The sequence below is a fragment of the Noviherbaspirillum malthae genome, assembly GCF_015352985.1.
Taxonomy (GTDB): Bacteria; Pseudomonadota; Gammaproteobacteria; order Burkholderiales; family Burkholderiaceae_D; genus Noviherbaspirillum; species Noviherbaspirillum malthae.
This window is the reverse complement of record NZ_JACYXF010000014.1, coordinates 57672-115342: the sequence shown is the minus strand read 5'-3', so window position 1 is coordinate 115342 and position 57671 is coordinate 57672. Positions and strand designations below refer to the sequence as shown.

Annotated in this window: 42 protein-coding genes (2 of these 42 cut by a window edge); 19 read left to right on the top strand and 23 right to left on the bottom strand. The window is 58.9% G+C overall.

Annotated features, from left to right (window positions below):
• Positions 1–975: the 5' portion of a tripartite tricarboxylate transporter substrate binding protein gene (locus IGW03_RS17375; protein WP_194723830.1), read on the bottom strand. 6 nt of this gene lie to the left of the window's left edge; the window shows 975 of its 981 coding nt (coding positions 1–975); its start codon is at positions 973–975; the stop codon falls past the left edge of the window.
• Positions 976–1173: 198 nt separating this feature from the next.
• On the opposite strand from IGW03_RS17375, the gene IGW03_RS17370 reads away from it, so the two are divergent.
• Positions 1174–1959 (top strand): IclR family transcriptional regulator, encoded by a 786-nt coding sequence (locus IGW03_RS17370; RefSeq protein ID WP_228535679.1) that lies wholly within the window; start codon positions 1174–1176, stop codon positions 1957–1959.
• Between the two features lie 31 nt (positions 1960–1990).
• Here IGW03_RS17370 and IGW03_RS17365 read toward each other — a convergent pair whose 3' ends face one another.
• The 6 genes from IGW03_RS17365 to IGW03_RS17340 all read right to left on the bottom strand — a co-directional run bounded on the left by IGW03_RS17365 (position 1991) and on the right by IGW03_RS17340 (position 5666).
• Positions 1991–2383 carry a hypothetical protein gene (locus tag IGW03_RS17365; protein ID WP_194723828.1) on the bottom strand — a complete coding sequence of 131 codons (393 nt, stop codon included), beginning with the start codon at positions 2381–2383 and terminating at the stop codon, positions 1991–1993.
• A 220-nt stretch (positions 2384–2603) separates the two neighbouring features.
• On the bottom strand, positions 2604–2876 hold the full coding sequence (locus tag IGW03_RS17360) for a DUF5985 family protein (RefSeq protein WP_194723827.1): 273 nt from the start codon (positions 2874–2876) through the stop codon (positions 2604–2606).
• Positions 2876–3133 (bottom strand): DUF5985 family protein, encoded by a 258-nt coding sequence (locus IGW03_RS17355; RefSeq protein ID WP_194723826.1) that lies wholly within the window; start codon positions 3131–3133, stop codon positions 2876–2878. Before IGW03_RS17355 ends, IGW03_RS17360 begins: the two co-directional genes overlap by 1 nt.
• Positions 3134–3136: 3 nt before the next feature.
• The gene (locus IGW03_RS17350) at positions 3137–3517 is read right to left on the bottom strand and encodes a hypothetical protein (RefSeq protein WP_194723825.1); all 381 of its coding nucleotides are present in this window, start codon (positions 3515–3517) and stop codon (positions 3137–3139) included.
• A gap of 75 nt (positions 3518–3592) precedes the next feature.
• The gene (gene otsB, locus IGW03_RS17345) at positions 3593–4396 is read right to left on the bottom strand and encodes a trehalose-phosphatase (protein WP_194723824.1); all 804 of its coding nucleotides are present in this window, start codon (positions 4394–4396) and stop codon (positions 3593–3595) included.
• A 229-nt stretch (positions 4397–4625) separates the two neighbouring features.
• The gene (locus IGW03_RS17340; RefSeq protein ID WP_228535677.1) at positions 4626–5666 is read right to left on the bottom strand and encodes a mechanosensitive ion channel family protein; all 1041 of its coding nucleotides are present in this window, start codon (positions 5664–5666) and stop codon (positions 4626–4628) included.
• A 653-nt stretch (positions 5667–6319) separates the two neighbouring features.
• On the opposite strand from IGW03_RS17340, the gene IGW03_RS17335 reads away from it, so the two are divergent.
• Positions 6320–6511 carry a hypothetical protein gene (locus IGW03_RS17335; protein WP_194723823.1) on the top strand — a complete coding sequence of 64 codons (192 nt, stop codon included), beginning with the start codon at positions 6320–6322 and terminating at the stop codon, positions 6509–6511.
• Positions 6512–6521: 10 nt separating this feature from the next.
• A complete protein-coding gene (locus IGW03_RS17330; RefSeq protein WP_194723822.1) occupies positions 6522–6893 on the top strand; it encodes a hypothetical protein in 372 nt (123 codons plus the stop codon).
• Positions 6894–6967: 74 nt separating this feature from the next.
• Here the strand turns inward: IGW03_RS17330 and IGW03_RS17325 are convergent, their stop codons facing one another.
• Positions 6968–7528 (bottom strand): response regulator, encoded by a 561-nt coding sequence (locus IGW03_RS17325; RefSeq protein ID WP_194723821.1) that lies wholly within the window; start codon positions 7526–7528, stop codon positions 6968–6970.
• Between the two features lie 817 nt (positions 7529–8345).
• Here IGW03_RS17325 and IGW03_RS17320 point away from each other — a divergent pair.
• The gene (locus IGW03_RS17320; RefSeq protein WP_194723820.1) at positions 8346–9503 is read left to right on the top strand and encodes a D-alanyl-D-alanine carboxypeptidase family protein; all 1158 of its coding nucleotides are present in this window, start codon (positions 8346–8348) and stop codon (positions 9501–9503) included.
• 242 nt (positions 9504–9745) lie between these two features.
• Here IGW03_RS17320 and IGW03_RS17315 read toward each other — a convergent pair whose 3' ends face one another.
• Positions 9746–10954 carry a DUF2863 family protein gene (locus IGW03_RS17315; protein WP_194723819.1) on the bottom strand — a complete coding sequence of 403 codons (1209 nt, stop codon included), beginning with the start codon at positions 10952–10954 and terminating at the stop codon, positions 9746–9748.
• A gap of 349 nt (positions 10955–11303) precedes the next feature.
• Here IGW03_RS17315 and IGW03_RS17310 point away from each other — a divergent pair, with 349 nt between their 5' ends.
• From IGW03_RS17310 to IGW03_RS17300, 3 genes are all read left to right on the top strand, one after another.
• Positions 11304–12230 carry a LysR substrate-binding domain-containing protein gene (locus tag IGW03_RS17310; protein WP_194723818.1) on the top strand — a complete coding sequence of 309 codons (927 nt, stop codon included), beginning with the start codon at positions 11304–11306 and terminating at the stop codon, positions 12228–12230.
• A 190-nt stretch (positions 12231–12420) separates the two neighbouring features.
• The gene (locus IGW03_RS17305) at positions 12421–13635 is read left to right on the top strand and encodes an MFS transporter (protein ID WP_194723817.1); all 1215 of its coding nucleotides are present in this window, start codon (positions 12421–12423) and stop codon (positions 13633–13635) included.
• A gap of 202 nt (positions 13636–13837) precedes the next feature.
• Positions 13838–14215, top strand: a complete 378-nt coding sequence (locus IGW03_RS17300; RefSeq protein WP_194723816.1) for a hypothetical protein — start codon at positions 13838–13840, stop codon at positions 14213–14215.
• Positions 14216–14229: 14 nt separating this feature from the next.
• On the opposite strand, the gene IGW03_RS17295 is transcribed toward IGW03_RS17300, so the two are convergent.
• Complete coding sequence (locus IGW03_RS17295) at positions 14230–15159, bottom strand: radical SAM protein (RefSeq protein ID WP_194723815.1); 930 nt, start codon at positions 15157–15159, stop codon at positions 14230–14232.
• A gap of 748 nt (positions 15160–15907) precedes the next feature.
• Here IGW03_RS17295 and pdeR point away from each other — a divergent pair.
• On the top strand, positions 15908–17905 hold the full coding sequence (gene pdeR / locus IGW03_RS17290; RefSeq protein ID WP_194723814.1) for a cyclic di-GMP phosphodiesterase: 1998 nt from the start codon (positions 15908–15910) through the stop codon (positions 17903–17905).
• 6 nt (positions 17906–17911) lie between these two features.
• Here the strand turns inward: pdeR and IGW03_RS17285 are convergent, their stop codons facing one another.
• The 4 genes from IGW03_RS17285 to IGW03_RS17270 form a co-directional block, all read right to left on the bottom strand.
• The gene (locus tag IGW03_RS17285) at positions 17912–18784 is read right to left on the bottom strand and encodes a crotonase/enoyl-CoA hydratase family protein (protein WP_194723813.1); all 873 of its coding nucleotides are present in this window, start codon (positions 18782–18784) and stop codon (positions 17912–17914) included.
• A gap of 16 nt (positions 18785–18800) precedes the next feature.
• On the bottom strand, positions 18801–19916 hold the full coding sequence (locus tag IGW03_RS17280) for a fatty acid desaturase family protein (protein WP_194723812.1): 1116 nt from the start codon (positions 19914–19916) through the stop codon (positions 18801–18803).
• A 370-nt stretch (positions 19917–20286) separates the two neighbouring features.
• Entirely contained in the window at positions 20287–20577 is a 291-nt protein-coding gene (locus tag IGW03_RS17275) for a DUF4148 domain-containing protein (RefSeq protein WP_194723811.1), read from the bottom strand.
• A 129-nt stretch (positions 20578–20706) separates the two neighbouring features.
• A complete protein-coding gene (locus IGW03_RS17270) occupies positions 20707–21774 on the bottom strand; it encodes a class I SAM-dependent methyltransferase (protein ID WP_194723810.1) in 1068 nt (355 codons plus the stop codon).
• A 158-nt stretch (positions 21775–21932) separates the two neighbouring features.
• On the opposite strand from IGW03_RS17270, the gene IGW03_RS17265 reads away from it, so the two are divergent.
• Positions 21933–22967: a GlxA family transcriptional regulator gene (locus tag IGW03_RS17265; protein WP_194723809.1), complete on the top strand. Its 1035-nt coding sequence runs from the start codon at positions 21933–21935 to the stop codon at positions 22965–22967.
• Positions 22968–22988: 21 nt separating this feature from the next.
• Here the strand turns inward: IGW03_RS17265 and IGW03_RS17260 are convergent, their stop codons facing one another.
• Together IGW03_RS17260 and IGW03_RS17255 are read right to left on the bottom strand one after the other, a co-directional pair.
• Positions 22989–25835, bottom strand: a complete 2847-nt coding sequence (locus IGW03_RS17260; protein ID WP_194723808.1) for a PAS domain-containing protein — start codon at positions 25833–25835, stop codon at positions 22989–22991.
• A gap of 121 nt (positions 25836–25956) precedes the next feature.
• Positions 25957–27093, bottom strand: a complete 1137-nt coding sequence (locus tag IGW03_RS17255) for a Fic family protein (protein ID WP_194723807.1) — start codon at positions 27091–27093, stop codon at positions 25957–25959.
• Positions 27094–27428: 335 nt separating this feature from the next.
• On the opposite strand from IGW03_RS17255, the gene IGW03_RS17250 reads away from it, so the two are divergent.
• Positions 27429–28256 (top strand): ParB N-terminal domain-containing protein, encoded by an 828-nt coding sequence (locus IGW03_RS17250; protein ID WP_194723806.1) that lies wholly within the window; start codon positions 27429–27431, stop codon positions 28254–28256.
• A 296-nt stretch (positions 28257–28552) separates the two neighbouring features.
• Here IGW03_RS17250 and IGW03_RS17245 read toward each other — a convergent pair whose 3' ends face one another.
• From IGW03_RS17245 to IGW03_RS17220, 6 genes are all read right to left on the bottom strand, one after another.
• Positions 28553–29992, bottom strand: coding sequence for an efflux transporter outer membrane subunit (locus IGW03_RS17245; RefSeq protein ID WP_228535675.1), 1440 nt, complete (start codon positions 29990–29992; stop codon positions 28553–28555).
• Between the two features lie 8 nt (positions 29993–30000).
• The gene (locus tag IGW03_RS17240) at positions 30001–33306 is read right to left on the bottom strand and encodes an efflux RND transporter permease subunit (RefSeq protein WP_194723804.1); all 3306 of its coding nucleotides are present in this window, start codon (positions 33304–33306) and stop codon (positions 30001–30003) included.
• Positions 33303–36383, bottom strand: coding sequence for an efflux RND transporter permease subunit (locus IGW03_RS17235; protein WP_194723803.1), 3081 nt, complete (start codon positions 36381–36383; stop codon positions 33303–33305). Before IGW03_RS17235 ends, IGW03_RS17240 begins: the two co-directional genes overlap by 4 nt.
• A 46-nt stretch (positions 36384–36429) precedes the next feature.
• Positions 36430–37857 (bottom strand): efflux RND transporter periplasmic adaptor subunit, encoded by a 1428-nt coding sequence (locus IGW03_RS17230; RefSeq protein WP_194723802.1) that lies wholly within the window; start codon positions 37855–37857, stop codon positions 36430–36432.
• A gap of 685 nt (positions 37858–38542) precedes the next feature.
• On the bottom strand, positions 38543–41542 hold the full coding sequence (locus IGW03_RS17225) for an FAD-binding and (Fe-S)-binding domain-containing protein (RefSeq protein WP_228535691.1): 3000 nt from the start codon (positions 41540–41542) through the stop codon (positions 38543–38545).
• Positions 41543–41604: 62 nt separating this feature from the next.
• Positions 41605–42303: a GntR family transcriptional regulator gene (locus IGW03_RS17220; RefSeq protein ID WP_194723800.1), complete on the bottom strand. Its 699-nt coding sequence runs from the start codon at positions 42301–42303 to the stop codon at positions 41605–41607.
• A 186-nt stretch (positions 42304–42489) separates the two neighbouring features.
• On the opposite strand from IGW03_RS17220, the gene IGW03_RS17215 reads away from it, so the two are divergent.
• The 8 genes from IGW03_RS17215 to IGW03_RS17180 all read left to right on the top strand — a co-directional run bounded on the left by IGW03_RS17215 (position 42490) and on the right by IGW03_RS17180 (position 52670).
• On the top strand, positions 42490–43710 hold the full coding sequence (locus tag IGW03_RS17215) for a pyridoxal-phosphate-dependent aminotransferase family protein (protein WP_194723799.1): 1221 nt from the start codon (positions 42490–42492) through the stop codon (positions 43708–43710).
• 121 nt (positions 43711–43831) lie between these two features.
• Positions 43832–44809 (top strand): Bug family tripartite tricarboxylate transporter substrate binding protein, encoded by a 978-nt coding sequence (locus tag IGW03_RS17210; RefSeq protein WP_194723798.1) that lies wholly within the window; start codon positions 43832–43834, stop codon positions 44807–44809.
• A gap of 87 nt (positions 44810–44896) precedes the next feature.
• Positions 44897–45676, top strand: a complete 780-nt coding sequence (locus tag IGW03_RS17205) for an enoyl-CoA hydratase/isomerase family protein (RefSeq protein WP_194723797.1) — start codon at positions 44897–44899, stop codon at positions 45674–45676.
• 26 nt (positions 45677–45702) lie between these two features.
• Complete coding sequence (locus IGW03_RS17200; RefSeq protein WP_194723796.1) at positions 45703–46938, top strand: CaiB/BaiF CoA transferase family protein; 1236 nt, start codon at positions 45703–45705, stop codon at positions 46936–46938.
• 128 nt (positions 46939–47066) lie between these two features.
• Positions 47067–48188 carry a GGDEF domain-containing protein gene (locus tag IGW03_RS17195; RefSeq protein WP_194723795.1) on the top strand — a complete coding sequence of 374 codons (1122 nt, stop codon included), beginning with the start codon at positions 47067–47069 and terminating at the stop codon, positions 48186–48188.
• 149 nt (positions 48189–48337) lie between these two features.
• Positions 48338–49453: an extracellular catalytic domain type 2 short-chain-length polyhydroxyalkanoate depolymerase gene (locus IGW03_RS17190; protein ID WP_194723794.1), complete on the top strand. Its 1116-nt coding sequence runs from the start codon at positions 48338–48340 to the stop codon at positions 49451–49453.
• A 720-nt stretch (positions 49454–50173) separates the two neighbouring features.
• Positions 50174–51940, top strand: coding sequence for a multicopper oxidase family protein (locus IGW03_RS17185; RefSeq protein ID WP_228535673.1), 1767 nt, complete (start codon positions 50174–50176; stop codon positions 51938–51940).
• A gap of 139 nt (positions 51941–52079) precedes the next feature.
• Positions 52080–52670: an SCO family protein gene (locus IGW03_RS17180; protein WP_228535671.1), complete on the top strand. Its 591-nt coding sequence runs from the start codon at positions 52080–52082 to the stop codon at positions 52668–52670.
• A 135-nt stretch (positions 52671–52805) separates the two neighbouring features.
• Here the strand turns inward: IGW03_RS17180 and IGW03_RS17175 are convergent, their stop codons facing one another.
• A complete protein-coding gene (locus tag IGW03_RS17175; protein ID WP_194723793.1) occupies positions 52806–53525 on the bottom strand; it encodes a LuxR C-terminal-related transcriptional regulator in 720 nt (239 codons plus the stop codon).
• Between the two features lie 673 nt (positions 53526–54198).
• Here IGW03_RS17175 and IGW03_RS17170 point away from each other — a divergent pair.
• Positions 54199–57671, top strand: partial view of a peroxidase family protein gene (locus IGW03_RS17170; protein WP_228535669.1) — the 5' portion only. Its footprint extends 2356 nt past the window's final position; the window shows 3473 of its 5829 coding nt (coding positions 1–3473); it begins with the start codon at positions 54199–54201; its stop codon lies beyond the right edge, outside the window.

The following is a 57671-nucleotide window of genomic DNA, read 5'->3' as shown; positions in this document are numbered from 1 at the left end:
CACCTTCGCTCCGGAAGTCTTGACCACCTTGGCCCAGCGCGTAGTCTCGGCCGATACGAAGGACTTGAGCTGTTCCGGCGTCGTGCCGAAAGGATCGGCTCCGAGTTTTGCCAGGCTGGCGCGCATTTCGGGCGTTTGCAGTGCCTTGGTCACTTCCTCATTGAGACGCTTGATGATGTCGCGCGGCGTGTTGGCCGGGGCAACAAGCGCAAACCATGACGTGACTTCATAGCCGGGAAGCCCGGCCTCGACCATTGTGGGAAGGTCGGGCAGCATCTCGCTGCGTTTCGGGCCGGTGATGGCCAGCGCCCGCAACCTGCCGTTCTGGACATTGGGCAGGGCTGATGGCGCATTGTCGAACATTGCCTGTACTCGGCCTCCAAGCAGATCGGTGACTGCAGGCGCACTGCCCTTGTAAGGTACATGCAGCATGTCGACGCCGGTCATCATCTTGAACAGTTCGCCCGACATGTGGATGGAAGAACCGCTGCCGGAAGACGCGAAATTGATTTCTCCCGGCTTCTTCTTCGCGAGTTCGATGAATTCCTTCACTGTTTTGGCCGGCACCGACGGATGTACGACCAGGATGTTCGGCACGGTCGCAATCAGCGATACCGGCGCGAAATCACGTTCGAAGTTGAACGACAGATTGTTGTAGAGGCTGGCATTGATCGTATTGTTGATGGCAGCCACATACAGCGTGGTTCCGTCAGGGGCCGACCGTGCCGCCAACTCCGCGGCAATATTGCCGTTGGCGCCCGGCTTGTTTTCGACGATGAACTGCTGCCCCATCTGCGTGCTCAGCTTCTGTGCAACCAGGCGTGCAATCACATCGGTGGCGCCTCCGGCGGAATAGCCGACCAGCATGCGTACCGGCTTGTCCGGATAGCTGCCTGGCGCAGCCACGGCCGAGCCGGCCAGGATGGAAAAGGAAAGGACACCGACCAGTGTCCGGATCAGCGGTTTGAAATGCATGATGTCTCCTCGGTTTTTCGTTTGAAGTGGGCTTGTGCTTTTGACGGTCCATAATATGGACTTAAGTCCATGCACGACGCACAGTCGCCGCAGTGAGTAATCTTAGGATTATTGCTCGGTTACTCTCAGCGCGTGGTCGAATATAGCATCCGGTTTTCATCGAATGTATAATCATGTTCCGCAATATGGAACATATTGATGAAAACTTCTGTAGCAATTGTCTCTGGAGCCCAGAGCGTTGAACGTGCCTTGGCACTGCTTAAGCTGGTATCCGACCGCAACCGCGACGGCGTACGCCTGGCGGACTTGGTTGCCCTGAGCCGGCTGCAAAAGCCGACCGCTCACCGTCTGCTTCAGCAACTCGTTGCCAGCGGATTGATGAACCAGTCTGCCGACAAGCGATATCACCTCGGGCAGTTTGCCTACGAGGTGGGTCTTGCTGCCTCGCATCACTTTCCTGTACGCGACATCTGCGAGCCCTATCTTGAAAGAATTGCGCAGGAAACCGGCGATAGCGCATTTCTCGTCGTGCGCAGCGGTAGCGATTCGTTTTGCGTGGACCGAAAGACCGGCTCTTACCCGATCAAGGTGTTTACCGTCGAGGTCGGGCACCGCCAGCCCCTGGGTGTGGGCGGCGGAGGCCTGGCCTTGCTGAGCGCGTTGGCCGACGACGAAGTCGATAAGATACTGCTTGCGAATACCGATCGGCTCTCGTCATACGGCGGACTCAACGTCAAGGCGCTGGGCAAGCTGATCAAGGAAACCCGTGAGCGCGGCTATTCGGTAATTTCCGATTACGCGATACAAGGCGTGACAGGCGTTGGCCGCGCCATCATTGACGGCCGAGGTTCCGTGATGGGCGCCATCAGCGTCAGCAGCGTGTCCCAGCGCATGGACGCGGAGCGGCAGCACCTGGTACAGCAGATTCTCAAGCGCGAAATATCGAAGCTTTCCGCAGCGCTTGCCCGCAGCGGAGGAGCCTGAAGCCGGCCTGGCGTTTCAGGCCGACCTCTTTTTACTTGCCGCAATCGGCGATGCGATGGGTAAGCGCACCAAGGTAACGGTCCGAGGCATCGTAATAGGCGTAGCTGATGTCGACCATTTCCAGGAAGCGCCGCTGCGCGGAGTCGGTGCACCATGCTTTCCTCTGCTCCGTCTTGACTCGTTCAATGACTTCTCTGGACGGCTTCTTGATATCGGTATGCACTCGGTTCCTGTACACCAGGCGGGGCTTGACCTTGCCGGAAACACATTCGACGCTCTCGAGCGTTGATTGGGAACTGATCTTCATCGGCAGTTCGGAACGAAGCTTCTCGGCAAGTTGCCGGCATTCATCAAGGGGAACCCGCTCGGCTGCAGCCGGGAAGGCATGAAGCAAGAACATGGCGAGCATGAGAGAGCGGAACATGACATTCTCCTGAAAGGCTTTGATGCAGTCTAACCGGGAATGAAGAGCGGGTTCGCCAGCGTACCGAAAGGATAAACGAATTCATCCGATCAGATTTCCATCTACGGCCGCTCTCCTTCAGCCCTTCCCTCCTGACGACTTCCTCCGGCGCTGGCCAAACGGATGGCATTGCTTGAATAAAGCGTGCCGGCGATGTTCGAGGCATGGGCTGACTGTCAGGTCAGCCATCCTTCGTGCGGCCTCTGTTCTTTGCCCATATGCCGGCAAGAATCAGTGCATAGGCCGCAAGACGAAGCACGTAGACCGAATAATTCTCGGTATTGGCATTGAGACGCAGCCAGCCTCCAAACAACAACCGGTTGGCTCCTTCGATCATGAAAGCGAGTGCAAAGTATAGGAACAAGCGGTCTCGCGTGCTCTTCCAGAAACGAAGAAAAAAAAGCGCCACGATGAATGAGCCTGTTGCAATTGCTCCAACCAATACGTTCTCCATCAGTCCTCCTCCCAGATCAGTCCATACAAGAGCGGCAGCAATGCAATCAGTGAACAAAGCAGTCGCCATGTTGCAAGATCAATGTCCGGAAAGACCACCTTGTCAACCACGACCAGACCGTTGTTGAAAAACAGGATCGAGAATGACAAGCCGCTCCAGAGAAGAATCCTGTGCCGGAAGACTGCATAGCTGCGAAACAGGAGAACAGCGCATAGCAGCGACGTCAGTGCGCAGAGGCTGTAAATCAATGCACCCATCTCTCAATCCTTCCTCAGCTTGAACGCATCGGCAAATTGCTGTGCCTTGCGGTTGGTCTTCGCATGAATCAAGTTGGTCATGCCAACCAGATTTCTTGCGTATGCATCCCTGACCGCAATCACAAGCTCCCTGATTTCATCCGACCGTGGGGAATAATGGAACGTCCCCGGCGAATCTTCCGCGATGAAACCCGCTTCCTGCAACTCCCCAAGTATTGCGGCACCAGCCCGCTCCGACATGTACAGTCGGCGCGCCAGGGCATGCGCATCCCAAGCGGCCTGCGGAACCTGCTGCATCAACAGAAGTGCTTCAAGAAACGGCACGGAGGGAATCGCCATCAGCACGAATCGTCTGACGGCATCCGGAATATCTTCAAAGGTCATGAAATTCTTGTGGCTCCTTGCTAATCATTCATTCTCGCCCGCAGGCTCGATGTCTGAAACGGCAGTTCTTCCTCACTAACGATGCGCCGGGGAAGCCGGTGCCGCATCGGCGGATATCACTGTCTTCAGACGCTCGAGCAGCATGTCCAGAAATGAATCCATCGCGGATATGTCCTGAAGGTGGAACTCCGCCGCTGTTTGCTGCGCCTCTTCGACGCGGATGGTAAGCAGTCGGTCTCGAGGCAACTTGAAGACAGTTTCATCGGCGACGTCATCTCCGACATAGATTGCAGCGGGCGCCTTGATCATCGAAATCAGCTCATTCAGTGCAATTCCCTTGTCCGGCGCATCGGCCGGCAGCAGGTTCAGCACGCACTTTCCCGAGATGACTCTCGCATCCGGTGTCGTTCTTCTTACAAGATCAACCAGGCGCCGCTGCGCTGCAAGCGGGTCCTCGACCATACGGTAATGAATGGCCAGCGAATACACCTTGTCTTCAATCCATATGGCAGGCTCGCAATGAGCGCGAATCATTGCGCTGCGCAATTTCTGCATCCATTGGCGGCAGTTCGAGCGGTAGCGTTCTTCATGCAGTTCTTCTCCGGAGAGTCCTTCGATGCCGTGATTTCCGATCAGGAAATGCGGAAAGAAGTCCAGGTTCAGGCTGATGTCTTCGACGGAACGTCCGGTAATCACTGCGACAGGAGCGAATTCGGCCAGTGCTGCCAGACGTCGCAGCAGCGGCGGCGGAATGCGCGCCGTCGAAGGATCATCGACCAGAGGAGCAATCGTTCCATCAAAATCGAAGGCGCACAGAACTCCGGGTTGAACCGTTTCCAGCAGCCGGTTCATTCCATGCTCGAAGAACTCTCTGCTCATGCTGGAAGCACCCGGTGAAGCGAAGCGTAGGGAGACGCATGAATCTTGCGCCGCGCCGGACTTCCTTTGCATGGACATGATGCATGCGAAAGCGGGCGACGGGCCTGATGATGGACAATGAAATCCGCAACGAACAGCAACATGTCGCGCTTCCTTTCGTGAGTCGGAGTCCGCTCCGGCGAGCACTCGCAAAATGCAGTGCGCGTTCGAGTGCGGACCGGGAATAAATTTACGCTACCAGTTTCTCGGCAGCGCCTGATACGCTGCGGCTGTACTCGCCTTCGGCGATATGCAGAGTTCTGGTCGGATAGGCCAGGCGGAGATTCCGTTGGCGCAGAGCGGCAAGCAGGGCAAGATTGATTTCCTGCTGTATGTCCATGTACTTGTTATAGTCCGGGTCGAGTACGTAATAGACCACCTCGAATTGCAATCCCTTTTCTCCATACCCCTTGAAGTGGGCGCGATCGAACCGTGCGTCGAGGTAGTCAGCAGAAATGATTTCCCTCACCGTATGCGGTACGCGTTCTATCTCCTCGATCGAAGTGTCATGGGGCAGGCTGAATTCGAACAGCACCCGACGTTCCTGCATGCGCTTGTAATTGCGGATGCGGCTCTTCAGCAGTTCCGCATTGGAGAAGATGATCTGTTCTCCGCTCAAGCTTCGCAGTCTCGTGGTTTTCAGTCCCACATATTCAACCGTGCCCAGATAGGAGTCGACGACGATGAAATCTCCAATGACAAAGGGCTTGTCCATGGCGATCGAGACCGAGGAGAAAATGTCGCCAAGTATGTTCTGCACCGCGAGCGCCACCGCGATGCCGCCGATCCCGAGGCTCGCCACGATGGTTGTGATGTTGAAACCGAGGTTGTCGAGCATGACCAGTGCGGCGGTGGACCACAATATGATGCGCCCTACCAGGCCGGCCAGCATCAGGTGGGTGGCGCCTGCCGGGTCGGTCTTGCGCTGCTGATCGAAGGCGCCTTTTACTGCGACGGAAATGATGCGATTTCCCCATAGTGCGATCTGCGAGACGAGGGTGACGATCCATGCGTAATGGAGCCACCGTTCCTGGGAAGGCGAAAGCTGTATCTGGCTGACTCCCGCCAGCAGCGCAATGCCGACGAAAAACGGCAGGCGGGTACCGCTCACGAGCTGCTCGATATAGTGCAGGAATGGTACGCGTCCGGCTTGCCCCAGTCTCTGAAGCTGCCGAGCCACGAATGCCTTGAGCAGTAACAGTCCGCTGAGGACCGCCAGCAAGACAATCAAGGCAGAAGCAATATCATAGGATATGAACTCTAGACTTTTCACTGTAACTCCGAGAATCTACCGTCAGTCGCGCTATGACCTGAATCGATAGGTGCGATGGGAGGATCTGGAAGAATCGCTCCCGAAAAGGATATCCGCCGATAAGCGGCATTTGTGCCCCACTCGGGGACGAGAGGCGGCTTCGGGCTGTATATCCGCAAAGTGCACAAGGCGCTTCCAACGGCCGACTCGAAAGCGAGAAAGACACTATGGAGGCATGAACCTGGAAGGAAAGAGTTGCGCAAGGCAGGCGCTCATGTTCAAGCCTCATTCTGCCCAACCGGTTGCCGCAATATACAGGCCCTTTCTTAAGCCCAACTTAAACGCCCTTGCATCGATACAGAGCAGCGCGCATATCGAGTGTGATCTTGCGGGAAGACGTGTTTCGTCCATCTTATGCACGTCGAGCGTTTCGTGCCGACATGCAATATGTTTGCAGTGAGTGCATTGGCTTTAGCCGGAGGGTGGACCTTATCGAGTGGTTAAGCTTCACTTAATGTAAGACTTGTATAGTCGCGCATATCCGCATGTCGATGCCCGTCCTTCTGTGCTTGAAAGCAAGACAGGAGCTGAGCTTTCCTGCATCGGCACAGGCACTTCACCCAGGAGGAATCATGGCGCTTGTTTATGACCACAATTACTTGCCAACATGCTGTGGCGTCGGGCTGGTTCCGGGAGATCCCTATACCGCCTGCCAGATATGCCTGGCCCGTTTCGATACTCAGAATCTGGCGGAGGAAATGATGCGTCTAAAGACCCTGGCTGCGGCTAAGCCTGCAACACCCCGGCACGCGGCGGCCGCATAAGGTTGTGCGGTTGGTTTTCATCAAAAGCAAATCCGAAAATCCATCCCTGGGCATTGATCGAAGCTTGGAACAAGCTGCAAGCGTGATGCCCGGAGTGCTGGACCGCGCAATGGCTGCCCGTCAGTCGGAACGCAGCGGCGAACCGCCAGTCGAGATGGTGGAAGACACCGCTTTTCGTTTTCTTGAAGAGCCACCTCTCGTTTGGGCTCGTGTGTCCCGCGATGGAAGCGCCCCGGCAGCGGCACATCCGGATCAAGGCGAAAAGCCAATGAAACGCGCGCGTCTCTTTGGCTTCATGTATGAAATCACCGTCACGTTCTTCAACATCGTGGTGTGGGGATTGCTCGCGCTCTTTGCTCTGCTGACGCTGATTTACGGCTAAACAACGGACTGTCGTTTGAAGATCAATTGACGTACGCGCGCGCCTTCACGCCGGGCGTGAGGCGCGGGCCGAGATCAAACAGGCCCCGAGTCCAGGTCCTCGAAAGACGCTCCTCCATCAGCCTTTTTCGTACGGCGGAGAACTCCATAAAGATATTCTCCGGTCGGCTTGCTTCCGAAGATGCCTTGCAGCTCGATGATCAGGTCATCGAGATCGAATGGCTTTTTGAGGAACACATCTGCGCCGCATGCGAGGCATTGTTCGCGGATGCCGCTGCTGTCGAGCGCGGTCACCATTAAAACAGGTGTCCTGTCGTCGCGGGCTCGCAGTTCTCTCAGCAGATCCAAACCGGTTTTTCCCGGCAGGCCGATATCCAGAATCACCGCATCGAACGAGGATGTCGCGAGCGTGCTGGAAGCGCAATGGCCATCCATGAGCCACTCGACAGACCCGCCTTCCAGCTCGAGTCCGATCTTGATGTTTTCCCCTATCATCGTGTCGTCTTCAACCAGCAAGACACTCTTGTGCAATATGTCCATTTCCGTTAATTGGTTCAAAGGGGACTGGGCTGAAAATGCAGCGACCAAGACAACTGCCTGCATCGCCGCGACAAAGCGGGAACAGTCAGAATTCATCTTCACTTAAAAAGAAGGCCCGGCCCCTTTGATGGAGCCGGGTCCAAAGAGGATTATCGTTGTGTTCCTGCTGCTGCAATCCGAAGGCCGGATCATCTGCCCTGTGGCGTGCTTCGAATGAACTGTCTCTCTCCGTCTATATCTTTGTTGAGCCGTGTACTAACGCACCTGCTCATTGTGCATAGCGAACCTTATCCGAATCTTAAAGAGGAAGACAAGCATGTGCTTGAGGGAGATTGCGCCGCGGACATTTCCATTAATTTCCTTCGCCCCACCTGCGCCGCGGTCCGCATTGCACCTGCACCTGAATCTGCATATCCTTCGATTCCAGCAGCGCCTTTTCCATCGGCACAATGCATGCAGGCGTGCTCAAGCCCTTCGGAACGCGGCATTCCTTCACCATGATGGATTGCATGCTGAACAAGGGCCACGCTGTAAGTCCACCGTGGTTTTGTCTCCTGCATGCGCATCGCAGCTCAGGCTGACGACGAACGCTCAAGCAAGCCCAACAGCTGGTGGGGACGTATTGCCATAAGCGTCACGAAACATCGTAATCGAATGATCACGGTTGTGGAAAATGCGCGTACGGACTGTGCTGCTTTATGAGTTGGCAACGTGGTTTTTTCGCGTGAATCGCACAAAGAAGTGCTACCAACTGCAATAAGTATGGCCGCGTCGCCTTCCCCGTTTATAATTTCCATGTGGCAGGAGTACGGTCGTGGCATATCGTCCACGCGTTGCCAATACCGCGTTGCCATTTGCCAGATGCTTGCGCCACCGCAGCCGGCGGCCCCCTATTCTCTCTTGATTAATTTGCATGCCTAAGTCTACTGTTTCCATCATCGCCCGTGCCGTCGTCTCGGGCACCATCCTGGCGGCAGCCTTGCCTGCCCTGTCGCAAACCGTTCCGGCACCGGTTGCTGCCGCAAGAAGCTGGACTGTCCTCGACGCCAATACCGGCCAGATGCTCGCCTCTCAGGAAGCCGGCCTGCGCATCATTCCCGCCTCCCTGACCAAGGTGATGACCGCCTACCTGGTGTTCGAGGCGGTGCGCGACAAGCGTCTGCAGTGGGACCAGATGGTCAATGTCTCGCTCAATGCCTACCGCGTTGACAAATCGTCTTCCAAAATGTTCATCGACCCCAAGGTACCGGTGTCGATCAAGGATCTGACCTATGGCCTGATCATCCAGTCCGGCAACGACGCGGCGGTTCAGTTGGCCGAAGCGGTTGCCGGCAGCGAGGAAACCTTCGCGGCGATGATGAACAAGAAGGCGCTGGAACTCGGCATGAAGGGCAGTCACTTCATGAACGCGTCCGGCCTGCCCCATCCCGAGCACTACTCGACCGCAGAAGATCTGACGATTCTGGCAGCGCGCCTGATTCGCGACTTCCCCGAGGAATACAAGATCTATTCTGTCAAGGAATTCACCTACAACAATATCAAGCAGGGCAACCGCAACCTGCTGCTGTACAGCGATTCGACCGTCGACGGCATGAAGACCGGCTATGTGAACGGCTCCGGCTACAACCTGATCGCATCGGCCAAGCGCAACGGCAGCCAGCGCATTATTACCGTGGTGACCGGCACCGCGTCGCCGCGTGTGCGCGCCGACGAAAGCATGAAGCTGCTCGGATGGGCGTACTCCAACTTTGAAAGCGTCAGGGTTGCAGCCAATGGTCAGCAGCTGGCGACGCCGACGGTATGGAAGAGCGAGCAGAATACCTTCAAGGCCGGCTTCGGCGCCGATCGCTATGAAACCCTTCTCAAGGGTGCGGGCAGCAAGATCAAGACCGAGGTGGTATTGCAGGACAAGCTGGCTGCCCCCATTGCCAAAGGCGCCAAGGTCGGCACGGTGAAGGTGACCTTTGACGGCAAGCCGCTGGCAGACCTGCCGCTGGTTGCGCTGGAAGACGTCAAGGAAGCCGGCTTCTTTGCAAGGATCTGGGATTCGCTGCGCATGCGATTTGCCTAAGCGTCGATGGCCGGCGCACGCCGGCCGCTTCAGACAACTGGAATCAAGCCGCATCATGCGCGGTTTGACCTTCCAAACATGTGGTCCACAGCCAGCGGTGTCACCACAGTGCCGGGCCACCCCTTGGCACTGGTCGAGAGCATGTTCGTAACTGCTGCATAAAAGTTGGCCGACAAAATCCCGCACTCTCACGCCGCAGACAGGCGGACGGATAGTCAGGTCCGCCTGCCCCGCCCTCTCGGCTACCTGCTTTGGTAAGCCCGAACATTTCCAGGAATGCCCTCCGCGTCGAAAGATCTTGCAATCTTTACATCACGCATTCCCATCGCCGTCAATCCGTCCGCGATATCCGCAATCGCATTTTCCATGGTCTCGGTACGGCTGAGCAGTCTTTCGGCAAATCCCAGGAGTTCACTGTCATCGTCGCGTGACAAGTTCACCCTGAGCGTCGGTTCGTCCTCGGTCCCGAACGGTCCGATGACTGCCTGGATATTTTCCGCAGCGCTTCCCTGTGCTTCGAACAGATCTCGCAGTTCGGTCAGGAGGCGAAGCACGCTCAATTCGATCAAGGCCGCTTCCCTTGCGCCGAAGAACAAGTCCTGATACAGGAAATCTATTCGCACCCCGCGTCCATCGGTGGCGAGGCAGCGCTGCAGCAACGGTGTAACCTGTTGCGACCAAGTGCGGAAGCGCTCTGCGCGCGCTTCGAAGTAGCGGTCGGCCGCAGCGGCTTTTTCAGGTACGCGGTAGAAGGGATCGTCGGCGGGCTTGAGCGCGAAGCCGACCAGGAACCGGAGTTCGAGCGCCTCGTCGTCAGGCGCAAACTCTGATGGCGGCCAACCGGACAGGCTTTTCACGATGGCGTCCGCCGCGGAGGCCTTCTTGCGGGTCATGGCCTCGGCAGCTTCATGGACCATGGCATTCAAGTGGCAGTAGCCGATACGCTCCAGCTCGTCGGCGTGATACGCATGGCTGACGAGAACGACGCTTGCGCGCCGGCTCTCCAGGCCGTGCTCGACGAAACTGGCTCTCAACTGCTCGAATGCATCGCCGTCCTGGAAGCATTGTTCGGCACGCAGTCCGCCCTTGGTGTGCACAAACAGCGGAACGGCGAATGCATTGATTTCCAGTTCGGGGCCTGTGTCACGCCGCAGCAATACCGTGCCAGCCTGTTCCTCCACGCTTTCGCGCAATACCTGATAGGCCTTGATATCTTTTTCGTAGACCGATTCGAGCGCTTCATCGAGCGCCTGCTCGCGTTTGTGCTGCAGGCACTTGCGTATGGTCTTGCGCAGACCGGCGAGCGCTTTCGTGTGCTCCTCGCTCAACGAAGCATAGAGGTCGACGTCGCGCAACTCGACGGCCAGTTTGATCAGTCTGTCGGCCAGCGCGTCATCGTGTTCTTCTGATGCCTGGGAGTTCTTTTCGGGTACGGCTTTTGTCTTTTTCATGGTCAAGATGGGAATTCAAACCGGTGCAGCAGACATTCGGCTTTGCTTCTCATGCCGTTCGGCCGCTGCATGGCATGGAAGGATCTTTGCTGTGGTGTACTTTGCCTGGAAAGTTCTAGTTTACAGGCTTCCGACGGCAAAGGTGGAAACTTCAAGGCTCGCGGGAAGAATGTTCATCTTTCATGCGTTCCATGCCTGAAAGACATGGGAGATCAGCGTGATGTTCGCTTTTCATGCGGCTGTAGTCCGTGTAAGAATGCGGGTATCACACTAGGCGGACAAGCCGCTTCCGCGAAAGAGGTGCCAAATGACCGCCCTGCCGGAAGCATGTTCGCCATGAGGAGAATTCATGCAACTGACATCGCTGCCTTCGCTAGATGCCTTGAAAGGCTTTGTCGCCGCCGCCAGGCGCAACAGCATTACGGCTGCGGCAGACGATCTCTGTCTGACGCAGTCGGCGATCAGCCGTCAAATACAGGGACTGGAGGAACGATTTGGCACACCGCTGTTCGTGCGCAAGCATCGAACCATCGTCCTTACCGACGCCGGTGAACAGCTTTACAGGATCGCCCTTCCCTGGATGGAAAAGTTGCTGGAGTTCGCTGCCTCCGTCAAGGATGAACCGAAGCGCCGCCCTGTCACGATTTCGGCAAGTATCGGCGTATCCACCCTGTGGATCCTCCCTCGGCTTGGTGCATTCCAGGCGGCGTATCCGAATATCGATGTGCGACTTGCGGCGAACAACCGACTGCTCGATCTTCAGGCGGAAGACATCGACATTGCCATCCGGTACTGCGCGGCAGGACAAGCGCCGCGCGGCGCACTTCGCCTGTTCAACGAGGTCGTCGTCCCGGTAGCAAGTCCAGAGGTTGCAGCCAATGCCTTTCAGTCGAGAGGCACGCTGTTGGAACATACCCTGCTGGAACTCGATGACAGCGGGCGGCCCTGGTTGAAGTGGTCAACCTGGCTGCGCGAGCGGGCTGTCAAGAAACACAAAGCCAGTCGCTATCTGCATTTCAACCAGTATGACCAGGTGATTCAGGCAGCCTTAGAAGGCCACGGTATCGCACTCGGCCGCCTGCCGCTGGTTGAACCCATGCTGCGCGCCGGACGCCTCGTTGCACTGTCGGGTGAAAGGCGGGACGTACCGGAGTATGCCTATTGGCTCATCGATGCCACCGACAGTCCTCGATCCGATGTGGATGTGTTCCGGCGATGGCTGATCGATGAAATGAAGCTTGCCGCCGATGCCGGCGTGGCCATCGAGGATGCATAGCCGGCGCTGAAAGCGGCCGGAATCGACAATTCAAGCGGGACTCCATGCGGCATGCCGGCACGCCGCGTCTGCCTTGCACCTTCGTATGCGTCGCACGCATGGGTTGACTGCAAAAATGTCGGTTGTGGCCTGCAACCCGCCTCTCCATACTGAGCTTAATTCGCCAACCGGACTCGGAAGGATACACAGAATGAAAAGCTCGGTGCGGTTCAGTCCGCTTGCCCTGGTGCTTGCCGGCGGCGCCATCATGGGACTCTCCCTTGGCGTTCGCCATGCGCAAGGCCTTTTTGTCATTCCATTGACGTCCGCCCATGGATGGACCCGTGGCGATTTCGCATTCGCCATCGCGCTGCAAAACCTGATCTGGGGGCTGGCGCAGCCCTTCACCGGCATGATCGCCGACCGATTCGGCTCGGTGAAAGTCGTTGCCTCCGGTTGCCTCCTCTATGGAGCAGGGCTTTACTTCATGTCTCAATCTTCAGGGCCGGCCGAGTTTGTACTGAGCGCAGGACTTCTCATCGGTATCGCCTTGTCGTGCAGATCCTTCAGCGTCATCTACGGTGCTCTCAGCCGCCTGCTTCCGCTGGAAAAGCGCGCATGGGGGCTGGGACTCGCAGGCGCCGCCGGCGGCCTCGGCCAGTTTGTCGCCGTACCGTTTGCCCAGAATGCCATAGACGGCGCAGGAGCGGAAGCCACGCTCGTCCTGCTTGCAATTTCTGTCACCATCCTGGCGCTCCTTGCATTTCCATTGCGCGACAAGACATCCGACGGCAGTCCGGCAATTGAATCCGGGTCTTTGGGTGCAGTACTGCGCGCGGCATCCTTTCACAAGGGTTTCTGGATGCTTGGAATCGGTTTTCTGGCCTGCGGTTTCCAGCTGGCGTTCATCGCAACGCATTTGCCCGCCTATCTCCTCGACAAGGGACTCAACGGACGCAGCGCGATGATTGCGCTGTCCCTGATTGCCATGGCAAACGTTGCGGGAACCTATGTCTTCGGCCTGCTCGGCGCCAGGCTGAGCAAACCGCACCTTCTGGCCGGTATCTATCTTGTCCGCTCTGCCGCGATCGCAGCCTTTGTCCTGGCACCAATCAGCGAGGCAAGCCTCTATGTCTTCGCCGTTACCATGGGCTTTCTGTGGCTTGGCACGGTGCCTTTGACGAACGGCATCGTCTCGCAGATATTTGGCGTCAAGTATCTCGGCACGCTGTTCGGCTTTGTCTTCCTGGGCCATCAGATTGGCAGTTTCCTCGGAGTCTGGCTGGGCGGCATCGTGTTCGACCTGACCCGGTCCTATGACGCCGTCTGGATATGTTCGGTCGCACTCGGCCTGATCGCTTCCGCGCTGCACTGGCCGATCCAGGACAGGCCGGTGATCATCGCGGCAATGCCTCGTCCTGCCTGAGCAAGCGTGATGCAAGCCGTCATCGCATGCACGGTATTCGCAACCGCCAGTTTATGGGCTTTCATGCAGATGTTGCAGCCGGAAGCAATCTTGCGGATGCTGGCCGCCTTGTCCTTTTGCTAGCCGTGCTATGACATTTCTGGAATTCGGCGTCGCCAGGTGCCGCATTCGTCACACGAGGTTTCATGAAAGGCTTACATCCATGAACGGCATATCACACGGTGCGCCCATACAGGTCGAGCTGGATGCAGGCTCTATCGTTGTGCTGCCTGATGAGCTCGACGTTGAAGTGCGCTGCAAGTCCGGCATGCTCTGGGTCGCCCAGCTCGACAATCCGAACGACCTGGTCATCCCCATCGGGGGCGGCATGGTGATTGCGAAGGGCAAACGTTCGATTGTCAACGCTCCCGCAGCCGCTTCGCTGGAAATTCATATGGCCGCGCCCCGGCAGTACCGGCTGACATGGGACTTCTCTCGCCGCTGCCATGGAATCAGGCATGCACTCGCAGCGCAGGTGTTGAGGGTGAGAGGAAAATGTAGGATTCGCCTTGCCGAAGACGGGGCCGCCATCCTTGTGTAGCAAGCCTGTCTCGCTCACTCGACCTGCACTTCGTCTTTCTGAGCTTGATCTGCGGTATGTCGTTGAGCAAGACGGATCGTCTTCCTGCTTTCGAACATCGCGGTCCAGGTCGGCGACATCTCCTGCTTGAGCAGAATCGGCCGCATTTCCGGCGGCGCGCAGTGGCCATCGCGGAAATGGCCGCACAGACGGCAGAGTTCGCTCGCCGCGCCCAGCATGTCATCGTCGTCCGCCGGCAAGGCGGCCGAACCCAGGTTTTTGCCGGCAATGCGGTCGATGCCGCCAGCTACCGCGCATGGATAATATCCAAGCGGCGTCAGGCCCATGCCGCAGTTTTCCATGATGTCGCAGCCGTTGCGGAAGTCGGCATTGGCGAACTTGGGATCATCAACCGGCGCAACGTTGAAGGCGCCGAAGCTGGGCTGGAGATTGCCGGTCTTCGATGTGTTTTCAATCTGGATCGAGGAAGGAACTTTCTTGAGCATTTCATTCACCGCCTTGCCATATCCATTCGATACTACGGTGATGATACAGTCAGGGTCCCATTGCTGATAACGGAGCAGTTCTTCCGTAATCGGCAGGAATTCCGGATGAAGAGTCGGCTCGCCTCCCAAGACGCGTATGCCTTTCCAACGCTTGCCGCGTGCAATCGATTCATCAACGAACTGCCTGATTCGGGATAACGAAATATGCAGCTTCTCGGGTGCCTGGGAGATCGACCGGTTGCAGTTGAGGCATCGCAGGTTGCATACGTAAGTGATGTCGATTTCGATGCGTTCCCGGCTGCGGCGATACTGGGGGCCTAGCAGCCGAGTGGTACCGGCCGAGATGCGGAAATTCCGGTATCGGGCTTTGAATGCGTACCACTGCCGCAATACAGGCAGGAATAATTCGCCCGGCGAGAATGATTTGCGAACGGGAATATCAACTGGCTGCTCAACCATTGTCTTGCTCCCCTTTAAAGAACGGCTTTTTGTTTTTAGTTAGACTGATTGTAGATATTTAAATAACTTTTAAGATTGATTAAGTACAACGAGGTTTATGACATATCGCAAGCGCCGGTTTGAATCATTTCTTCTCTAATAGTGCTAATGCGCTTTAATCCTGTGCTGCAAGTGCCTGATTATCCGGTAGTTCATCTTCAGATATGGGGCGCTGCTTCGTGTTGAAAGCGACGCGCCGCTCCTGTCAGGATTTATTACCGAGGGCTCCGTTTTTGGCTGGAAGTCCGGGCCTAATCCAGATGTCCCGGTTCGCATCCCTCCGTGTGGTGCCTATTGCCAAGGACATATGTGGAATGTGTTCCGGTAATACGATCGCCGTTGACGAAGACGGCATGCTGCCTTCGCGGAACGCTCTTCAGATGACGAAAATTGCCTTTATGGAAAGAGTTTCGACGGGAGTTTCTCCAGCGCGGAATCATGATATTTTGTTATCAGAACTGCGCGTTGTGATTAAAAATGGTCCCGCATCTTTGGTACTGAAACGTACAAAACATTTTCCGCCGTGTTTGTAACGCGGAGCCTGGCCTGAATGTGTAATTCCCATTCCATTTCCGAAGAAAACCGTCTATGTTTACGCAGTGCAACAAATTGTGAAATCGCTGATAATGCGTTGTACGGAAGCGCGGCGTAGCTCGTTTCAACTTTGACACCTAGAAGACAATCAGCATAGCCATCTCTGAGGCGCCAAGTGAACAACAATCCTGTAGACGATTCACCGCTTTTCATTCATTTCGGCACGACCAATCCGCACTGGTGGCTGTCGTCCGACAGCGATGCGCTGAAGTTGTCAAAGGATGGCCTGCAGTCTTCCCGGACAATTACGTTGACGGAAGAGCAAGCCTCCTCCATACGGGCACTCAAGGGCGTGACCAGCTGCGTGCGGCTGGATGTGGAGATTTTCAGCGAAGCCGTCACCCTGTACCTCATCGGACGCAAGATCGACCCGTGGACATGGGCCGGTACCGCGTCGGACCGCGCGGATGTGGATGCGCTCGCCCACTCCATGTCGCAGGCCATTGCCTATTCCGAGCAAGTCATTACCGAGGTCAATTCGATTCTTGTCATTATTGACAGCAACGGCAAGATCAAGCGCTTCAATCGGCTGTGCGAGGAAGTCACGGGCATCAAGGAAGAGCATGTGCTAGGCCACGATGCTCACGACTTGTTCATGCTCGAATCCGAGCATTCGGATGCCCGAGCAAACATCAAGGAATTCTTCAAGACCAAGAAACCGTTCGACATCGTACGGCCGGTCAACGGCAAGTACGGCGTGCGGCATATCCTCTGGCGCAACAAGATTGTCGAGAGCGGCAGCGGAGTCAATGAAAGTTACCTGATCTGCTCAGGGACGGATATTACGGAAGAGCGGCGCATCAAGGCGCGCCTGCTTGAACTGGCCAATACGGATGTCCTGACCGGGCTGCCGAACAGGCATGCGATCCAGGAAAGCATCAACGCGGCGGTTGCCGACGAGGCCGGGACGCCATTCGCGATACTCTTCATCGACCTCGACAATTTCAAGAAGGTCAACGACCACTACGGTCACCTGACCGGGGACGGCCTGATCAAGGCCGCCGCCGGCGTGATTCGCCAATGCCTGCGCGACAGCGATGTCATTGCCCGGCTCGGCGGCGATGAATTTCTGGTCATGATCAGGAATGCAAGCCTGGAGGGAGTGGAAGCGATCACCCGGCGCGTGCTCGATAAAATGAAGCACCCGTTCCAGGTAAATCATGCGGAGATCCATTCCACCTGCTCGATCGGCATTGCGATGTTTCCGGCGCACGGAAGCAGCATGGAGGAACTTGTCCGCCATGCCGACATGGCCATGTATGCGGCCAAGGACGAGGGAAGAAACACCTTCCAGGTGTTCGATCCCGTGATGAACAAGAAAATCAGCGAACAGGTCTGGCTCGACGGCAATCTGCGCAAGGCGCTGGATGAAGGACAGTTCGAACTTTATTACCAGCCGAAACAGAATCTCAGCACGGGCAAGGTCGACAGCGCGGAAGCGCTGATACGCTGGCATTCGCCGGAGCGTGGCCTGATATCGCCAGCCACTTTCATTCCCTATGCCGAGGAGTCCGGCCTCATCATCCCTATCGGCAAGTGGGTGATGGAGGAAGCGGCGCGCCAGACGGAAGCCTGGGCGAAAAAAGGCATCAACCTGCGCGTGGCAATCAACGTGTCGGGCCGCCAGCTTCGGCACCCCGATCTCGTGAGCGACTTCCGCCAGGCGTTGATGGATGCGGGCAGCTATCCTTCGATGCTCGATCTCGAGCTGACCGAGAGCTACCTGATCGAAGACGAGGCACTGGCGTTCGACCTGATTGAGAAAGTCAACAAGCTTGGCGCCGAAGTTCACCTCGACGACTTCGGCACCGGCTATTCCTCCCTGACCCATCTGGCCCGCCTGCCGATCGACTCGATCAAGCTCGACCGCAGCTTCATCAGTTCCGTGCACAATGACGTGCGGGTTCAGCGTCTCCTGCGCTCGATGACCGTCGTCGCGCAGGAGCTCCAGCTGAAGGTGATTGCCGAAGGCGTGGAAACGCAGGAACAGGCCGACTTCCTGCGCAGCATCGGCGTCGAGTATGCGCAGGGCTACCTGTTCGGCAAGCCCATGTCCGCAGCGGACTTCGAAGCGTGGTACGCACAGTCGCGCGTACTCCGTATCGTTGCCTGATTCCGCTTAGGCTGCAGCAGCAAGCGGCGGCTTGCCCATCCTGCGGTTCTGCAGCATGACCAGCCGCTCCATGTAGGCGAGGTCTTCTTCCCGCAGGTGAAATGCGCTTCGTGCCCAGTCATCGGTAATGTCGATCAGCTCCTGCTTGCTGATTCCCTGAATGCGCCTGCGGGCTCTCAGCATCGCGCGAACGCCGTTGAGCTTGGGCTGCAGTTCGTCGATGAAGGTGCGCGTGGACTTGAAGGACTCTCCCGCATCGAACGTCTTGTCAACGAGCCCGCGCTCGGCGAACCATTCTCCGCTGTGGGCTTCGCCGGTGCGGATCAGTTGTTCCGCAACGCGGTCGCTGGCCTTTCTCGCCACCAGGGAATACGCTCCCATTCCGGGGAAAAGATTGAAGGCGATTTCCGGGAAGCCCATCTTGGCGTCCTTCTGCGCAAACACGTACTCATGGGCGAGCGCCGATTCCAGTCCGCCGCCGAGCGCCGTGCCTTCGATCATGGCGATCGTGATCGCCCCGACGCCGAAGCCGTTCATCGCACCCCAGGTGCCCTCGATGCAGGCATGCGCATAGGCACGCAGGCTTTCCAGGTTTCTCGATCGGATCTGCTGGACGAAGAACGACAGGTCGCCTCCGACATTGAAAATGCCTGGCACGTCGGAGCCGGTCACCCAGAAATCGACTTCCAGCCCGCTGCGGACGATGGCGTTTTTCAGCTTGTCGAGATCGGCGAGCAGTGCGAGGTTGAAGCATGGCCGGGGATGCGCGTGCTGCATCACCCACAGGGTCTTGCGCTCTTCCTCATACCAGACGGCCATTTGCGAAAGAGCTCCGGCCTCGGTGAGAAGGCGGCATCCAGGATGGTTCTTGAGTTGCATGAAGGGCTCCATTTATTCAATGATTCAAGTGCTGCAGGACGATGCGCGGCGCTTCCGTCGTGGGTTTGCCTTCGAAGTCCAGCCACCGGAAGTTGGTGTAGTCGTACAGTTTGCATTTCGTGAAAATCATGCCGAGCGTGCGGAAGGAAAAGCCGACGACAAGCGCATTTGCGCCGAGGAGTTCGTTCAGGCGCGCCTGCGCACGGCCAAGCTCGTAGCAGGGAATGGCCGGATATACGTGGTGGGCCGCATGGTCGTAGAAATTGTGGGCGAGGTGCGCCATCCAGGCGGGAAATTTCAAGTGCACCGTCATGGCTTCGGGAGGAATCCTGGCTTTCATCGACGAGCCTTCCGCAAACCACGGAATATCGGGATGCGTGTGATTGACATAGAGCGAAAAGGCCAGCAGCGACTGGAAAACGAAGAACGGCAGCACGAATCCGAGCAGCAGCGCCGTCATGACCGATATAGGCGCAAACAGCGGCGCAGCGATCAGGGCGCCGACGAATACGACTGCATAGACGCACAGGAAGGCGAAGTGGAGCCAGGCTGAACGCTGCCTGTCCTGCGGCAGGAATGCACGCGGCATGAACTTGACCTGCCACCAGCGCTGGATAATGTAATAGGTGCCGAAGGCAAGCGGATTGCTGCTTCGGGAAAACCGGTACCACCATTTGCCTGTGGTCGACAGCGCATCATATGCTTCCTTTGACAGAGGCTTGTAGGAGTCGACATGGTCGCCGTTCGTATGCGGATGATGCAGTGCATGGTGGTCGTACACCCAGAGGCGATAGTTGAACAGGCACGGCATGAACGCCAGTACGCCCAGCCACCAGTTCAGGCGCCGCGATGCCGTCAGGCTGTTGTGGGCGGCGTCATGAGCCAGCGTCGCGAGATTGGCCAGCTTGATTCCGGCAAAAACGGAAGCCAGCAGCTTGAGACCGAGGTTGGGTACAAAAAGCACCGCGAGAATGGCGGTCCAGTACAGCGCGAAATCCATCAGGAACAGCATGCTCCCTTTGACCGTATCGGGTTTGGCATACAAGGCCATTTCCTTGACAATGGCTCGATGCGACGGAGCCGGATCCTCGAGCCTGGATGGAGGGTGGGTGACGGGAAGAGCGAGTGCCATGATGCGACCGTTATTATTAATTTGAGAGTATCTAGCCTAGCGTTTGACATCCTTTCAGGAAGCGCAGAGCAGATATGCTGCGGACGGCATGTTGTTCATATCGCATTGGACGGATCTGGTGTAGTAGCAAACCTCTTAATATGTATTCTTAAAAACCAGTTCGCAGTTCAATCCTTGGAACGATGCCGGTTTGTTTAACGATCTCGTCTTCCAATCAGAAGCCGCCGAGATGTTCAAAAGACGGCTGCTCTTGCCGTTTTGATAGCACTTTCAGAGCTAACCAAGGGCCGCTTGTGGCCAGTAGTTGTCAGTACGGCAAAATACTTGCATTGCGCCGGCCACAAGCGGGGTTATTTGCCGCGGTGCCCCCTCAGTTGCCGGCACCGGAACCGCTTTCTGCAGCCCTTGCGGCTCGAGCCGCCTCCTCACCCAGCTCCCGGCGGCTGAGGGTTGTAGCGACTTGGGTGAATTCGACGAATTCCGGCGTGCTGGTGGCAACGGGATTGCCTTCCGCATGAGCACGCTCAAGCTCGGCGCGGACTTCCGCGCGGGTCCTGGTGCCTGTGAAGCTGCCTTGATCCACATACGGATAGATGTCATCGGCGAATGCGGAATGGTCAGTGAAGAGAACGACCGCTGCTATCAGATATTTCACTTTCATTTTCGGCTCCTGAATAGTTGATGAATTCGCATGCTGCGAAGCAGTTGCTTGATGTCTCGCGACTGCCGATTGACTGGCAAACACCATCGATAAAGCGTGATCCGAAGGCTCCGGACTTGAGCTAAAGCATCAACACCGAGCTTCGAGAATCAGATTGAATGGCGTCTCGGCCGCTCGCCGGAAATGTTTGAATCCGGCCTTCCGGAACACTTCCTCAAGTCTCCCTTCACCTGCTTGCGCCCCGAGGACAAGGTGTCCGCCTTCCGACACTGCATGCGCGCAGCAGAGCGTCGTCGAGGCCGCGTAGTAAAGCCGGGCCACTGGCGAGATGTTGTCTTCGACGCGGTCATTGGCAAACGGCTCGACCAGCATGACGGTGCCATCCGGTGCAAGCGCCTCGGCCGCGTGCTGCGCTGCCGCTACCGGGTCGCCCATGTCGTGCAGACAGTCGAAGAAACAGATGAGTCCATAGTTCCTGCCCGGATAGTCCACCGCCGTCGCGGCGTCGAAGCTGACACGCGAGGTGAGGCCTTCGTCAGCAGCATTGCGCCTGGCTTCCGCGATCGAAGCCTTGTGCGTATCGAAGCCGTGAAAGCGCGAATTCGGGAATGCCCGGGCCATCAACACGGATGAATGGCCGTGGCCGCAACCGATGTCGGCCACATCGATGCCGGCCTCGAGTTTCCTGCTGACACCGTCAAGCGCGGGCAGCCACTCCTGTACGAGACTCGCACGGTAGGCATTGCGATAAAACGCCGCCACTCCGCAAAAAAGCCGGTCATGATGATCACCCCACGCCACGCCTTTGCCAGAGCGAAATGCCGCGATGGCTTTCTCTTCGTCGAACCACATCGATGCCGGCACGCTCCAGGCATTGGGGATGTACACTGGACTGTCTTCGTCGGCCAGCACCATTGCCTGCTCGGGAGAAAGCTCGTATGTATTGCTGACTGCGTGATATTCGACGTAGCCGCCGGCGGCCTGCGCATTCAGCCATTCGCGAACATAGCGTTCGGCGCATCCGGTTTCACTAGCCAGTTCCGCCGGGGTGAGCGGGCCTGCACCTGCCATCGCCTTGTATAGGCCGAGCTTGCTGCCGATGCTGACCATGACGCCTCCATAGCCGGCCGAGAGGTCGCCGATGGCGCGCATGACAAAATTGTCGAGCCTGGTTTGATCAATTGCGGTTGCATTCATGTTCTCTGCCTCCTGTGGTCGTTTCATGAGTTCAAACTGCGTGCACAGAGTCGCACGCAGACTGCTGGGGAGACAGCGCGGGAATGACCCGGAATCGGTTCGTTTGTGCCAAGGCGGGTACGATTGAATCCAGGAAAATGTCACGAAGAGGAGTTGCCATGGCCAGACAAGCGCCCTCCCCCGGATCTGCTCCGCGCCACGTCAGTCTGCTTGCGTTGCCCGATGCGGCTGTTTCCACGCTGACCGGCATCTTCGACGTGATGAATGCTTTCACGCTTATGGACATGCCTGACGCACTAGGCGCCGCTTCGGTCCCGTTCCGCCTTGAGATCGTTGGCGAAGCGACGGGCCCCCTTGGACTGGCAAGCGGCGTGCCGGTTAACGTGCAGCGCGCATTCACGGAGATTGATGCCACCGATATCGTCATCGTTCCCTCGGTGCTTCTGCCGCAGCAAGGATGGAAGAAGGACCGCTATCCCGGCCTCGTCGCGTGGCTGCGCATGATGCACGACCGCGGCGCGGTGCTCTGTTCGGCCTGCTCGGGAATCTTCCTTCTGGCGGAAACCGGCCTGTTCGACGGCAAGGACGCCACGGTGCACTTCGGCTATGCCGGAGCCTTCGCGGCTGCCTACCCGTCCGTTCCCATTCATCCGGAACGCGTGCTGACCATCTCCGGGGCGCGTGAAGAACTGGTTTGTTCGGGCGCATCGATGAGCTGGCATGATCTCGTGCTTTACCTCATTGCACGTTACGCCGGCGCGACCGCGGCCCAGGAAGTTGCGCGCCTCTTTGCGCTGCAGTGGCACCAGGACGGACTCACCCCTTATCTTGTTTTCGAGGGCAAGCGTGACCATGGCGATGGCGACATCCAAAGCGCGCAGCAATGGCTGGACAAGCATTTTTCGGTCGCCCATCCGGTGGAAGAGATGATCCGGCGTTCCCGGCTTGCCGAACGCACCTTCAAGCGGCGCTTCACGCAGGCGACCGGACTCACTCCGCTTGATTATGTCCAGCGCCTGCGGATCGAAGATGCGAAGCGCAGGCTCGAGCGGACCGAGGCGCCCATCGACGAGATCAGCTGGAGGGTCGGGTACGAGGATCCGGCTTTCTTCCGCCGGCTGTTCAAGCGCACGACCGGTCTGGCGCCGGGTGCCTATCGCCGGCGCTTTCGCATTCCTGGTTTTGCGCGTTGAGCGTATTCATTGCGGCCGGTGTCATGCGTTTTTCTTTTCCCTGACCCGGTTAAGATAGCCGACCAGCTCGGACATATTGACCGGCTTGACGAGGTGAAATTCGAACCCGGCGGCGCGCGCCGCATCCTTGTCGTGCGGCTGCCCGTAACCGCTGACGGCGACCAGATGCAGGTCCTCCTCGCGTCGCATCGACCTTAGCCGGCGCGCGAGTTCATAACCGTCGATGTCCGGCAGGCCGATGTCCAGCATGCATACATGCGGCCGGAACAATGCGGCGCGTTCAAGCGCCTTTTCCGGATGGTACTCCACCGCAACTTCGTATTTCGCCGCGGCCAGAAACATGCCGAGCATGTCGGCGGCATCGGCATTGTCATCCACGAGCAATATCCGGTATGGAGACTCCAGCGGCGACAAGGCTGCATGGCCGTCCTCCAGGCGGTGTTCTTTCTCTTGAAGGATGCGTGCCAGCATGACCGTGAATTCGCTTCCCTTGCCGCTGCCCTGGCTGGACGCGTGCACAGTGCCGCCATGCAGTTCCACCAGGCTCTTGACCAGCGCCAATCCGATCCCAAGTCCGCCCTGGGACCGGTCCGCCGTTCGTTCACCCTGGGCAAACAGTTCAAAGGCGCGCTGCACAAGTTCGGGGGACATCCCGATGCCGTTGTCGCGCACGGATATGGCTACCTGCGCTGCATCTACCCGAAGGTGCAAATCGATAACGCCTCCGTTCGGCGTGTACTTGGCCGCATTGCTGAGCAGATTGGCAAGCACCTGAACCAGGCGCTTCTTGTCTCCCTGGACGACAGCGCTCTCAAAGGGAAGATGCATGTCCAGCGCGTGGCCGCGTTCTTCTACCAGAGGCCTCACCTGTTCGACCGCTTCGGCCACCACCGCCTTGATATCCAGCGGGGTACTTTGCAGCGTGACCAGTCCGCGTGTGACGCGCGATACATCCATCAAATCGTTGACCAGCTCGGTCATGTGGTGCGTCTGGCGTGCAATCACCTCGCCGATGTGCTTCATGCGCGCGTCCGCACCCGCCATCATCGGCAGCAGTTCGGCGGCGGCGCTGATCGGCGCCAGCGGATTGCGCAGTTCATGTGCGAGCATCGCCAGGAACTCGTCCTTGCGGCGATCGGACTCCTTCAATGCCTCCCGGGCAAGTTTGTGCTCGTGAATATCGGTGCACGTCCCCATCCACCGCGTGATATGTCCGCTTTCATCTCGCATGGGAAGCGCACGGCCCAACACCCAGCGATATTGCCCTGAACAATGACGCAGCCGGTATTCGATTTCATACGGCTCGCCGGTATCCAGGCAACGCCGCCACACCTTCCAGGCATGGTCCTGATCGTCTGGATGGAACATGCCGTTCCACCCTTCTCCATCAGTCGAACCCGGCGGCACTCCCGTGAAGTCGTACCAGCGCTGATTGTAGTAGTCATGGTATCCATCCGGTGTCGTGGACCAGACCATCTGGGGCATCGCGTCAGTGATCGTGCGGAATCGGGCTTCGCTTTCACGCAGCGCGGCTTCGCTGCGCACGCGGTCGGACACATCCATCTGCGCGACCACGCCGCTGACGATATCCCCTTCCGCATCGCGTATCGGAGATCCGCGCAGCAGGATGGTTCGGCGCACGCCGGGCATGCCGAAAGGCTCGATTTCGACGATGTCGTTCGGCACATCCTCTCCCTTCAGTGCGCGCGACAGTCCCCATTCATGCGGCAGGATGCGCTGGCCGTGACGCTCTGACTGGTCTGCCCACCATCCTTTCCACTCGGCGTATTGGCCGACGCTTTCGGACATCGGATGGTCTCCCCAGATGCGGCGGTTTTCCGTATTGCCGAGAACGATCTTGCCGGAAGTGTCAGCGAAGGTGATGCCCACCGGTGCTGCTTCGAGCAGGGCCTGCAGGCGGCTTTGCTCCATGCCCGCCGATCGGGCCGCTTCCATTGCCTGGCGCTCGCTTTCGCGCAGACGCTCCTCGGTATGCTGGTGATCGGTGACGTCATAGCCTTCAATGAAAATGCCGTTGACCACACCCTGAGGGTCGCGCATCGGCTCGAAGACGAAATCGATGAAGCGCTCGTCCAGCGGCGCGCCATGCTGCCGCCGCAGCTGAACCGACAGCTTCCTGCCGACGAACCGCTTCCCGGTCTGGTAGACCTCGTCGAGTATTTCCAGGTAACCCTGCCCGGACAGTTCCGGGAAGACGTCCGCGACCGATTTGCCTACCAGCTCGCGCTGTCCGACAAAGCGCAGATAGGCATCGTTGGCCAGTTCGTAGACATGATCGGGGCCGGAAAGGACAGCCATGAAACTCGGCGCCTGTTCGAAGAGGCTGTACACGCGCTCCGTCTGGCGTTCCCGTTCCCTCTCCAAGAGTACATGGTCTGTCGTTTCGACAAGCGCGCAGTGAATGCCTTCCACCGTGCCGTCCGCATTACGTATGGGGGTATAGGAGAAGTTGAACCAGGCCGTTTCGTCCGTGCCATTGCGCTGAATGATGAAGGGGGCGTTCTGGTAGCGCAGCGGTTCACCGGCCATGGTTTGCCTGACCATCGGTTCCACGTCTTCCCAGACTTCCGACCACGCTTCCTTGAAGGGAGTGCCCATGGCGTCGGGATGCTTGTCTCCCAGAACGCCCAGGTACGCATCGTTATAGAGCAGGCACAACTGCGGGCCCCACGCAATGAACTGGGGCGTATTGGAGTCGAGCATCAGCCGGACGATGGTTTGCAGCGGCTGCGGCCAGGCCAAAGGAGCGCCGAGTGGAGACCTTGCCCAGTCATGGGACCGTATCAGTTTTCCAGCACTGCCGCCTCCGATCGTCAATACCGGCGGCACTTCGAATTGTCTTTTCACGGAAAATCCTGATTCTGGGATTCTGGTTGTTCACTCACGACATGAAAGCCTGCAGGCGCGTCCTGCGCCGATGGCACCAATGATGATACCTCTGGTTTCCGATTGCTCCGGTCACGCCAACTTACGTCAATTGCTCCGAAGGCAGGCCGCTCAATTCATAGCTGGTACTTCGCCCGCCCGAAGCCGATTTGCGCAGCACGCCTTGCGTCACCAGTTCATTGATGTCGCGCAGCGCCGTGTCCGGCGAACATTTGGCAATCGCTGCCCACTTGCTGCTGGTGAGTTTGCCGTCGAAGCCGTCGAGCAATCGGTTCACCAGTTTTACCTGCCGCTCGTTCATCGGCTTGCCGGCGATCTGCTGCCAGAACCTGCCCTTGATCAGCACGGCGTCGAGGGCATGCTGCGCCTGGTCGATGGCGCGGTGCAATGTGGCGAGAAACCAGGCCAACCATTCCGTCACGTCCAGCGTTCCTTTCTGCGTGCGCTCCAGGATATCGTAATAGGCCTTGCGTTCCCGCTGGATTTGGGCCGACAAGCTGTAGAAGCGCTGGGGACTGCCATCGGCGCGCGCAAGCAGCAAGTCGCCGATGGCACGGGCAATACGTCCGTTGCCGTCATCGAAAGGATGCAGGGTGACAAACCAGAGATGGCCCAGCCCGGCCCTGATGAGAAGAAGTTCGTCCGGACCACGGTTGATCCACTCCAGGAAGCGGTTCATCTCGGCCTCAAGGCCTTCTGCCGGAGGCGCTTCGAAATGCACGCGTTGGCGCCCTGCCGGGCCGGACACGACTTGCATCGGACCGTTCGCATCGTCGCGGTGGGCGCCGACGGTGATTTTGGACAGGCCCGAATAGCCGGTAGGAAAAAGAGCGGCATGCCAGCCGAACAACCGGTCCAGAGAAACGGGATCATTGCAGTTGGCGGTGGCGTCGAGCACCATTTCAACCACGCCTTCCACATGGCGGTCGACGGGAGCCAGCGCGCCGATATCGACGCCGAGGCGACGAGCAATCGACGAACGTACCGATTCGACGTTGAGGTGTTCGCCTTCGATCTCGCTGGTCTTGATGACGTCCTCGGTCAGCGCCGCCAGGCTCGCCTGGTCGCGCAGGGCAAGGCCGACATCGGCGAGACGCCCCATCAGCAGCCCTTGCGCACGGCTGACCTCGGCGAGCGGACCGGCAAGCGCCGCCAGGTCAAAGCGCCAGTTCGGCCAGTCCGAGGCTTGCCAGATGTAGGTGTAATCTCCGCTGTTCATGCGGCGATTATGGAAGCTATTCACCGCATAAGCAACACATTCTCCGCAAGAAAAGCGGAAATAACGGTGCATATTCGCCACATGGAGCCGGACGGAGCCCGCAATCGGCTTGCTGCGGGTCGTTTGTGTGACGGCGGATGGCCAGCCCAAGATGGGAGGACTAAAGATCCGCCCCAAAATATATTGGGCCGTCCCCCTCACCCCGGCCTTCTCCCAGAGGTAGAGAGCGAGAGCAGCGACCCGAAAAAGGAACGGTTTGCCGGGCCGAATCAATAGGCCGCCTCCGGCTGCTTTCGTTGTGTAAACTACTGCCACTTATTTATTTTGGCGTGTTCATGACGATTACGATCAACGAGGAGCTGCGGGCCTATATCGATCCGCTGACAGAAGACGAATACCAGGCACTGGAACGCAGCCTGCTCGCCGAGGGCTGCCGCGATGCGCTGGTGCTATGGGGCGATCTGCTGGTGGACGGGCATAACCGCTACGGCATCTGCCAGAAGCATGGCATTCCCTTCAACACGGTGCAGAACACCAACTTCAAGACCATGGAGGACGTGCACCTGTGGATGATCAATAATCATCTCGGGCGAAGAAGCGTCTCGGATTTCCAGCGCGGGGTACTCGCATTGAGAAAGAAGGAAATTCTCTCGGCGCGACTTGCGCAGGCAGAGCCAAATGCCGCGGAAGTCAAAGTTGAAAAAGCGGAAACTGAAGAGCGGGAAACGGCGGCCAAGACTCCGGCGCCGTTAACCCGCGAAGCTGTTGCACGCACCGCTCGAGTCAGCAGTGCGACGCTGGGACAGATCGAAAAAATACAAAAGACGGCGGCGCCCGAGCTGGTCGACGCGGTAAAGGCCGGGGTAATCTCGATCAATGCGGCCGCCACCGTGGCTTCCCTGCCGGTTGAAAAGCAGGTGGAAGCGGTTGCCGGCGGTAAAAAGGAATTGCGCAAAACCGCCAGACAGCTGCGTGAAGCGCGGCAGCCTGCAAAACCGACGCCGGCACTGGCGCCGCCGCCCGATGATGCGACGCCGGACCAGCTGGCCGTTTACCGCCTGGAGATATTGGTCGATGAGCTGACCAGGGAACGCGATCAGCTCAAGCTGAAGGTACAGCACCTGACCATCGCTCTCGCCGAGGCGCGTGCCGGAAAGTCTTAACGGAGCTGATTGCCAGGTGCAGCTATTTGCTGTTTTTCTGAAGTGATTGAAGCAGGCGCCTCGTGGCTTCCTCCGCAGCCTGATTTTGTTCGTACCACTTTTCGAAATCTTCAAGGCTGGCGAAGTAATGGATGTCAGAGCTGTCGGGAGGCAATTGGAAGTGCATGGTGGCGCCGGGTCTCACTGGTTGATCGTACAGCTGAGACAAAGCGTAATCGAAGCAGTTCCTGATAGCAATATGCCATTATCAGGAGCTAAACAGCGGGAAGGCTTTCGCTTCAGAAACCAGCAGCGGTCTATTTCATCGCAGTCGCTGCGTCGCCATCCTGGCGCCAGCCGCCGCCGAGTGCCTGGATCAGTGCCACGGCTGCAGTCTGCCGGTCGGCTTGTGCCTGCGCCAGCGAACGCCGAGCGTTCAGCGCCGTGACCTGGGCATTCACGACTTCCGTATAGCTTACCTGCCCGGCCCGATAGCGGTTCAGCATCTGCGCTTCCGCCTGGTCTGCCGCCGCTGACGCCTGCTGCCTGAGTTCCACCTGGCGCAGAAGCACCTGCGTGGCGGCGAGCTGGTCCTCGACATCCTGAAAGGCAGCAAGGACCGCCTGGCGGTAGCGTGCGGTCGCCTGTCCATGGGCCGCACGAGCGGCGTCGACCCTGGCACCGGTGGCACCGGCGTCGAATACGGTCTGCACGGCAGACAAGCCCAGCGACCACAGCGTCGACGACGCATTGAACAGATTCCCTACCGTAGCGGCCGACAAGCCGTACGATGCATCTAGGCCGATATTCGGGAAGTAACCGGAACGCGCGATGCCGATCTGTTCATTGGCAGCGGCCACCCGCCGTTCGGCCGCAGCGATGTCGGGCCGGCGCTGCAGCAGCGTTGACGGCAGGACGGCCGGAACCTCCGGCACCACATGTTTCCAGGGAAGCGGCGCAATCGAAAACTCCGACGGCATTTTGCCGATCAGGACCGCGATCGCATGTTCCAGCTGCGCACGCTGGCGGGCCAGTCCGACTTCATCGGCCTGCGCATTGGCCAGTTGCGTCTCGGCCTGCAGCACATCGGTCTTGGGCGCGATGCCGGCGTCGTAGCGGTTGCGTGTGATCTGCAGCACGCGCTGGTATCCGGCGATGCTGTTGCGCAGCAGTTCGGCCTGCAGATCGGTCAGGCGCAGGGTAAAGTAATTCACCGCCAGTTCGCCCTGCGCCGACAGCCGTGCCGACGCCAGATCCGCCGCGCTGGCCTGGGCGCTGGCGCTCGCATTGCCGACGCTTGCGCGCAGCCTGCCCCAGACGTCCGGCTCCCAGCTGCCGCCGATGCCGAACTGGTAGGCGTTGGAGATGCGGCTGCCTCCTGTGGCGGCTCCTGTCGTACCGCCGGTGTTGCGGCCGCCGCGCGAGGCGCCGCCGTCGAGCGACACGACGGGAAACAAGGCCGCCCGCTGTTCGCGGACCAGCGCTCTTGCCTGCGCGTAGGCTGCGGCGGCGGCTTCGACATTCTGGTTCGATACTTCGACCGCCGCCTCAAGTTCATTCAATAACGGATCCTCGAACAAGGCCCACCATTTGCCACGCTCCAGGCTGTCGGCCGGCGCTGCCGGCAGCCAGCCCGGCGCTTCCTTGAAGTGCGCCGGCAACGCGGCGGCCGGCCTTTCATACACGGGGCCGACGGCGCATCCTCCTAGCGTTCCTGCAACGGCTGCGGCAATGATGTAATGGCGGATTCGAAGCATGGAAGCGTTCATGTTGAAGGTTGGACGGCGGCATCGATCCGGCGCCGGCGGCTTTCGTCCGGACCGCGCCGACGAAGCTTGTCGAGCAGGATGTAGACGACCGGCGTCGTCAGCAGCGTCAGCAGCTGGCTTGCGATCAGGCCGCCGATGATGGCCACGCCGAGCGGACGCCGCAATTCCGAGCCCTCGCCGAAGCCGATCGCGAGCGGCAATGCGCCGAGCGCGGCGGCGAGCGTGGTCATCAGGATGGGGCGGAAGCGCAGCAGACAGGCTTCACGCACTGCCTCCAGCGAACTCAGGCCACGCGAGCGTTCCGCATCGAGAGCGAAGTCGATGATCAGGATCGCGTTCTTTTTCACGATGCCGATCAGCAGGAAGACGCCGATCAGCGCGATGATGGAAAACTCCATCTTGAACAGCAGCAGTGCTAGCACCGCCCCGACACCGGCCGACGGCAGCGTCGACAGTACCGTCACCGGATGCACCAGGCTTTCGTACAGGATGCCCAGCACGATGTAGATCACCACGAGCGCGGCCAGAATCAGCATCGGCTGCTGGTTCTGCGATTCCTGGAAGCTGCGGGCGGCGCCGGCGAAACTGCCGCGCACATTGGTCGGCATGCTGATTTCCGCCTCCGCCGCCTTCACGGCATCCTGCGCCTGGCTCAGCGTGCTGCCGTCCGCAAGATTGAATGAAATGCTTGTCTCCAGTTCCGCGTCTTCATGACTGACGGAAGCCGGCGCAGGCCTTTCCGCAAAGCGGGCGATTCCTGCAAGCGGCACCATGGTACTAGGCACAATGCTCAGCGCCTGGCCGCCGGACTGGTCGCGCAGTGAGGGATTGACTACGGTGGAGACAGCGCCTGCGGTCATGGTTCCCGCTGCAGTCCCTGTTGTACCCGATGTCGCAACTCCCGTATTGCGTCCCGCGCTCGATGCAGCAGTAGCGCCAGCAGCCGCCGCGGCCGTGCTTGCCCGCACCGGAACGTAGATGTCCTTCAATGATTCGGGACTTTTCGCATATTGCGGCGCGACTTCCATCACGACGTGATACTGGTTCAGCTCATCGTAGATGGTCGCGACCTGCCGCTGGCCGAAGGCGTTGTAGAGCGCGTTGTCGACATCGCGCGAACTGATGCCCAGGCGCGCCGCCGTTTCGCGGTCGACATCGACATAGGTTTCAACGGCGTTTTCCTGCTGATCGGTATCGATGTCGATCAATGCCGGCTGCCGTTTCATCGCTTCCGCAAGCTTCAAGGCCCAGGTCTTCAGGTCGGCGCTGCTGTCGCTTTTCAGGCTGTACAAATACGTGGAATTGCTCTGCCGGCCGCCCACGCGCAGGTCCTGGACCGTGTTCAGGAACAGCGTGATGCCGGTCACCTGCGCCAGTTGGGGCCGCAGGCGCGCAATGACGGCCTGCCCGCCTTCGCTTCTTTCCGAACGCGGCTTCAGGTTGATGAACATGAAGCCGCCGCCGGCGCGCCGCCCTCCGGTGAAGCCCACGACGGTATCGACTGCCGGATCGCGGCGGATGATGTCGACGAGCTGCTGCAGCTTGCCCTGCATCGCCTGGAAGGAAATGCTGCGGTCGGCGCGCAGGCCGCCGTTGATCTGGCCGGTATCCTGCTGCGGAAAGAACCCCTTTGGCACCGCGACGAACAGGTAGACGTTCAGGGCGACCACTGCCAGCAGAATGAACATGACGAGCGCGCGGTTGTACAGCGCCCAGTCGAGGCTGCGCTCATAGCCGCGCAGCACCCAGCCGAAGCTGCGTTCGAAAAAGCGGGAAACGCGGCCCGGCGGTTTCCGCTCCTGCCCTTCCGGTTCGCGCTTGAGCAGCCATGCGCACATCATCGGCGTGGTGGTGAGCGAAATCAGCATCGAAATCATCACCGCCGCCGACAGCGTGACCGCAAATTCGCGGAACAGCCGGCCGATCTGCCCGCCCATGAACAGCAGGGGGATGAAGACGGCAACCAGGGAGACGCTGATCGACAGTACCGTAAACCCGACTTCCTTCGCACCAAGCAATGCGGCCTTGAAGCGGTCCATGCCCTGCTCTATGTGGCGGCTGGTGTTTTCCAGGACGACGATGGCGTCATCGACCACGAAGCCGGTCGCCACCGTCAGCGCCATCAGGCTGAGGTTGTTGAGGCTGAACCCGAGCATGTACATGACGCCGAAGGTGGCCAGCAGCGAAACCACGGTGGCCACGGCGGGCACGATGGTGGCGCGGAAGCTGCGCAGGAAGGCGCTGACGACCAGCACCACCAGGATCACGGAGAGAATCAGCGTGAATTCAATTTCATGCAGCGAGGAACGGATCGAGTTGGTGCGGTCCGATGCGACTTGCAGCCGCACGTCATGCGGCAACTGTTCCTGCAGCTCCGGCAGCAGCGCGCGCACGCCGTCCACGGTCTTGATCACGTTGGCGCCGGGCTGCTGCGTCACCAGCACGATCACGGCAGGCTGGCCGTTGAAGAGGCCGATGGTGCGGCTGTCCTCCACGCCGTCGACCACGTCGGCGACGTCCTGCAGCCGTACCGGCGCGCCGTTGCGCCAGGCGACGACGAGTCCTCGATAATCGACCGCTCTCTTGCCGCCGCTGACGGTTCCAGGCTGGGAATAGATTTGCAGCCGGCGTTCGTCGCCTTCGATGGCGCCCTTGGGCCGGTTCGCCGTGCTGGCCTGGATGGCCGCGCGCACGTCTTCCATGCTGACGCCATAGCGGTTGAGCGCAAAAGGCAGCAGCTCGATGCGCACCGCCGGCAGCGAACCGCCGCCGATTTCAACGTCGCCCACGCCCGGCACCTGCGCCAGCTTCTGCTGGACCAGATTGGACACTTCCTCGTAGATCTGGCCGGGCGAGCGGGTACGCGAGGTCAGCGCGAGGATGATCACCGGAGACGCCGACGGACTGACCTTGCGATAGGTCGGATTGCTTTTCAGCGTCGCCGGAAGGTCCGCGCGCGACGCATTGATTGCCGCCTGCACTTCCCGAGCGGCCGCGTCGATCTTGCGATTGAGATCGAACTGCAGGCTGATGCGCGTCGAGCCGCTGTTGCTCGTCGATGTCATTTCGTTGACGCCGGCGATGACCCCGAGCCGTCGTTCAAGCGGCGTCGCCACGCTGGTGGCCATCGTGTCCGGACTGGCGCCGGGCAGAGAGGCTGAGACGGTGATCGACGGATACTCGACCTGCGGCAGGGGCGATACCGGCAGCACGAAAAAGCCGACGATGCCCGCGAAAGCGATGCCGATCGTCAGCAATACCGTGGCGACCGGGCGGCGTACGAAGGGCGCGGACAGGTTCACGCGACAACCTCGTTGGTTCCGCGCCCCGTCCAGCGCCGTCCAAGGCGGTCGAAGGCGAGATAGATGACCGGCGTGGTGAACAGCGTCAGCACCTGGCTCACGACCAGCCCGCCGAAAATCGCCAGGCCGAGCGGCCTGCGCAGTTCCGCACCCTCGCCCCAGCCGAACATCAGCGGCACGGCTGCGAAGAGCGCAGCCAGCGTGGTCATCAGGATGGGACGGAAGCGCAGCAGCGCGGCCTGGTGGATCGCCTCGCGCGGCGACTTGCCCTGGTTGCGCTCGGCATCGATCGCAAAGTCGATCATCATGATCGCGTTCTTCTTCACGATGCCGATCAGGAGAATGATGCCGATGATCCCGATGACGCCCAGCCCCTGTCCGGTGACCATCAACGCCAGCAAGGCGCCGACGCCGGCCGAAGGCAGCGTCGACAGGATGGTGAGCGGATGGATATAGCTTTCGTACAATACGCCGAGCACGATGTATACGCAGACCAGCGCGGCCAGGATCAGCCACAGCTGGTTGGTCAGCGACGCTTCATAAGCGCCGGCGGCGCCCAGGAAATGCATCGTGACGGAACCCGGCATGCCGATGTCCCTGGCGGCCTGGCGCACGGCATCGACCGCCTTGCCGAGCGAGGTGCCGTGCGCGGTATCGAAGCCGAGCGTGGTCGCGGGAAACTGCTCGACGTGGGTGATCTGCAGCGGCGCCGGACGCTCGGTGATGGTTGCCACGGCGGACAGCGGCGTGGACTTTCCCGAACCGGTGCGCAGCGGCAGCAGCCCCAGGGACTCAGGCGTCGACAGCAAGCCCGGCCGTGCTTCAAGAATCACCCGGTATTGATTCGTCTCGGTGAAGATGGTGGAGACGATGCGCTGGCCGAAGGCGTTGTACAGCGCATCATCGATCGACGATGCAGTCACCGACAGTCGGGAGGCCGTATCTCGGTCGATCTTGATGAATGCGGCAACGCCGGTCGCGCCTGCATCTGAAGTGACGTTGCGCAGTTCCGGCAGGGCCGCCATGCGCTCTTCCAGCTTGTTGGCCCACTGCACTACGGTCGCATTGTCGGCGCCTTCCAGCGATACCCTGAACTGGGTCGGGCCGGTCTCCGCATCAATGGTCAAGTCCTGCGTCGGCTGCAGGTAGAGCGTGAGTCCGGGGATGCGGGAAACGCGCTCGCGCAGGCGGTCCATGGTTTCCTGCTGGGAGCCGCTGCGCTCGCGCTTGAGGTTGATCAGCATGCTGCCTGTATGGAGCATGCGGTTGTTAGCCGCATCCACGCCGACGACCGAGCTCAGGTTCGCGACATCCGGATCTTCCAGGATGGCTTGCGCGGCATCCTGCTGCAGTTCCGCCATGCGCTGGTAGGAAACCGACTGCGCCGCTTCGAGGCGCGCCTGGAGCTGGCCGGTGTCCTGCACCGGGAACAGGCCTTTCGGTATCACGACATAGAGCAGCGCTGTCAGCGCGAGCGTCAGCAGGGCCACGAGCAGCGTCAGTCCCTGCCATGCGAGCACCCATTGCAGCCCCCTGTCGTAGCGAACGATGACGCCGTCGAACATGCGCTGCAGCCTGCTTTCCTTGCGTTGCTCCCCAGGGCCGTGCAGCCAGCGTGCGGACATCATCGGCACCAGCGTGAGTGACACCAGGGCGGAAATCAGGATGGTGATCGACAGCGTGACGGCGAATTCGCGAAACAGGCGTCCGACCACATCGCCCATGAACAGCAGTGGAATCAGCACTGCGATCAGCGATACGGTCAGCGAGATGATGGTGAAGCCGATCTGCGCCGCTCCCTTGAGCGCGGCCGCCACCGGCGTTTCACCTTCCTCGATGTAGCGCGCGATGTTTTCGATCATCACGATGGCATCGTCGACGACGAAGCCGGTGGCAATCGTCAATGCCATCAAGCTCAGGTTGTTCAGGCTGTAGCCGAGCAGGTACATCGCGCCGAACGTGCCGATCAGCGAAATCGGTACCGCCAGGCTGGCGATGACGGTCGCCCTGAGATCATGCAGGAACGCGAATATGACCAGCACCACCAGCACGACGGCCAGCACCAGTTCCATCTCGACGTGTTCGACCGACGCCCGGATACCGGTGGTGCGGTCGCTCAGCACATCGATGCGCACCGATTCCGGGAAACCGGCCTGCAGTTCCGGCAGGCGCGCCTTGATCGCATCGACGGTGGCGATCACGTTGGCACCCGGCTGGCGCTGGACATTGAGAATGATCGCCGGTTTCATGTCGGCCCAGGCGCCGAGACGGATGTTTTCCGCGCTCTCGACGACTTGGGCAACATTCGACAGGCGCACCGGCGCGCCGTTGCGATAGGCGACGATCAGGTTCCGGTAGTCGTCCACCGCCAGCAGCTGGTCGTTGGAATTGATGCTGTAGGACCGGGTCGGCCCGTCGAAGCTGCCCTTCGCGCCATTGGCGTTGGCGGCGGCGATCGCGGTGCGCAGGCTGTCGAGCCCGAGGCCGTAGGATGCCAGCGCCTGGGTATCGGCCTGGATGCGCATCGCGGGCCGCTGCCCGCCGTTGAGCGTCACCAGACCGACGCCGGCGACCTGGCTGATCTTCAATGCCAGGCGCGTATTGACCATGTTCTGCACTTCCGTCAGCGGCAGCGTGTCGGAAGTGATGGCCAGTGTCAGCACCGGGGCGTCAGCCGGATTGATCTTGGCATAGACCGGCGGCGCCGGCAGGTCGGCCGGCAGCAGCGAACCGCCGGCATTGATGGCCGCCTGGACTTCCTGTTCCGCCACGTCAAGCGTCTGGCCGAGGCCGAATTGCAGCGTAACGATGGACACGCCGGATGCGCTGGTGGAACTCATGCGCTGCAGGCCGGACATCTGCCCGAACTGGCGTTCGAGCGGCGCAGTGACCGTCTGGCTCATGACTTCCGGGCTTGCGCCGGGATACAGCGTCTGTACCTGGATGGTCGGGAAATCGACCTGAGGCAGCGCGGACAGCGGCAGGAAGCGGAAGCCGATCAGGCCGGCAAGGACGATTGCCAGCATGAAGAGCGACGTGGCAACAGGTCTCTGGATGAATGGCCGGGAAGGACTCATGGCATCTCCCCTGGCGGCGAATACTGCGGCTTGCGAGATGCCTGCATCATGGGTTCGGCGCCTCGGTCCTGCGGCGGCGCTCGCCGGCAGCCTGCGCGGCGGGAGCCTGTCCCGCGCTGGCCTGGGCGTCCGGGCCTTGCAGACCTTGCCCGCCTTGCGGGCTGCGGTTGCCCTGCCCTGCGGCCGCACCGTTACCACCGCCTTCGCCATTGCCGCGCCGCGCGCCGGGACCGCGGCTTCCGCCCGGGCGCTCGCCCGGCAGGCTGACTTTCGCGCCGTCCCTGAGGCGGTCGGCGCCTTCGGTAATGACCTGCTCGCCCGGCTTGAGGCCGGAAACGATTTCCACCTTGTCTACCATCGATTGCCCTCGCTTGACAGCACGCAGCGATACGGTTTTCTCGGCGGGATTGAGCACATAGACGAAGTCGCCGTTGCCGCCATGGCGCACTGCCGACACCGGGACTACCAGAGTGCCCTCGATCGTGCGCAGCAACAGCCGGACATTGACGAACTGGCTGGGAAACAGCATGGATTTGCTATTGTCGAAACGTCCCTTGGCGCGGATCGTGCCGGTCTGGGTATCGACCTGGTTGTCGAGCGCGAGGAATTTACCGGTATCGAGTTCGGTCACGCGATTGCGGTCCAGCACCGTGACGGGCAGGTTCGCATTCGCATTGATCCGCGAGCGCAACTCCGGAACCAGATCCTGCGGCAGTGAGAATTCAACGTCGATCGGCGATACCTGGGTGATATCGGCAATGCCGTTGGCGTCGCCGGAGCTGACCAGATTGCCGACATCCACGGCACGCAGGCCGACTCTGCCGCTGATCGGGGCGGTGATCCTGGTGTAGCCGAGATTGAGTTTTGCAGCCACTTCCGCCGCCCTGTCGACGGCCACCGTTCCTTCAAGCTGCTTGACCAGCGCCGCCTGCGTATCGACCTCCTGGCGGGCGATGGAATCCTGTTCGAGCAGTGTCTTGTAGCGTTCCAGCAGCAGTTTCGCATTCTGCAGCTGAGCCTCGTCGCGCTGCCGCTGGCCGCTGGCCTGCATCAGCGCCGCCTCGAACTGGCGCGGATCGATGACGGCCATAAGCTGGCCTGCCCGGACTGCCTGGCCCTCGGTGAACAGGACCTCCTTGAGCACGCCGGACACCTGGGGGCGGACAACAGCCGTCGCCGATGCCATGACGGTGCCGAGCGCCTCGGCAATAACCGGTATGTCCGCCCGCTCGACGGTCGCCACGCCGACCGTGGTCGGGGGCGGACCGCGACGTGCCGGCTGCCCGGTCTGTCCGGGCAGGCTGGCCGATCCCGGGGGACCCGATGGATTGTCGTTTGCCGGATGCGTCAGATACCAGGCCAGCCAGCCCAGCAGGCCGAGCGCAATCACGGCAATGATGCTTCCGATGGGCAGCTTGCGCCTGCGGGTGGCTGATGCGGTTTCTGGGATCGGCGGTTCGACTCTTTGATCCATTCAATATTCCTTGTACCTCGGCATGCCGGGCATGGGCCGACGGTCTGCATGTGTCATGTAATGTTTGCCGGAGCAGCCATCATTGCCAGGAAGGCAAGCTGAAGGGAATGCGCCTTCAATCGACGCAGCAAGGACGGCCGCAAAAGTTGCAATCTTGCCAGCGCAGTGTATCGGGTTGTTGTCCGGAACGGTGGGATTTGTATCGAAGTGTTCACCCTGCTTCAGATTCGACCGACGCCGGTGCAAAGATGCGGTGCACATTGTAGACGTTTGTCAGGCTTCATGAATTTGACCGACAGGCGCCGTTATCGTGCTGGCAACCAGGAAAAATCAACGCTTGCTGAATTGAAAAGACATCAGGTCAGGATATGGTTGGCTGCAAGCTCGGGGCGTGCCAATAATGGACTCGGCAGATTGCGAATGGCGCTATTCGTCCATGAAATGCGCTCACGACTTGGAGAAAACTTTGGGTTCTTTGAATTCCAAGTCGCTATGGATTACAAAAGATGTTCAGGCGGACAGTGGACAATAGTCGTATTGACAAGATTGGCAAGACTGACACGGAAAGCGCCTATGTGATTGGGTTGAACCGGGTCAGGTTCGACACCGAAGATGAGCCCCCGCGTGCAGGGGCTCGCCGTTGTCTGTCATGAGCCGACTTTGTACGCCGGACCGGAATGCCTGTTCAGGCGTCCCTCACCACCGATGCATCAAGCGCCTTTTCCAGCAGGCGTGCCACATGCAGTGCTTCACGGTTTGCGCCGTCGGCAATCTGATGGCGGCAGCTCGTTCCGTCGGCCACGATAACCGTGTCAGGTGCGGCTGCGCGCACCGCCGGCAGAAGGGAGAGCTCGGCCATCTTCATCGACACTTCATAATGCGATGCTTCATAACCGAAGCTGCCTGCCATGCCGCAGCAGCTCGTCTCGATCAGCTTGACCTCCAGATCGGGGATCAGTCCTAGTACGACCTGGACCGGCTTGACGGCATCGAAGGCTTTCTGATGGCAATGGCCGTGCAGCAAGGCCGTCTTTTGCGGCAACGCTTTCAACTTCAGTTTCAATTCACCGGCCTTGGCTTCCCGCGCCAGGAATTCTTCGAAGAGCAGCGCGTTGGCAGCGAGCTTTTCCGCCGCCTTGCCCAAACCGTATGCAAGAAATTCATCACGCATCGTGAGCAGGCAGGACGGTTCAAGTCCGATGACCGGAACACCTCGCTCGACGAATGGCAGCAATGCTTCGATGGTCCGTCGCGCTTCCTGCCTGGCTTCATCGACCAGACCCGCAGACAGATAGGTACGCCCGCAGCACAGCGGCCTTGCCTCGTCTTTTGCCGCTGCAATATGGACTTGGTAGCCTGCGGCTTCCAGCACGCGCAATGCAGCCCGTGCATTTTCAGATTCGAAGTAATTGTTGAACGTGTCCGCGAAGAGAACCACTTCCCGAAGGTTCGCGGTATTTGCGGATGGACGCGCCGAAGCGAGAAACGTATCGGAACGCCATTGCGGCAGGCGGCGCTGGGCGCTGAATCCGAGCAGCTTTTCGCTCAGGGCGGCGGCGCCGGGCAGCGTATCGCGCAGGTTGAACAGCGGAGCAAGCCGGGATGCCCATTTTGCATAGCGGGGCATGTAGGCAATCAGCTTGTCCTTGACGCGCAGGCCATTTTTCTTCCGGTAGTGATAAAGGAACTCGGCCTTCATCTTGGCCATGTCCACGCCGGTCGGGCAATCGCGCTTGCATCCCTTGCAGCTGACGCAGAGGTCCAGCGTGGCATGCATCTCTTCCGAGGTGAAGGCATCCGGCCCGAGCTGTCCGGAGACCGCCAGGCGCAAGGTATTGGCGCGGCCCCGTGTCAGGTGCTTCTCGTCCTTGGTCACCCGATAGCTGGGGCACATGGTGCCGGCGTCGAACTTGCGGCAGTGCCCGTTGTTATTGCACATTTCGATTGCCTTGGCGAAGCCGCCGGCCGGGTCGCCGCCCGTACCCGGAGCACTGGTCTCCTCGGTCACGGGATCGTTCTGCACATTCCATGACGACCAGTCCAGTGCGGTCTCGAGCTGTATCGGCGCATAGCCCGGCTTGAACCGGTACAGCGATGCATCGTCCATCTTGGTGGCGCGGACGATCTTGCCCGGGTTCATCAGGCCGGCGGGATCGAACGCATCCTTCACTTCCCGGTACGCTCCCATGAGCCGTTCGCCGAACTGCCAATCCACCCATTCGCTGCGCACGAGACCATCGCCGTGTTCGCCTGAGAAGGCGCCCTTGTACTTGCGCACGAAGAAAGCGGCCTCTTCCGCAATGGCGCGCATCTTCGCGCCGCCGTCGCGGCGCATGTCGAGGATGGGCCGCACATGAAGCGTGCCTACCGACGCATGGGCATACCAGGTGCCGCGGGTGCCGTGCTTTGCGAAGACTTCGGTCAGGCAATCGGTGTACTCCGCCAGATGCTCCAGCGGTACGGCGCAGTCTTCAATGAAGGACACCGGCTTGCCGTCGCCCTTCAGGCTCATCATGATATTCAGGCCGGCCTTGCGGACCTCCCACAATTCCTTCTGTTCCTTGTCGTCGGCCATCTCCACTACCGAACCGGGCAGACCGAGATCGCTCATCAGGTCAACCAAGCTCTTGAGCTTGCGCACCTGCTCGGCCTTGTCCTCGCCGGCGAATTCGACCAGGAGAATCGCGTCGGGCGCGCCGATGAGCGCCTTCTCGATGGTCGGCCGGAAGGCGGGGTTGCCGCGCGCCAGCTCGATCATGGTGCGGTCCACGAGTTCGACAGCCACCGGACCCAGCTTCACGATGTGCTGGGCGCTGTCCATTGCCTTGTGAAAGCTGTTGAAATTGACGATGCCGAGTGCCTTGGCCCGGGGCAGCGGCGCCAGCCGCAGCGTAATGCTGCGCGAGTAGGCAAGCGTACCCTCCGAGCCGACCAGCAGATGCGCCAGGTTGACGCTGCCGTCGCTGGTGTAAGGGCGTTCGGATTGGGGATGAAAGACGTCGAGGTTGTAGCCGCCGACGCGCCGCATCACCTTCGGAAAGCGCGCCGCAATTTCTTCCTTTTCCCGATATGCAATGGCAGCCACCTTGTCGGCCAGCTTCCGTACCCGCTGCGGGGCCGACTGAAGCATTGCGGTCATGTCCGTAAAGAGCGCCTGCGTTCCGTCCGACAGCCACGCTTCAATGGAAAGCACGTTGTGCACCATGTTACCGTAGTGCAGGCTGCGCGAACCGCAGGAATTGTTTCCCGTCATCCCGCCGATCGTGCATTGCGCCGCCGTTGATACATCCACCGGAAACCAGAGGCCATGCGGCTTCAGCCATGCATTGAGATGGTCGAGCACGATACCCGGCTGGACGGTGACGGTCATTGCATCCTTGTCGAAAGACACGACGCCGTTGAGGTACTTGCTGTTGTCGATGACCAGCGCCTGCCCCACCGTCTGCCCGCACTGGCTCGTTCCGCCGCCGCGCGCGAGGATCGGGACGCCGGCATCACGCGCGATGTCGATGGCGATGGAAACATCGCCTTCCGTGCGCGGTACGAACACGCCGACCGGCTCTACCTGATAGATCGAGGCATCCGTCGAATAGCGTCCGCGCGAGAATTTGTCGAACAGCACTTCTCCGGTGGTCTCCGTTTGTAGTCGCTTGCCGAGCGCGTGACGTTCGGACAGCTTTTGCATGTCTGCGCCGAGCAGAATGTTGGATGGAACGGAGGCATTCATCGAAGTGTTGTCCTTATGTCTCAGGCTGAGAGCTGCATGCGCAGGTCGGCGAGTACGGTCTCGAGCTTGTTCTGGAGGTGCTGTTCGAGCAAGGCGCGCAACTGCGCGCCATCGCGGGCTTCAAGCGCTGCAAGCATCGCGCTGTGTTCCCTGACGGCGGTATCCCATTTGTCCTGGTTGAAGTTGGAACGGAAGCGCAGGCTTTGAATGCGCGCGTTCATCTGCAGGTACGTGGCCGTCAGTACCGGATTGGCCGCGGCAGCATTGATCCGGTTATGAATCTGGTGGTTGATACCGTAATACGCCGGCAAGTCGCGGCGCGCATGGGCGGCGAGCATTTCAAAGTGCAAGGCCTTGATCTCTGCAACTTCGCCGTCGGTAATGCGCGCGCACGCAAGCTGGCCGGACAGGCCTTCGAGGGCGCCCATCACTTCGAATGTCTGGCGAATGTCGTCGGCCGACATTTGCGCAACGACTGCTCCCTTGTTCGGCAGCAGTTCAATGAGCCCTTCCGAGCCCAGCGTCTTGAATGCCTCGCGCAGTGGCGTGCGGGAAACCTGCAGGCGTTCGCACAGCAGGCGTTCATTGAGCCGGGTGCCCGGCGTGAGCACGCCTTCAACGATCATGTCCCGGAGTTTCTTCGTGACGGCGGCAGCGAGCCCAGTCCGGTCGACCGGACTGGCTGGAGGCAAGGAATTGGATAAGTCATTTTCTTTCATGTGAATATTGTATACCAAGAACGGATATCGCCGAAAGTTTACTATTGATGAAGCTCGTGAGCGCCTGCATAAGCGCGGTATTTACTGGTCCTCAAACGATTTCGTGGTAATGCTTGGCTTTGCTTGGCATGTAGTATATTGTATGCAAACTGAACGCGTTAGAAAAACCACTTCCAAGGAGACCTCATGCTCAAGCTCAACTCCCATCCTTCCGGTCGCCATTTCCTTCAGATCCCGGGCCCCAGTACCGTGCCTGACCGCATCCTCAGGGCAATGGATCACCCGACCATCGACCATCGCGGTCCGGAATTCCAGGCGCTTGGCAAGAAGGTACTCGCCGACATCAAGCAGGTTTTCAAGACCCAGTCCCATGTCGTGATCTATCCCGCTTCCGGCACCGGCGCCTGGGAGGCTGCGCTCGTCAACACGCTGTCTCCGGGGGACAAGGTGCTGATGTATGAAACCGGACATTTCGCAACGCTGTGGAAACGGCTGGCGGAGCGCATGTCGCTGCAGCCGGAATTCCTGGGCGGAGACTGGCGGCGCGGCGTCAATGCGGCCGAGATCGAAGCCCGCCTGGCCGAAGACACCGGTCATGAGATCAAGGCCGTCTGCGTGGTGCATAACGAGACATCCACCGGCGTCACTTCGGATATCGCCGCCGTGCGCCGCGCCCTGGACAATGCACGCCACCCTGCCCTGCTCCTGGTCGACACGATTTCATCCCTGGGCTCCATCGATTACCGCCATGATGAATGGGGCGTCGACGTCACTGTGTCCGGCTCCCAGAAGGGTCTGATGCTCCCGCCCGGGATCTCCTTCAATGCGGTATCCGCGAAAGCCCTGGCAGCGTCGAAGAAGGCGAAGCTGCCGCGCGCGTTCTGGGCATGGGATGAGATCATCGAGTCGAACAAGAACGGCTTCTGGCCCTACACGCCAGCGACCAATACGCTGTACGGCCTGTCCGAAGCCTGCGACATGCTGTTCGAGGAAGGACTGGACAACGTATTCCAGCGACACCAGCGGCATGCGGAAGCAACCCGCCAGGCAGTACGGGCTTGGGGTCTTGAAATTCTCTGCCAGAACCCGGCCGAATACAGCGGCGTCCTGACCGCGGTAGTCATGCCCAAGGATGCCAACGGCCAGCATTACAACGCCGACGTTCTTCGCAAGACCATCCTCACCAACTTCAACATGTCGCTGGGACAGGGTTTGAGCAAGCTTTCGGGATGGGTGTTCCGAATCGGCCATCTTGGAGACTTCAACGATCTCACCTTGTGCGGAACGATCGCCGGTGTGGAAATGGGACTGGGCCTGGCCAATGTGCCCCATACCAAGGGCGGCATCCAGGCTGCGATGGAATCGCTTGCCAAGTCGGTCAGCATACCCGAAGCGAAAGCGGCATAAGCATGGCGCGGGTGTGATGTAGCAGTATCAGCAGTGCGTTAGCCGAGACGAAGACGCCGCAGAAGAGCGTCAACCGGTCGCGGCATGGTCATTATAAAAATCCAATGTTGAGAGGCGACACATGAAACGCAGAACCTTCCTTGCAGCCACGGCTGCGACGGCAGCTACCCTGGTATCCCCGCTTGTCCGCGCCCAGGGTCCTCTATCAGGGCCCGTCAAGATCATCGTCGGCTTTCCGCCGGGGGGCGGCACCGATGCGCTGGCCCGGGTCGTCGGGCAAAAACTGACCACGATGTGGGGCGTTCCGGTCATCGTCGACAACAAGCCGGGTGCGGCGGGCACGATCGCCGCCGACTACGTTGCCAAGCAGCCCGGCGACGGATCGGTATTGCTGATGGCCCATGTCAACAGCCATGCCATTTCTCCCGGCCTCATGCCGAGGCTGAGCTACAACGTCGAGCGCGACTTCGTGCCGATCGCCATGGTGGGCGTGACGCCGAATCTGCTCATCTGCAATCCGTCGCAGCCGGTACGCAGCGTCAAGGAGCTGGTTGAACTGTGCAAGCGCAATCCCGGCAAGATCGGATTCGGTTCGGCGGGCATCGGCTCCAGCCAGCACCTCACGCTGGAAATGTTCAAGCTGCGCGCAGGCGTCGATGCGCTGCACGTGCCCTACAAGGGGTCCGGTCCCCTGCTGGCCGACCTGATCGGCAACCAGATCGAATACAGCTTCGACACCATGACGGCCGCGACGCCCCATGTCAAATCGGGCAAGGTGATCGCCCTTGCACAGACGCGCCCGAAACGCTGCAAGGCCTATCCCAACCTGCAGACGATGTCCGAGGCGGGCTTCCCCGAATTCGACGCCAGCACCTGGTACGGACTGGTCGGACCGGGCAAGATGCCGGCAGCGCTTGCGCAGCGCATGAACGACGATGTCAACAAGGTGCTGTCCATGCCGGATGTGATGGAAAGGCTGGACCAGTATGGCGCCGAGGACAGTGGCGGCACGCGCGAGAAATTTGCCGAATTCATCCGCAGCGAACGGCAGACTTGGGGCAAGGTCATCAAGGATGCGAAGGTCACGACCGAGAGCTGATGCCGGCAGGCAGAGTCTTTCTCTGCCGCTTCCCGTTTCATTCTTTCCAGGCCGGATTACCAACGACTCAGATACCGGAGATTTTGCATGACTAACAACGGCCGTGTACACCTGACGGTCAGGGAAGGCGTCGCCCATATTCTCATCGACCGGCCGCAGGCGCGTAACGCCATGACCTGGTCGATGTACGAGGAACTGGCCGCCGCCTGCGCCGCCGTCCGTGCCGATGACACCATCAAGATCGTCACGTTTCGCGGCGCTGGCGGCGAAGCCTTCGTTGCCGGTACCGACATCGAGCAATTCCGCTCCTTCCAGGGTGCGGAAGACGGCATCGCCTACGAGCGAACCATCGACGAACGGATCGGGCAGATCGAAGCACTGCCGATGCCGACCATCTGCGTGGTGGAGGGATGGGCCATGGGCGGAGGCATGGCGATCGCGGCGGCCTGCGATTTCAGGATCGCCACGCCCAAGGCAAGTTTTGGCGTGCCCATCGCCAAGACCTTGGGTAACTGCCTGTCGATTGCGAACATGACGCGGCTGGTTGCCGCCTTCGGTGCAAGCCGCGCCAAGCGCATGCTCATGCTGGCCGATACCGTGTCTGCGCAGGAAGCCAGGGATTGCGGCTTCGTGACAGAGCTCGTCGAGCCGGCGGAACTGGACGCTGCGGTGCAGTCCATGTGCGAGCGGCTGGCAAAACATGCGCCGCTCACGATGCGGGTATCGAAGGAAGGCATACGGCGCATCGTCGCGAACCAGCTGCCTGATGGGGAGGACTTGATCCGAACCTGCTACGGAAGCAGGGATTTCCGCGCTGGCGTGGAAGCGTTCATGGAAAAGCGGCGCCCTGAATGGACGGGCAGCTGACACGATTACAGAGAAAGAGAGCAAGCATGGCGAACACCCCTACTCCGCATCCCGGCCCGCTTTCCGGCATGCGGGTGCTGGAACTTGCGCAAATCATGGCGGGGCCCACCTGCGGCATGATGCTGGCCGATATGGGCGCGGATGTCATCAAGGTTGAAAAGCTGCCGGGCGGCGACGATTCGCGAGGCTATCGCGAGCCGCGCATCAAGGGCGTGTCGGCACCGTTCATGATCCTCAACCGCAACAAGCGCGGCATTGCCCTGAACCTGAAGGCGCCGAAAGGCAAGGAAATCCTGCTGCGCATGGTGAAAAGCGCCGATGTGCTGACGGAAAACTATCGCCGAGGCACGCTGGAGAAGCTGGGCCTTGGCTATGAGGTGCTGTCGAAGATCAACCCGGGCCTGATCTATTGCTCGGTATCGGGTTACGGGCGTGACGGCCCTTTTGCCGACAAGGGCGGGTTCGACCTGATTGCCCAGGGATTCTCTGGCCTGATGTCGTTTACCGGCGAACCCGGACGGCCTCCGGTGAAAACCGGGAATTCGATCGCCGACATCAATGCCGGCATCCTGGCAACCGTCGGCATACTGGCTGCCTATACGCACAAGCTGAAAACCGGACAGGGCCAGATCGTGGATACCTCGCTGATGGAAGCCGCATTGCAACAGACCTATTGGCAGGCGGCGGTTTATTTCGCGACAGGTAGCTCATCCAAGCCGACAGGCTCCGCACATCTCTTGACCGCGCCCTATCAGGCCTTCCGCGCAAGCGACGGCTGGATCAATATCGGCGGAGCCAATCAAGCCAACTGGGAGCGCATCGCCGAAGTCCTGGGTCATCCGGAGTGGTGCACCGATCCGCGCTTTGCCAACAACACTGCGCGAATGGAAAACCTCGATGCGCTGACTTCACTGATGAGCGAGGTACTCGTTCAGCGCACCAAGGACGAATGGATCAAGGTGTTTGACGCCGCCGGGGTTCCCGTTGGGCCCATCCATACCATGGCGGAAGCCTTGAACCATCCACAGACCCTTGCGCGCGACATGGTGGTCGATCTGGTGCACCCGCAGGCCGGTCCGACCAAAGCCCTGGGCTGCCCGGTGCATTTCTCCAAGACGCCAACGCAAATCAACCGGCCGGCACCGATGCTGGGCGAGCATTCCCGGGAACTGCTGAAGGAATATCAGTTCACCGATCAGGAAATCGATGATTTTCTGGCGGAAGGCATTATTGAAGAAGCCGTGATTGAAACGGAGGTATGACAACGAGCATGTAGAGCATCATGCCGATACGCTGCACATGCTTGAAATAGGCGAAGCGCGTTGACGTCATTGAACCGATGCGCGCGATGTCACGATTTCTTGAAACCTGGACGAGAGAACAATAAACAATGGAACTTCGTGCCAGTCCTGTCATTCAGCGCTTCGTCCCGGTAGTTGCCAGGCTCATCCCGGAGTCTCTACGGCAGAAACCTGCAGATCTCTGGAAGGCGGAGAACCTCGTCATCGCTTCTGTCATGGCGATTTTAATCATGCCGGCCTACGGATACTTCTACCATGTCCTCGGCGATGATGTGAACACCCTGCTTTGCATGCTGGCCACGCTCGGTAGCCTGATCTCGCTCTTGATACTGAGATGGACACAGAAAGTGGCCGGCGCCAGGGAAGTACTGCTCATCACTATCTACGGCCTGTTGATTGCAATGACCTGCCGTTTGGGCGGAGTCAGCGCACCCACGGTGATCTGGCTCGCAGTCTGTCCCCTGATTGCCACTACCGCCGGCGGACTGCGTCCCGCGCTTGTCTGGTCGGGACTGACTTTTCTCGCCGTGGTCGTGATTCACATCATGGACATTGCGGGCAGCTTCCCAAAAGCGGTGGTCACAGACATGCGCATCCTGACAACCGTCTCGACGATTTCCTTCGTCATGACAGTCGCCGTGTTTATCCTGGTGTTCTACCAAGTCAATTCGATTGCCATCTTCAGGCTCGACCAGGCCTTGACCATCATCCGCGATCTGGCCATCCGCGATGAGCTCACCGGCGTGTTCAACAGACGTGAGCTGATCAGAATCGCAGAGCAGGAAAAGGAGCGATTTGAACGGCATGAATCTCCTTTCTGTCTCTGCCTGATCGACGTCGATTATTTCAAGCGAATCAACGATACCTATGGTCACGCAGCGGGTGATCAGGTATTGAAACGTCTCGCAGGCAAGATCAGGGAGGAGATCCGAAGCACGGACTATTTCGGCCGCTATGGCGGCGAGGAGTTTCTTCTCCTTCTGCTCGGAAGCGATGCTGCTGCAGCGGCAAGCTTCAGTGATCGCATCAGGGAGGCTATTGAAGCACTAAGCTTCGATAATATGCCGGACATCGCTTCCGTGACCATTTCCATTGGCGTTGCTCAATACCTATCCGGAGAAACGATCGAGCAAGCGCTCAAAAGAGCTGACAGTGCGCTTTATCTTGCGAAAAACGCCGGGCGCAATCGCGTCGCGGTTGATGCAGGCTGAGACTTGATTCTCATGATTCATTGCGTTGTCTGAATGCGATCAGGGAAGGCAATCCGTGTTCTCGTGCAAAACCGGCAGACCCTGGACAAAAACACCCACGGTAGCCGCCGCACACATGCCCGCGTACCGATGTATGTGCTCCGGCGACATTGGCCCGAAGAATTCAGGCTCATAAACTGAATAGCGGACGCGTAATTGCTGCTCCATCGCAAATTTCGACAATCAACCGGAGACTATTAATGAAGCTGCTTAATTCCTGCCTGCTAGCCGGCGCATTCTGCCTCGCCTCGCTCACGGCGAAGGCTGCGGTCCCGCTGCCAGCGCTGAATGTGGACACTGCAAATATCACCGTATCCGGCCTGTCGTCCGGCGGCGTCATGGCGATCAACCTGGGCTATGCATACTCTGCGACCTTCAAGGGCGTAGGCATCTTCGCCGCCACGCCCTACCTCTGCCAATATCACTACTCCTATGAGTTGTGCCAGAACAAGAACGTCATTTCGGCCACGATGCTGAACACTATGCAGGCGACCATAGACAACTGGAGCGGCACGGCCATCGACAACAAGACCAATGTTGCGAACCAGAAAATCTATCTTTTCACAGGGACCAAGGACAACACGGTCGGCGTGAATCCCATGCTCGCCGTGCAGGAGCAGTATTCCAACAACGGCGTGGCTTCTGTTAACCTGATCCAGGCAGCCAATACCGGACATGTATTTCCGACCGACTTCACCTCGGCCGGCAACAACCCATGCAGCACTTCGTTTACCCCCTACATATCCAATTGCAGCTACGACGGCGCCAAAGCGGCGCTGACCCAGTTCTATGGCACGCTCCAGGCACGGAACAATGCACCGGCGGCCGCGAACTATAAAGAGTTCAACCAGCGTGAATTTACTTCGAATCCGGGCATGGCGGACACCGGCTGGGTCTACGTGCCAGCGTCCTGTGCTGCCTATGCAAAGTGCAAACTGCACGTGGCCATGCATGGCTGCACGCAGAACTATGCAACGATCGGCGACAAGTTCGTGAAGAACACCGGTTACACTCGATGGGCAGATACCAACAATATCATTGTGCTCTTCCCTCAGGCGCGTGTCGACGTGAACCTCTACCCCACGGTTGCCAGCGGCACGCAATCGAATGCCAATGGCTGCTGGGATACCGTAGGTTTGTACGGAGCCAACTATGCGCAGAAGAGCGGCGTCCAACTCTCGGCGATCAAGGCCATGGTTGACCGCTTGAGTTCGGCCAGCCAGTAAGTACGGATAGGAGCCTGCCTGTCCAAACATGGATGCCCGCAGGCTCCTTCCGAATTCAAAGCATTGGGATCCGGCTTATTCCCGCTGAACGACAAGATGAAAATATCGGGAACGCGGCGATTGCCGTCTTAATCTCATGTCATGAGGAAAATGAGACATGGTTAATCACCTGGCTCTCCGCCTCTGGTCGCATTGAATGCCGATATCGTTCGTAGTGGATTCCTGATTTTATCCGCACGGTGCCGGATCGTCTGGAAAAATCACGGAAGCCAACTATGGAGGCGACCACATTGACTCCTGAACCACCGCGCCCGCCGGCAATGGGGCATCCTGACCAGCCTCATCAGAAATCGGCACGCTGGTCCTGGTGAAACGACGATACCAAGAGACGAGAGCATTTACGGTACGTGCAAGCCTGCGGCCTGACGCCACCCATCCAAGTGACCGCGACCGTGTCTGCATTGCAGTACGTTCGCCATGACGACTGCCGGGATTCGGGAGCAAATTACAGTACGAGGTACACCAGAAAAACGCATGCCGCGACGCGCGACACCGGCACTAAAATTTAACTACAAGAAATATATTTGACTAACGTCAATGGTGTTAAACGGCATGATATTTGTCATAGTGAAATACCAACTTACATGTAACTTTCTGTAAGCAGGAATTAAATCTAAGTACGGTTCAACGTACACAAATCACTGCCTCAGGGAGTAAGCCATGTCTCACGATACAGCCAAACCGAAGTCCAGCAGTAAAAAGCGTCGTCTCCTTAATTCCGCAATGGCAATGGCGGCCACCGGATTGGTTGCCTACCCTTTGCGCGACTCGAACGCGCAAACGACCAAGAAAGATGACAAATCGAAAAGCAGCGCTATCAAGGATGACTTCAAGAAGTCAACACCTGGAAAGAGTCCGTACACAACGCCTTTCATCGTGCCTTTGCCGATTCCGCAATTAAAACAGCCGGTGACGCAGCTTGAACCGGAGCCAACGAAAGCGGCCGCTAAAGATGAGGCTGGCAGATTGCCGCATCAGGCATGGGAGCGCTTTCCGCCGCGAAAATTCTATGAACTCAATGTGAGGGAAGACAATCATTCCTTTCACCCCGAGCTTCCGACGCAAAAGATCTGGGGCTACGACGGCCTCCTTCCCGGCCCTACTTTCATATTCCGCTACGGAGAAGCGGCGCTGGTCCGCATCGAAAATAATCTGCCGACTAATCATGTCGGATACGGTTCTCCGGAAATCTCGACTCACCTGCATAACGGACATACTCCATCGGAAAGCGATGGTTTTCCTTCCGACTTCTACAGCCGTGAAAAATGCGGCTCGACCCTGACTCGCCCCGGTCGTTACAAGGATCATCACTATCCGAACATCTATACCAACGCGGATGGATATCCCGATAGCTATGGCGACACTTACGAAGCGCTCGGGACGCTCTGGTATCACGATCACCGGATGGAATTCACCGCACCCAATGTGTACAAGGGGCTGGCCGGCTTCTGCCTGATGTTCGATGAACTGGACTCCGGAAACGAGAACGATCCGAATCCTGCCGCGCTGCGCCTGCCGAGCGGCGTGGGCAGATACGACATTCCCTTGCTTTTCCAGGACAAGATTTTCGACTCGAGCGGCTACCTATACTTTAACCAGTTTGACTCCGAAGGCATCGTAGGCGAAAAGTTTTGTGTCAACGGGAAGATACAGCCCTATTTCGAAGTGGAGCGCCGCAAATACCGGTTCCGCATGCTCAACGGCTCGGCCCTGCGTTTCTACGAGTTCTATCTGGTCCATAACAACGCCGATCAGAGCTTCTGGCATATTGCCAACGACGGCAACCTGTTGCCGACGCCAGTCAATACCAACAGAGTGCGCCTGGCCACGGCAGAGCGCGGGGATATCGTTATCGACTTTTCCAAGTATCCGGTCGGCAGCCAGTTATTCATCGTCAATCGTCTGGAGCATCTCGACGGTCGCGGGCCGACAGGCGCATTGCTGCAGCCTGGTACGCCGATTCTGCGCTTTGACGTGAAATCCGAGCCGGCCACACCGGACAAGAGCCGCGTGCCTCCGGTACTGCGTCCGCTGCGGCCGGTATTTCCAACGCAAGTCAAAAAAATACGGAAATGGGAATTCGACCGCGAGAATGACATGTGGACCGTCAATGGCAAGCTGTTCGACGAAACCAAGCCTATGGCTACCGTCAAGCGCGGAGAAGCGGAGATCTGGGAACTGCAGGGTAAAGGCAGCTGGAGCCATCCGGTTCATATCCATTTCGAGGAAGCGCGTATCGTGACGCGCAACGGCTTGCCGCCGCCGGCGCATGAACGCGGCCGCAAGGATGTATTCGAACTGCGTCCGAATGAAGTCGTGCGCATTCATGTTTGCTTCCGCGATTTCGTCGGCAAATACATCATGCACTGCCATAACACAATCCATGAAGACCATCACATGATGGTGCGTTTCGACGTAGTGCCATAGGCCTCGTTGCCGCAGCTTGCAGGTATTGATGCACCTGCAGGAATCATGAGAAGCAAGCTGAAGCTTGATGCGGGCACGGCGGCCGCATCAAGCCTGTATGCCCGCGGTAGACACGAATCAATCACATAGGGGAATCATCATGACCAGCAGGAGAATGTTCTTGCAATCGGCTGTCGCCGGTTCGGCAGCCCTTACAACACTGGCCACGGCAAAGCAGAGCGACCGAAGGCCAGGCGGTGGAGAATCGGATTACTTCCCTAACCTGGTATTTGAAACGCATGAAGGCAAGCGGGTTCGCTTCTATGACGATCTGGTAAAGGGACGCTTGGTGGTCTTTAACATGATGTATGCAAGCTGCAGCAACATCTGCCCGCCCAATACGGCCAACCTGCTCCAGGTACAGCAGGCGCTTGGTGCCAAGGCTGGCCGAGACGTATTCATGTACTCGATCACTCTGCAACCAGAATTTGATACTGCCGCCGCACTGCACGATTACAGGCGTAAATACGGAATCAAACCTGGATGGACTTTCTTGACCGGCCAACGCAAGGACGTCGATCTGATCCGCCGCAAACTCGGATTCTTTGATCCCGATCCGGTGGTCGATGCTGACCTGAGACAACATACCGGCATGCTGCGCATCGGACATGACGGACGCGATCGATGGTCAATGCTGCCTGCGCTTGCAACGCCGAGACAGATATTGAACTCGATTTCGAACTACCTCTGATTCTCCGGCTTCGGCTGTCTAGCGCCGAGCTCAGGAGCCCGCTGTCGCGGGCTTTTTTTCCAGCCTGATCCGGCATTACCTGAAGACGATGCGCTCCATGCCGGGTTTCAGAACCCGGAATGGAGCGCGACGGGTTCAGACAGCTGCGGCCGTGCCGATGCCTTGCGCTGTAAGCAGAGGTAAGTCCCGGATACCAGAACCTTCAGGACGGGCAGGCCCCGGGGCCGTGCCGCTGATTCTAAGTGCAAGAGAAAGACGGTCATTTACGCCGACCTTGCGAAAGACTTCCGTAAGATGCGATTTGACAGTCCGCTCGGTAATTTCCAGCATGCGGGCAATCTGTTTGTTGTTGTTGCCTTGAGCAACAAGATGAGCGATTTCAGCTTCGCGTTCGGTAAGGCCATGCATGGGACCGCAGCGATCACTGGGTGCAGCCTGCGGCTCCTGCTTGGCAATCAAATGCTGATCTACCAGACGGGACAAAAGGCTACGGCGGATCCAGTACTCCCCCTGCACCACTGCGAATGCGGCACGACCGACCTGCTCGGGAGACGCGTCGGGAGCGCAGCAGCCACGTACGCCGCATTTGAGCAGCTCAAGCTCGGTGCGCTCGTCTACAAAGACATTCAGCGCTAGGATACGCGTGCGTGGACTGGCGAGTTTGAGACGCACGATGATATTCAGACGTTCGCAGCCGACCAGATGAAAATCGATCAACAGGAGCGCGGGTTTCAGTTGCTTGACAGTGTCGCACAGATGGTCCGGATCGGAAGCGGCAATCACTGTGCCGTTACCCCTTAGGCCCTGACTACAGCGCGACAATAACTCGGAATCGGTAGTTGCAATCAGAATCATATGTCCCCTTGGCTTGCTTAGCATTTACGGCGGAATTCCGGTGCATGGCTGGCTGGATATGCGTGATCGTCCAGTTGTTGTCCTGCGTCACTACATACTGAATGTAACCGTCTGTAACTTGCGGGACTTGATCTGACGCAAGCCTATTGGAACGCAGACCAGTTCAAGGGCTAGCCCCGTAGGCTTACATGACGGCACTTCAGGCGTCTTTTCGGTGTTTTCTGTTGGATGTGGATTAAGGAAAGCCACGCCTTCCAAGCAATAACGGTGGTTACTATCACCGCGTTTCATCCTGACAGAGAGCTGACGCAGAGCTGACAAACATCAAAAAATCCGAGGTTGAATTCCCATTTTTTTGATCTCAGAACAATATTTCATTAAGGAAAATCGTTTTCAGCCTTAACCCTTCCTGTCGTTCATTTTTTTAGTGATTCCAAAGGGAAAGCTCATTGAAAATGAATGATTCTTCGCGCTCATCGAAAGCACACTTAGCAGTGAGTTTTTGAAATCGCTCAAACAAGACGGACCAAAGTACAGGTGCACCTTAGTCCGATAGAGAAGGCGTGTACAACTCAATATAACTATCCCTGAGGAAATTGATGTTTCCAAGCAAGCCAGACGGATGCAACAGCCGTTGGCCTACAAGTTCGTACTCACCAGGGAGATAAAAGTTATGGTCACGCTCGTCAAGCACGATCTCGAATTCATGCTCAAGCAAATCGTCCTCTCGGAAAAGCATGCGGAGTTGGTAAAAAACGGTGTCATCGCCGGACCAGACGGCCAACCGTTGACGAAGGCCGACGGGACGCTGGTCAAATCGCTGGCCGATCTGGTAGAAAATCCCATGCTTCCCTACGGACTGCGTACCGTTGACGGCTCGTACAACAATTTCCTTCCCGGACGCGAATTTTATGGCGCCGCCGACCAGGAGATGCCGCGCATGCTCGATCAGCATTTCCGAGATGCCGAGAATGGGATTGCTGGCGGTCCTCCAGGGTTTCCCGGCCCCACGACAAAGACTTCCTACACTGCCACCACCGGTTATGTCATTGATTCCGCACCGAGGACGATCAGCAACCTGATCGCCGATCAGAGCGTCGACAATCCTGCCGCCGTGGCAGCGATGAACGGCACTGCCAATTCCTTCAGCTTCGATCATGACGGCAAATCGGAAACGCCGGACATGACCTTTATCCCTAACGTGTCGCCGGACATCGGCGATTCCGCGCCGTTCAATTCCTGGATGACCCTGTTCGGCCAGTTCTTCGATCACGGCCTCGATCTGATCACCAAGGGCGGCAACGGCACGGTCTACATGCCACTGAAGCCGGACGATCCGCTGTACGATCCGACATCCCATACGAATTTCATGGTGCTGACGCGCGCAAAGAACGCAAGCGTCGCACCCGGTGCGGACGGCGTGCTTGGTACGGCCGACGACGTACGCAGCTATGTCAACACGACTACGGGCTGGATCGACCAGAATCAGACCTATACTTCGCATCCTTCGCATCAGGTATTCCTGCGGGAATATGTCCTGAATGATGCAGGCCATCCGGTGGCGACCGGCCATCTGCTCGAAGGTGAACACGGCGGACCGGCGACGTGGGCCGAGGTCAAGGCGCAGGCGCGTACCAAGCTGGGGATCGATCTGACCGATCTCGACGTCGGCAACGTGCCGCTGCTGGCAACCGATCCTTACGGAAAATTCATTCCGGGTGCAAATGGGATGCCGAAGATCGTGGTCAAAATCGGTGATGTCGTTTCCGAGGTCGAAGGCAGCCTCTCGAATCCGGTCAGTACCGTCAACGCAGTCCGTACCAATCATGCATTTCTCGATGACATTGCGCATACTGCCGTGCCTGTCGTCGCAAACGGCGTGTTGAGGATGGACGCCGACGCAGACACCGGCAATGCACAGCCTGTCGATGCAAGGGGACAGGCGGCGTCATATGACAATGAATTGCTCGATGCCCATTACATCACCGGCGACGGCCGCGGCAACGAGAACATCGGCCTGACCGCCGTGCACCATGTGTTCCATTCGGAGCATAACCGCGTAGCCGAACACGTCAAGGAAGTGGTGATCGAGAGCCGGGATCTGGAGTTCATCAATCAGTGGCTGATCGGAGAGCCGCTAACGGCATTGCCTACGGCGGACCAGATCGGCAGCCTGAACTGGAATGGCGAACGCCTGTTCCAGGCAGCCCGCTTCACCACTGAAATGGAATATCAGCATCTCGTTTTCGAAGAATTCGCACGCAAGGTACAGCCCGATATCGACCTGTTCGTTTTCGAGCCCACCGTCGACATCAATCCATCGATCGTGTCGGAATTTGCCAATGTGGTATATCGCTTTGGCCATTCCATGCTGACCGAGACCGTCGACCGCATGGACCTGGACATGAAGTCCGACAATATCGGCCTCATCGAGGCATTCCTCAATCCTGTAGAGTTTGCCGCCAGCGGCGACACTGCCGGGGAAGCCGCCGGCGCAATCATCCGCGGCATGACCAGGCAGGTCGGCAACGAGATCGACGAATTCGTCACCGGCGCCTTGCGCAGCAACCTGCTGGGTCTGCCGCTGGACCTTGCGGCGATCAATATTGCGCGCGCCCGCGATACCGGCGTGCCATCCCTGAACGAAGCCCGCAAGCAGTTCTATGAAATGACCAATGACACCCAGCTCAAGCCATATGCGAACTGGGTCGAATTCGCGCAGAACATCAAGAATCCGGCATCAATCATCAATTTCATTGCCGCATACGGCACCCACGATTCCATCGTGCAGGCACAGACCATTGTCGAGAAACGCGTCGCAGCGCATTCTCTGGTCACGGGGCAAGGCAGCAAGGTGCCTTCGGATCGCGTCGACTATCTCAATTCAACCGGCACCTGGGCCGCCAGGGAAACCGGGCTCAACCACGTGGAACTGTGGATAGGCGGTCTGGCCGAACAGATCATGGCCTTCGGGGGCATGCTCGGCTCCACCTTCAGCTTCGTGTTCGAAACCCAGATCGAAAAGCTGCAGGACGGCGATAGGTTCTACTACCTGTCGCGTACCCAAGGCCTCAATCTGCTGAATGAGCTGGAAGCGAACTCATTCTCCAAACTCATCATGCGCAATACGGACCTGGGCGAGAACGTTTCTTCCCACCTGCCGGGCGATGCCTTCTCCACGCCCGCGTTCATTCTGGAAATGAACAAGGCAATCCAGCGTACCGGCCTCAACGAAGGCGCAGGCTTCGACAAGATCATGGGAACCAAGGACGACGACGTCGGCAGTGACGGTATCTTCGGCAATTCCGATCCGCTTTCGACGGATGACATTCTTGGCAGCCTTGGACCGCTGGTGGTACGCAAGGACAGGAACGGCGATGGCAAAGACGATTATCTGGAATACACCGGCGAAGACCATGTCGTGCTCGGCGGCACCGAGGGAAATGATGTCCTGATTGCCGGCGAAGGCGACGACACCATCTGGGGCGACGGCGGCGACGATATCATTGAGGGCGGCTACGGCGTCGATCACCTGCACGGCGGCGCGGGCAACGACATCATCACCAATTCCGGCACCGACATCGGCCAAGTCGACATGATTCACGGCGACGAGGGCGACGATGCGATTCATGGCGGCAGCGGCCTGTCCCTGTTGTTCGGCAATGATGGTTCGGACTTCATCATCACCGGTCCGGACGGCAAAGAGGCCTTCGGCGGCACGGGCAACGACTTCATCATGGGCGGCGACGGCGGCGATTTCCTTCTCGGCAACGAAGGCGATGACTGGCTGGAAGGCGGCGACCGCTTCGATACGCTGGCGGGTGACAACTCCGAGCTGTTCTTCAACAGCACCATCATCGGCCATGATGTCTTGAATGGAAACGGCAATGACAACGACTATGATGCTGAGTCCGGCGACGACATCATGTTCCAGGGCGAGGGTATCCAGCGCAACAACGGCATGGCCGGATTCGACTGGGCCATCCATAAAGGCCAGGCCACGGGTGCAAACACCGATCTCGGCATTCCTATCTTCGTCAATCAGGAAGAGTTCATCCTGCGCGACAGGTTTGACCTGGTGGAAGGCTTGTCCGGCTGGATCCATGACGACAAGCTGATCGGCCGCGCGGTGGTGGCCGGGGCCAT

Coding starts and splice junctions, on each gene's coding strand:
- IGW03_RS17320 (WP_194723820.1), top strand. CDS start 8,346: ATGCCTAAGTCTACTGTTTCCATCATCGCCCGTGCCGTCGTCTCGGGC.
- IGW03_RS17370 (WP_228535679.1), top strand. CDS start 1,174: ATGAAAACTTCTGTAGCAATTGTCTCTGGAGCCCAGAGCGTTGAACGT.
- IGW03_RS17310 (WP_194723818.1), top strand. CDS start 11,304: ATGCAACTGACATCGCTGCCTTCGCTAGATGCCTTGAAAGGCTTTGTC.
- IGW03_RS17255 (WP_194723807.1), bottom strand. CDS start 27,093: ATGAACAGCGGAGATTACACCTACATCTGGCAAGCCTCGGACTGGCCG.
- IGW03_RS17195 (WP_194723795.1), top strand. CDS start 47,067: ATGGAACTTCGTGCCAGTCCTGTCATTCAGCGCTTCGTCCCGGTAGTT.
- IGW03_RS17230 (WP_194723802.1), bottom strand. CDS start 37,857: ATGGATCAAAGAGTCGAACCGCCGATCCCAGAAACCGCATCAGCCACC.
- IGW03_RS17235 (WP_194723803.1), bottom strand. CDS start 36,383: ATGAGTCCTTCCCGGCCATTCATCCAGAGACCTGTTGCCACGTCGCTC.
- IGW03_RS17205 (WP_194723797.1), top strand. CDS start 44,897: ATGACTAACAACGGCCGTGTACACCTGACGGTCAGGGAAGGCGTCGCC.
- IGW03_RS17210 (WP_194723798.1), top strand. CDS start 43,832: ATGAAACGCAGAACCTTCCTTGCAGCCACGGCTGCGACGGCAGCTACC.
- IGW03_RS17295 (WP_194723815.1), bottom strand. CDS start 15,159: ATGGTTGAGCAGCCAGTTGATATTCCCGTTCGCAAATCATTCTCGCCG.
- IGW03_RS17300 (WP_194723816.1), top strand. CDS start 13,838: ATGAACGGCATATCACACGGTGCGCCCATACAGGTCGAGCTGGATGCA.
- IGW03_RS17280 (WP_194723812.1), bottom strand. CDS start 19,916: ATGGCACTCGCTCTTCCCGTCACCCACCCTCCATCCAGGCTCGAGGAT.
- IGW03_RS17175 (WP_194723793.1), bottom strand. CDS start 53,525: ATGATTCTGATTGCAACTACCGATTCCGAGTTATTGTCGCGCTGTAGT.
- IGW03_RS17325 (WP_194723821.1), bottom strand. CDS start 7,528: ATGAATTCTGACTGTTCCCGCTTTGTCGCGGCGATGCAGGCAGTTGTC.
- IGW03_RS17285 (WP_194723813.1), bottom strand. CDS start 18,784: ATGCAACTCAAGAACCATCCTGGATGCCGCCTTCTCACCGAGGCCGGA.
- IGW03_RS17365 (WP_194723828.1), bottom strand. CDS start 2,383: ATGTTCCGCTCTCTCATGCTCGCCATGTTCTTGCTTCATGCCTTCCCG.
- IGW03_RS17315 (WP_194723819.1), bottom strand. CDS start 10,954: ATGAAAAAGACAAAAGCCGTACCCGAAAAGAACTCCCAGGCATCAGAA.
- otsB (WP_194723824.1), bottom strand. CDS start 4,396: ATGAGCAGAGAGTTCTTCGAGCATGGAATGAACCGGCTGCTGGAAACG.
- IGW03_RS17215 (WP_194723799.1), top strand. CDS start 42,490: ATGCTCAAGCTCAACTCCCATCCTTCCGGTCGCCATTTCCTTCAGATC.
- IGW03_RS17275 (WP_194723811.1), bottom strand. CDS start 20,577: ATGAAAGTGAAATATCTGATAGCAGCGGTCGTTCTCTTCACTGACCAT.
- IGW03_RS17250 (WP_194723806.1), top strand. CDS start 27,429: ATGACGATTACGATCAACGAGGAGCTGCGGGCCTATATCGATCCGCTG.
- IGW03_RS17305 (WP_194723817.1), top strand. CDS start 12,421: ATGAAAAGCTCGGTGCGGTTCAGTCCGCTTGCCCTGGTGCTTGCCGGC.
- IGW03_RS17355 (WP_194723826.1), bottom strand. CDS start 3,133: ATGGGTGCATTGATTTACAGCCTCTGCGCACTGACGTCGCTGCTATGC.
- IGW03_RS17360 (WP_194723827.1), bottom strand. CDS start 2,876: ATGGAGAACGTATTGGTTGGAGCAATTGCAACAGGCTCATTCATCGTG.
- IGW03_RS17185 (WP_228535673.1), top strand. CDS start 50,174: ATGTCTCACGATACAGCCAAACCGAAGTCCAGCAGTAAAAAGCGTCGT.
- IGW03_RS17350 (WP_194723825.1), bottom strand. CDS start 3,517: ATGACCTTTGAAGATATTCCGGATGCCGTCAGACGATTCGTGCTGATG.
- IGW03_RS17245 (WP_228535675.1), bottom strand. CDS start 29,992: ATGCTTCGAATCCGCCATTACATCATTGCCGCAGCCGTTGCAGGAACG.
- IGW03_RS17220 (WP_194723800.1), bottom strand. CDS start 42,303: ATGAAAGAAAATGACTTATCCAATTCCTTGCCTCCAGCCAGTCCGGTC.
- IGW03_RS17265 (WP_194723809.1), top strand. CDS start 21,933: ATGGCCAGACAAGCGCCCTCCCCCGGATCTGCTCCGCGCCACGTCAGT.
- IGW03_RS17180 (WP_228535671.1), top strand. CDS start 52,080: ATGACCAGCAGGAGAATGTTCTTGCAATCGGCTGTCGCCGGTTCGGCA.
- IGW03_RS17270 (WP_194723810.1), bottom strand. CDS start 21,774: ATGAATGCAACCGCAATTGATCAAACCAGGCTCGACAATTTTGTCATG.
- IGW03_RS17200 (WP_194723796.1), top strand. CDS start 45,703: ATGGCGAACACCCCTACTCCGCATCCCGGCCCGCTTTCCGGCATGCGG.
- IGW03_RS17335 (WP_194723823.1), top strand. CDS start 6,320: ATGGCGCTTGTTTATGACCACAATTACTTGCCAACATGCTGTGGCGTC.
- IGW03_RS17225 (WP_228535691.1), bottom strand. CDS start 41,542: ATGCAAAAGCTGTCCGAACGTCACGCGCTCGGCAAGCGACTACAAACG.